The organism is Variovorax sp. W1I1 (assembly GCF_030815625.1).
In the GTDB taxonomy this organism is placed as follows: Bacteria; Pseudomonadota; Gammaproteobacteria; order Burkholderiales; family Burkholderiaceae_C; genus Variovorax; species Variovorax paradoxus_C.
Genome location: NZ_JAUSWZ010000001.1, coordinates 1356329 through 1408237 on the forward strand (window position 1 = coordinate 1356329; position 51909 = coordinate 1408237).

At 67.2% G+C, this 51909-nt stretch carries 63 protein-coding genes (2 of these 63 only partly in view); 36 read left to right on the plus strand and 27 right to left on the minus strand.

Annotated elements, in window-relative coordinates; all coding sequences use genetic code 11:
• Positions 1-1380: the 3' portion of a ferric-rhodotorulic acid/ferric-coprogen receptor FhuE gene (fhuE, locus tag QFZ83_RS06325; protein ID WP_307503959.1), read on the plus strand. It extends 1113 nt beyond the left edge of the window; the window shows 1380 of its 2493 coding nt (coding positions 1114-2493); the start codon falls outside the window, past its left edge; it ends in the stop codon at positions 1378-1380.
• Between the two features lie 141 nt (positions 1381-1521).
• Positions 1522-2049 carry a thermonuclease family protein gene (locus QFZ83_RS06330; protein WP_307503962.1) on the plus strand — a complete coding sequence of 176 codons (528 nt, stop codon included), beginning with the start codon at positions 1522-1524 and terminating at the stop codon, positions 2047-2049.
• Positions 2050-2091: 42 nt separating this feature from the next.
• Here the strand turns inward: QFZ83_RS06330 and QFZ83_RS06335 are convergent, their stop codons facing one another.
• Both QFZ83_RS06335 and QFZ83_RS06340 read right to left on the minus strand, forming a co-directional pair.
• Positions 2092-2343, minus strand: coding sequence for a hypothetical protein (locus QFZ83_RS06335; protein WP_013542604.1), 252 nt, complete (start codon positions 2341-2343; stop codon positions 2092-2094).
• 16 nt (positions 2344-2359) lie between these two features.
• Positions 2360-3715 (minus strand): NAD(P)/FAD-dependent oxidoreductase, encoded by a 1356-nt coding sequence (locus QFZ83_RS06340; protein ID WP_013542603.1) that lies wholly within the window; start codon positions 3713-3715, stop codon positions 2360-2362.
• 155 nt (positions 3716-3870) lie between these two features.
• Between QFZ83_RS06340 and egtB the strand changes: the two genes are divergently transcribed.
• A complete protein-coding gene (gene egtB, locus QFZ83_RS06345) occupies positions 3871-5139 on the plus strand; it encodes an ergothioneine biosynthesis protein EgtB (protein WP_307503969.1) in 1269 nt (422 codons plus the stop codon).
• A gap of 116 nt (positions 5140-5255) precedes the next feature.
• Positions 5256-6152 carry an L-histidine N(alpha)-methyltransferase gene (egtD, locus tag QFZ83_RS06350; RefSeq protein WP_307512640.1) on the plus strand — a complete coding sequence of 299 codons (897 nt, stop codon included), beginning with the start codon at positions 5256-5258 and terminating at the stop codon, positions 6150-6152.
• Between the two features lie 510 nt (positions 6153-6662).
• Here the strand turns inward: egtD and QFZ83_RS06355 are convergent.
• Entirely contained in the window at positions 6663-7628 is a 966-nt protein-coding gene (locus QFZ83_RS06355; RefSeq protein WP_307503972.1) for a transposase, read from the minus strand.
• A 513-nt stretch (positions 7629-8141) separates the two neighbouring features.
• Here QFZ83_RS06355 and QFZ83_RS06360 point away from each other — a divergent pair.
• From QFZ83_RS06360 to QFZ83_RS06370, 3 genes are all read left to right on the plus strand, one after another.
• Positions 8142-8423, plus strand: coding sequence for a DUF427 domain-containing protein (locus tag QFZ83_RS06360; RefSeq protein ID WP_306883216.1), 282 nt, complete (start codon positions 8142-8144; stop codon positions 8421-8423).
• On the plus strand, positions 8420-9178 hold the full coding sequence (locus tag QFZ83_RS06365) for a 2OG-Fe dioxygenase family protein (RefSeq protein ID WP_307503975.1): 759 nt from the start codon (positions 8420-8422) through the stop codon (positions 9176-9178). Before QFZ83_RS06360 ends, QFZ83_RS06365 begins: the two co-directional genes overlap by 4 nt.
• A 127-nt stretch (positions 9179-9305) precedes the next feature.
• Positions 9306-9746, plus strand: a complete 441-nt coding sequence (locus QFZ83_RS06370; RefSeq protein ID WP_013542598.1) for a universal stress protein — start codon at positions 9306-9308, stop codon at positions 9744-9746.
• On the opposite strand, the gene QFZ83_RS06375 is transcribed toward QFZ83_RS06370, so the two are convergent.
• Positions 9733-10395 carry an RluA family pseudouridine synthase gene (locus QFZ83_RS06375; protein WP_307503977.1) on the minus strand — a complete coding sequence of 221 codons (663 nt, stop codon included), beginning with the start codon at positions 10393-10395 and terminating at the stop codon, positions 9733-9735. The genes QFZ83_RS06370 and QFZ83_RS06375 overlap by 14 nt on opposite strands.
• Positions 10396-10486: 91 nt before the next feature.
• On the opposite strand from QFZ83_RS06375, the gene QFZ83_RS06380 reads away from it, so the two are divergent.
• Positions 10487-11773, plus strand: a complete 1287-nt coding sequence (locus QFZ83_RS06380) for an MFS transporter (RefSeq protein WP_307503979.1) — start codon at positions 10487-10489, stop codon at positions 11771-11773.
• A 2-nt stretch (positions 11774-11775) separates the two neighbouring features.
• Here QFZ83_RS06380 and QFZ83_RS06385 read toward each other — a convergent pair whose 3' ends face one another.
• From QFZ83_RS06385 to QFZ83_RS06395, 3 genes are read right to left on the minus strand one after another with little or no spacing between them, the layout of a single operon-like run.
• Positions 11776-12063: a 2Fe-2S iron-sulfur cluster-binding protein gene (locus tag QFZ83_RS06385; RefSeq protein WP_013542595.1), complete on the minus strand. Its 288-nt coding sequence runs from the start codon at positions 12061-12063 to the stop codon at positions 11776-11778.
• Complete coding sequence (locus tag QFZ83_RS06390; RefSeq protein WP_013542594.1) at positions 12060-12371, minus strand: VF530 family DNA-binding protein; 312 nt, start codon at positions 12369-12371, stop codon at positions 12060-12062. Before QFZ83_RS06390 ends, QFZ83_RS06385 begins: the two co-directional genes overlap by 4 nt.
• Complete coding sequence (locus QFZ83_RS06395; protein ID WP_013542593.1) at positions 12368-12517, minus strand: hypothetical protein; 150 nt, start codon at positions 12515-12517, stop codon at positions 12368-12370. Before QFZ83_RS06395 ends, QFZ83_RS06390 begins: the two co-directional genes overlap by 4 nt.
• An 87-nt stretch (positions 12518-12604) precedes the next feature.
• Here QFZ83_RS06395 and QFZ83_RS06400 point away from each other — a divergent pair, with 87 nt between their 5' ends.
• The 3 genes from QFZ83_RS06400 to QFZ83_RS06410 all read left to right on the plus strand — a co-directional run bounded on the left by QFZ83_RS06400 (position 12605) and on the right by QFZ83_RS06410 (position 14834).
• Positions 12605-13123: a GNAT family N-acetyltransferase gene (locus QFZ83_RS06400; RefSeq protein ID WP_307503984.1), complete on the plus strand. Its 519-nt coding sequence runs from the start codon at positions 12605-12607 to the stop codon at positions 13121-13123.
• A 4-nt stretch (positions 13124-13127) separates the two neighbouring features.
• Positions 13128-13832, plus strand: coding sequence for a PepSY-associated TM helix domain-containing protein (locus tag QFZ83_RS06405; protein WP_307503987.1), 705 nt, complete (start codon positions 13128-13130; stop codon positions 13830-13832).
• 93 nt (positions 13833-13925) lie between these two features.
• Entirely contained in the window at positions 13926-14834 is a 909-nt protein-coding gene (locus tag QFZ83_RS06410) for a DUF808 domain-containing protein (protein WP_307503991.1), read from the plus strand.
• 60 nt (positions 14835-14894) lie between these two features.
• Here QFZ83_RS06410 and QFZ83_RS06415 read toward each other — a convergent pair whose 3' ends face one another.
• Positions 14895-15107 carry a hypothetical protein gene (locus QFZ83_RS06415; RefSeq protein WP_306883209.1) on the minus strand — a complete coding sequence of 71 codons (213 nt, stop codon included), beginning with the start codon at positions 15105-15107 and terminating at the stop codon, positions 14895-14897.
• Between the two features lie 39 nt (positions 15108-15146).
• Complete coding sequence (locus QFZ83_RS06420) at positions 15147-16325, minus strand: YncE family protein (RefSeq protein ID WP_307503995.1); 1179 nt, start codon at positions 16323-16325, stop codon at positions 15147-15149.
• A 102-nt stretch (positions 16326-16427) separates the two neighbouring features.
• On the opposite strand from QFZ83_RS06420, the gene QFZ83_RS06425 reads away from it, so the two are divergent.
• The 4 genes from QFZ83_RS06425 to QFZ83_RS06440 are packed head-to-tail and all read left to right on the plus strand — an operon-like array spanning position 16428 to position 18871.
• Positions 16428-16700 (plus strand): DUF2164 domain-containing protein, encoded by a 273-nt coding sequence (locus QFZ83_RS06425; protein WP_307503998.1) that lies wholly within the window; start codon positions 16428-16430, stop codon positions 16698-16700.
• Positions 16701-16702: 2 nt separating this feature from the next.
• Entirely contained in the window at positions 16703-17527 is an 825-nt protein-coding gene (locus tag QFZ83_RS06430) for a hypothetical protein (RefSeq protein WP_307504001.1), read from the plus strand.
• 57 nt (positions 17528-17584) lie between these two features.
• The gene (locus QFZ83_RS06435) at positions 17585-18013 is read left to right on the plus strand and encodes a hypothetical protein (RefSeq protein ID WP_306883207.1); all 429 of its coding nucleotides are present in this window, start codon (positions 17585-17587) and stop codon (positions 18011-18013) included.
• A gap of 60 nt (positions 18014-18073) precedes the next feature.
• Complete coding sequence (locus QFZ83_RS06440) at positions 18074-18871, plus strand: enoyl-CoA hydratase/isomerase family protein (RefSeq protein ID WP_013542585.1); 798 nt, start codon at positions 18074-18076, stop codon at positions 18869-18871.
• Between the two features lie 25 nt (positions 18872-18896).
• Here QFZ83_RS06440 and QFZ83_RS06445 read toward each other — a convergent pair whose 3' ends face one another.
• Both QFZ83_RS06445 and QFZ83_RS06450 read right to left on the minus strand, forming a co-directional pair.
• The gene (locus QFZ83_RS06445; RefSeq protein WP_307504004.1) at positions 18897-20000 is read right to left on the minus strand and encodes a M14 family metallopeptidase; all 1104 of its coding nucleotides are present in this window, start codon (positions 19998-20000) and stop codon (positions 18897-18899) included.
• A 47-nt stretch (positions 20001-20047) separates the two neighbouring features.
• Complete coding sequence (locus QFZ83_RS06450; RefSeq protein WP_307504007.1) at positions 20048-21361, minus strand: MFS transporter; 1314 nt, start codon at positions 21359-21361, stop codon at positions 20048-20050.
• A gap of 143 nt (positions 21362-21504) precedes the next feature.
• Between QFZ83_RS06450 and QFZ83_RS06455 the strand changes: the two genes are divergently transcribed.
• Entirely contained in the window at positions 21505-22407 is a 903-nt protein-coding gene (locus QFZ83_RS06455; RefSeq protein ID WP_307504010.1) for a LysR substrate-binding domain-containing protein, read from the plus strand.
• Here the strand turns inward: QFZ83_RS06455 and QFZ83_RS06460 are convergent.
• Positions 22404-23063, minus strand: a complete 660-nt coding sequence (locus QFZ83_RS06460; protein ID WP_307504014.1) for a glutathione S-transferase — start codon at positions 23061-23063, stop codon at positions 22404-22406. The two genes, QFZ83_RS06455 and QFZ83_RS06460, sit on opposite strands and share 4 nt — an antisense overlap.
• Before the next feature lie 67 nt (positions 23064-23130).
• Between QFZ83_RS06460 and QFZ83_RS06465 the strand changes: the two genes are divergently transcribed.
• From QFZ83_RS06465 to zigA, 3 genes are all read left to right on the plus strand, one after another.
• Entirely contained in the window at positions 23131-24000 is an 870-nt protein-coding gene (locus QFZ83_RS06465; RefSeq protein WP_307504017.1) for a helix-turn-helix transcriptional regulator, read from the plus strand.
• Positions 24001-24042: 42 nt separating this feature from the next.
• The gene (locus tag QFZ83_RS06470) at positions 24043-24945 is read left to right on the plus strand and encodes an SDR family NAD(P)-dependent oxidoreductase (protein WP_307504021.1); all 903 of its coding nucleotides are present in this window, start codon (positions 24043-24045) and stop codon (positions 24943-24945) included.
• 97 nt (positions 24946-25042) lie between these two features.
• A complete protein-coding gene (gene zigA / locus QFZ83_RS06475) occupies positions 25043-26236 on the plus strand; it encodes a zinc metallochaperone GTPase ZigA (RefSeq protein ID WP_307504023.1) in 1194 nt (397 codons plus the stop codon).
• A 6-nt stretch (positions 26237-26242) separates the two neighbouring features.
• On the opposite strand, the gene QFZ83_RS06480 is transcribed toward zigA, so the two are convergent.
• Positions 26243-26725, minus strand: a complete 483-nt coding sequence (locus tag QFZ83_RS06480; RefSeq protein ID WP_307504027.1) for a Fur family transcriptional regulator — start codon at positions 26723-26725, stop codon at positions 26243-26245.
• A 222-nt stretch (positions 26726-26947) separates the two neighbouring features.
• Here QFZ83_RS06480 and QFZ83_RS06485 point away from each other — a divergent pair, with 222 nt between their 5' ends.
• Entirely contained in the window at positions 26948-27937 is a 990-nt protein-coding gene (locus tag QFZ83_RS06485; RefSeq protein WP_307504030.1) for a tripartite tricarboxylate transporter substrate binding protein, read from the plus strand.
• 5 nt (positions 27938-27942) lie between these two features.
• Here the strand turns inward: QFZ83_RS06485 and QFZ83_RS06490 are convergent, their stop codons facing one another.
• Positions 27943-28251, minus strand: a complete 309-nt coding sequence (locus QFZ83_RS06490) for a hypothetical protein (protein WP_307504032.1) — start codon at positions 28249-28251, stop codon at positions 27943-27945.
• A 131-nt stretch (positions 28252-28382) separates the two neighbouring features.
• Here QFZ83_RS06490 and QFZ83_RS06495 point away from each other — a divergent pair, with 131 nt between their 5' ends.
• The 7 genes from QFZ83_RS06495 to QFZ83_RS06525 all read left to right on the plus strand — a co-directional run bounded on the left by QFZ83_RS06495 (position 28383) and on the right by QFZ83_RS06525 (position 33753).
• The gene (locus tag QFZ83_RS06495; RefSeq protein ID WP_307504035.1) at positions 28383-29045 is read left to right on the plus strand and encodes an alpha/beta hydrolase; all 663 of its coding nucleotides are present in this window, start codon (positions 28383-28385) and stop codon (positions 29043-29045) included.
• Positions 29046-29100: 55 nt separating this feature from the next.
• Positions 29101-29412 carry a putative quinol monooxygenase gene (locus QFZ83_RS06500; protein ID WP_307504038.1) on the plus strand — a complete coding sequence of 104 codons (312 nt, stop codon included), beginning with the start codon at positions 29101-29103 and terminating at the stop codon, positions 29410-29412.
• 171 nt (positions 29413-29583) lie between these two features.
• A complete protein-coding gene (gshA, locus tag QFZ83_RS06505; RefSeq protein WP_307504041.1) occupies positions 29584-31140 on the plus strand; it encodes a glutamate--cysteine ligase in 1557 nt (518 codons plus the stop codon).
• A 170-nt stretch (positions 31141-31310) separates the two neighbouring features.
• Positions 31311-31691: a response regulator transcription factor gene (locus QFZ83_RS06510; RefSeq protein WP_041943897.1), complete on the plus strand. Its 381-nt coding sequence runs from the start codon at positions 31311-31313 to the stop codon at positions 31689-31691.
• Between the two features lie 120 nt (positions 31692-31811).
• On the plus strand, positions 31812-32735 hold the full coding sequence (locus tag QFZ83_RS06515) for an SDR family NAD(P)-dependent oxidoreductase (RefSeq protein WP_307504045.1): 924 nt from the start codon (positions 31812-31814) through the stop codon (positions 32733-32735).
• Positions 32736-32852: 117 nt separating this feature from the next.
• A complete protein-coding gene (locus QFZ83_RS06520; protein ID WP_307504047.1) occupies positions 32853-33275 on the plus strand; it encodes a nuclear transport factor 2 family protein in 423 nt (140 codons plus the stop codon).
• The gene (locus QFZ83_RS06525) at positions 33265-33753 is read left to right on the plus strand and encodes a MerR family transcriptional regulator (protein ID WP_307504051.1); all 489 of its coding nucleotides are present in this window, start codon (positions 33265-33267) and stop codon (positions 33751-33753) included. The genes QFZ83_RS06520 and QFZ83_RS06525 overlap by 11 nt, the downstream gene beginning before the upstream one ends.
• A 9-nt stretch (positions 33754-33762) precedes the next feature.
• Here the strand turns inward: QFZ83_RS06525 and QFZ83_RS06530 are convergent, their stop codons facing one another.
• The 3 genes from QFZ83_RS06530 to QFZ83_RS06540 all read right to left on the minus strand — a co-directional run bounded on the left by QFZ83_RS06530 (position 33763) and on the right by QFZ83_RS06540 (position 35432).
• Entirely contained in the window at positions 33763-34122 is a 360-nt protein-coding gene (locus QFZ83_RS06530; protein WP_013542568.1) for an HPF/RaiA family ribosome-associated protein, read from the minus strand.
• Positions 34123-34257: 135 nt separating this feature from the next.
• Positions 34258-34686, minus strand: coding sequence for a CBS domain-containing protein (locus QFZ83_RS06535; protein ID WP_306883191.1), 429 nt, complete (start codon positions 34684-34686; stop codon positions 34258-34260).
• A gap of 146 nt (positions 34687-34832) precedes the next feature.
• Positions 34833-35432: a cell envelope protein SmpA gene (locus QFZ83_RS06540; RefSeq protein WP_307504054.1), complete on the minus strand. Its 600-nt coding sequence runs from the start codon at positions 35430-35432 to the stop codon at positions 34833-34835.
• Between the two features lie 172 nt (positions 35433-35604).
• On the opposite strand from QFZ83_RS06540, the gene ylqF reads away from it, so the two are divergent.
• The gene (ylqF, locus tag QFZ83_RS06545; RefSeq protein ID WP_307504057.1) at positions 35605-36567 is read left to right on the plus strand and encodes a ribosome biogenesis GTPase YlqF; all 963 of its coding nucleotides are present in this window, start codon (positions 35605-35607) and stop codon (positions 36565-36567) included.
• Positions 36568-36669: 102 nt separating this feature from the next.
• Here the strand turns inward: ylqF and QFZ83_RS06550 are convergent, their stop codons facing one another.
• Positions 36670-38307 (minus strand): DUF4139 domain-containing protein, encoded by a 1638-nt coding sequence (locus tag QFZ83_RS06550; protein ID WP_307504060.1) that lies wholly within the window; start codon positions 38305-38307, stop codon positions 36670-36672.
• A 220-nt stretch (positions 38308-38527) separates the two neighbouring features.
• Here QFZ83_RS06550 and QFZ83_RS06555 point away from each other — a divergent pair, with 220 nt between their 5' ends.
• On the plus strand, positions 38528-38968 hold the full coding sequence (locus tag QFZ83_RS06555) for a PaaI family thioesterase (RefSeq protein WP_307504063.1): 441 nt from the start codon (positions 38528-38530) through the stop codon (positions 38966-38968).
• Here the strand turns inward: QFZ83_RS06555 and QFZ83_RS06560 are convergent.
• Positions 38892-40121 (minus strand): acyltransferase family protein, encoded by a 1230-nt coding sequence (locus QFZ83_RS06560; protein ID WP_307504066.1) that lies wholly within the window; start codon positions 40119-40121, stop codon positions 38892-38894. The genes QFZ83_RS06555 and QFZ83_RS06560 overlap by 77 nt on opposite strands.
• A gap of 155 nt (positions 40122-40276) precedes the next feature.
• Between QFZ83_RS06560 and QFZ83_RS06565 the strand changes: the two genes are divergently transcribed.
• From QFZ83_RS06565 to QFZ83_RS06585, 5 genes are all read left to right on the plus strand, one after another.
• On the plus strand, positions 40277-41245 hold the full coding sequence (locus QFZ83_RS06565; protein ID WP_307504069.1) for a LytTR family DNA-binding domain-containing protein: 969 nt from the start codon (positions 40277-40279) through the stop codon (positions 41243-41245).
• Between the two features lie 153 nt (positions 41246-41398).
• Entirely contained in the window at positions 41399-42601 is a 1203-nt protein-coding gene (locus QFZ83_RS06570) for an ammonium transporter (protein ID WP_307504071.1), read from the plus strand.
• 71 nt (positions 42602-42672) lie between these two features.
• Positions 42673-43647: an MBL fold metallo-hydrolase gene (locus QFZ83_RS06575; protein WP_307504076.1), complete on the plus strand. Its 975-nt coding sequence runs from the start codon at positions 42673-42675 to the stop codon at positions 43645-43647.
• A gap of 162 nt (positions 43648-43809) precedes the next feature.
• Positions 43810-44745, plus strand: coding sequence for a succinylglutamate desuccinylase/aspartoacylase family protein (locus tag QFZ83_RS06580; protein ID WP_307504079.1), 936 nt, complete (start codon positions 43810-43812; stop codon positions 44743-44745).
• Between the two features lie 8 nt (positions 44746-44753).
• On the plus strand, positions 44754-45167 hold the full coding sequence (locus QFZ83_RS06585) for a hypothetical protein (protein ID WP_307504082.1): 414 nt from the start codon (positions 44754-44756) through the stop codon (positions 45165-45167).
• Here QFZ83_RS06585 and QFZ83_RS06590 read toward each other — a convergent pair.
• Genes QFZ83_RS06590 through QFZ83_RS06610 form a run of 5 tightly spaced genes read right to left on the minus strand, consistent with a single transcriptional unit; the run spans position 45157 to position 47705 of the window.
• Positions 45157-45480, minus strand: coding sequence for a hypothetical protein (locus QFZ83_RS06590; protein WP_307504085.1), 324 nt, complete (start codon positions 45478-45480; stop codon positions 45157-45159). The genes QFZ83_RS06585 and QFZ83_RS06590 overlap by 11 nt on opposite strands.
• 8 nt (positions 45481-45488) lie before the next feature.
• Positions 45489-45848 (minus strand): DUF86 domain-containing protein, encoded by a 360-nt coding sequence (locus QFZ83_RS06595; RefSeq protein WP_307504087.1) that lies wholly within the window; start codon positions 45846-45848, stop codon positions 45489-45491.
• Entirely contained in the window at positions 45845-46135 is a 291-nt protein-coding gene (locus QFZ83_RS06600) for a nucleotidyltransferase family protein (RefSeq protein WP_307504090.1), read from the minus strand. The genes QFZ83_RS06595 and QFZ83_RS06600 overlap by 4 nt, the downstream gene beginning before the upstream one ends.
• Before the next feature lie 33 nt (positions 46136-46168).
• Positions 46169-47098: a M23 family metallopeptidase gene (locus tag QFZ83_RS06605; protein WP_307504093.1), complete on the minus strand. Its 930-nt coding sequence runs from the start codon at positions 47096-47098 to the stop codon at positions 46169-46171.
• A 58-nt stretch (positions 47099-47156) separates the two neighbouring features.
• On the minus strand, positions 47157-47705 hold the full coding sequence (locus QFZ83_RS06610) for a pseudouridine synthase (protein WP_307504096.1): 549 nt from the start codon (positions 47703-47705) through the stop codon (positions 47157-47159).
• A 143-nt stretch (positions 47706-47848) separates the two neighbouring features.
• Between QFZ83_RS06610 and QFZ83_RS06615 the strand changes: the two genes are divergently transcribed.
• Positions 47849-48151, plus strand: coding sequence for a hypothetical protein (locus tag QFZ83_RS06615; protein WP_307504100.1), 303 nt, complete (start codon positions 47849-47851; stop codon positions 48149-48151).
• 59 nt (positions 48152-48210) lie between these two features.
• Here QFZ83_RS06615 and QFZ83_RS06620 read toward each other — a convergent pair whose 3' ends face one another.
• Positions 48211-50025: a glutamine--tRNA ligase/YqeY domain fusion protein gene (locus QFZ83_RS06620; protein ID WP_307504103.1), complete on the minus strand. Its 1815-nt coding sequence runs from the start codon at positions 50023-50025 to the stop codon at positions 48211-48213.
• 147 nt (positions 50026-50172) lie between these two features.
• Here QFZ83_RS06620 and QFZ83_RS06625 point away from each other — a divergent pair, with 147 nt between their 5' ends.
• Positions 50173-50526: a hypothetical protein gene (locus tag QFZ83_RS06625; RefSeq protein ID WP_307504106.1), complete on the plus strand. Its 354-nt coding sequence runs from the start codon at positions 50173-50175 to the stop codon at positions 50524-50526.
• 82 nt (positions 50527-50608) lie between these two features.
• On the opposite strand, the gene QFZ83_RS06630 is transcribed toward QFZ83_RS06625, so the two are convergent.
• Positions 50609-51457, minus strand: coding sequence for a LytTR family DNA-binding domain-containing protein (locus QFZ83_RS06630; protein WP_307504109.1), 849 nt, complete (start codon positions 51455-51457; stop codon positions 50609-50611).
• Between the two features lie 17 nt (positions 51458-51474).
• Positions 51475-51909: the final stretch of a sensor histidine kinase gene (locus QFZ83_RS06635; RefSeq protein ID WP_307504113.1), read on the minus strand. The gene runs 654 nt beyond the window's last position; only the last 435 of its 1089 coding nucleotides appear in the window; its start codon lies beyond the right edge, outside the window — the gene reads right to left on this strand; it ends in the stop codon at positions 51475-51477.

Genomic DNA, 51909 nt, shown 5'->3' on the forward strand with positions numbered 1-51909 from the left:
GAGTCGCAAGCCACCCGGCCCACCTCGTCGACCTGGGGCGGCCTGCCGCTGACCTTCAGCGACGGCACGGCCACGAACTGGGACCGCTCCAAGTCCGTCGGCACGCGATGGACCCACTGGGACACGACTACCACCACGGCCTTCGCGAACCTCACGCACCAGTTCGACAACGGCTGGAAGCTCAAGGCCAACGCCTCGCACCGCGACAGCCAGCAGAACGCCAAGCTGCTGTACCTCTTCGGCGGCCTGGACCGCTTCACCGGCCGTGGCCTGGGCACGCTGCCCGGCTACTTCGAGCACGAGTTCCGCCAGAACAGCCTCGACCTGCAGGCCACCGGCCCCTTCACGCTGCTGGGCCGCACGCACGAACTCGTGGTGGGTGTGACCAACAGCCAGTCGCGCTACGTGGAAGCCAACCATCCGCGCACCAGCGCGCTGCCCAGCACCGGCAACTTCTACGCCTGGGACGGCTCGTTCGCCGAACCGACGTGGGAGCCGCTGAAGGTGTCGGGCATCACCAAGACGCGCCAGACCGGCTACTACGGCGCCGCGCGCCTGTCGCTGGCCGATTCGCTCAAGCTCATCGTGGGTGGCAGGCAGAACAGCTGGCGCTCCACGCGCCTGACCGCCGACGCCCCGGCCACGCGCAAGCACGAGGTGTTCACGCCCTACGCGGGCCTGGTCTACGACCTCAGCCGGAACTACTCGGTGTACGCGAGCTACACCGACATCTTCCAGCCGCAGAACTACCGCGACGCCACCGGTTCGTACCTCGACCCCGTGACCGGCAAGAGCTACGAGATCGGCCTGAAGGGCGAGCACCTGAACGGCAAGCTCAACACCTCGATCGCCGTCTTCCGCGCCGAGCAGGAAAACGTGGCGCAGCGCGACGGCACCAAGCTCGTGCCCAACTCGACCGAAGGCGCCTACTACGGCGCGCGCGGCGTGACCAGCAAGGGCATCGAGCTGCAGGTGTCGGGCGAATTGGCGCCGGGCTGGCAACTGAACGCGGGCATTGCGCGCACGCTCGGCCGCCAAGGCAACGGCGACCGCATCAACACCACCATGCCGACCACGCAGGCCACGCTGTTCACCACCTACCGGCTGCCCGGCGAATGGCACCGGCTCACGCTGGGCGGCGGCATCAACTGGCAGAACCGCACTTACTACGCATACAGCGTGGGCGATCTCAACCTGCGCTACCAGCAAGGCTCGCGCGCGGTCGTGAGCCTGATGGCGCGCTACGCCTTCACGCCCAAGCTGGCGCTGCAACTGAACATCGAGAACCTCTTCGACAAGAAGTACTACAGCAACATCGACGGGCAGGCCTATTTCGGCACCCCGCGCAACGCGGTGGCGACGTTGAGCTACGCGTTCTGACCGCGAATACGCGGTGAAAAGCGGGGCGCTTCACCAGCGCCTTCAGCGAAGACGAAAACAAATGCATCCGGAGGGCGGGGCGAGCACTTCGCGCCGAGAATCGGCGGTCGTTTTCGTCCCCGTATTCCGTCCTCTTTTCGCATGCGCTTTCGTCCGGTCTTCCTGTTTCTTTTCCTCGGCCTTTCAATCCCGCTGCTGGCGCATGCCGCATCGCCCCGCAACTGCCTCATCGTCGGCGTGACCGACGGCGACACGCTCACCGCGCGCTGCGGCCGCGTCGGTGCCTACGAGCAGGTCAAGGTGCGCATCGCCGCCATCGACGCTCCTGAAAAGAAGCAGCCCTACGGCCAGCGCAGCCGACAGGCGCTGAGCCGTCTCTGCTACGCCGAGAAAGCGGTCATCACCGAGCGCGACACCGACCGCTACGGCCGCACCGTGGCCGACGTGTCGTGCAACGGCGAGGACGCCGGCAGCCGCATGGTGTCCGAGGGCTGGGCCTGGGTGTACGACTACAACAAGATCGCGACCAAGCGCGGCGGCGGGCTCTTCAAGCTGCAGGACAGCGCGCGCTCGCGGCACCTGGGGCTGTGGGCCGATACGAAGCCGGTGCCGCCTTGGGACTGGCGCAAGAGCCAGCGCGAATCGCACTGGGGCGACCACTTCTTTTGAGACCGGCGTGACCGGGATGTAGGCCCGAACGGCCGGCAGCGCTCAGCAGGCGCCGCCGCTCCAGCAACGCAGCGAGGGCATGAACAGCCCCGCGACGAAGGTGATCGCGCAAAACACCAGCAGGATCAGCGCCGCCATGCGGAGGCCCTCGGCGTTCCAGCGCGGCGCAAAGCTGCTGATGAAGCCCGAGGCCCACGTGCCCTCGAGCCGCTCCGCGCCGCCCCAGCGCAGCACCCAGACGAGGAACAGCGCTTCGGCGGCATGAATGGCGATCCACCAGATCAGCGACAACATGGCCCCGGTTCCGCGTTCAGGACTCGCTCTTGCCCTGCACGTCGGCGACCACGCGCGCATTGCGCTGGAAGCTCCAGTACGCACCCGCCCAGTCCATCATCACGACGACGCGATTGCGAAAGCCGATGAGGAAATACGCGTGCGCAAACAGCCAGAACAGCCACGCGAGCCGGCCGCTGAAACGCAGCGGGCCGAAGGGCGTGCCCAGGTCCACCACCGCCGAGTTGCGGCCGATGGTCGCGAGGTTGCCGTAGTCGGCATAACGAAACGGCACGGTCGGCTGGCCCGCCATGCGGCGCAGGATGTTCGACGCCGCGGCGCGGCCCATCTGCTTGGCACCGGGCGACACGCCGGGCACCGGCTTGGGCGGCTTGCCGGGTGCGTGGCTCATGGCGGCGGCGAGGTCGCCCACCACGCTGATTTCGGGATGGCCCGCGAGGCTCAGGTCGGGCTCGACCTTGATGCGGCCCGCGCGATCGCATTCGACACCCGTGGCCGTGCCGAGCATGCGGCCCAGCGGCGAAGCCGCGACGCCCGCGGCCCAGACCACGCAGCTGCTATCGATTCGGTAGCTCGCGACCGGTGCGCCGTCCGCGCCGCCACCGGTCTGCACTTCGAGTCCGGTGGCGTCGATGGCGGTGACGCGCGCATTCAGCCGCACCTCGACGCCGAGCTTTTCCAGTTGCTCGAGCGCCTTCTGGCTCAGCGATTCGGGCATCGCCTGCAGCACGCGCGGGCCGCCTTCGACCAGCAGCACCTGCGAGCTGCTGGGGTCGATGTGGCGGAACTCGCCCGAGAGCGTGTGCTTGGCGATCTCGGCCAGCGTGCCGGCCATTTCCACGCCGGTCGGGCCGGCGCCGATCACCACGAAGGTGAGGAGGGCGCGGCGAAGAGCGGGATCGGTGGTGGTCTCGGCGGTTTCGAACGACAGCAGCACGCGGCGGCGGATTTCGAAGGCATCGGCCAGCGTCTTCAGCCCCGGCGCGACGGGCGCCCATTCGTCATGCCCGAAGTAGCTGTGCGTGGCGCCGGCGGCGACGATCAGGTGGTCGTAGGGCACTTGGGTGCCGCTCGCCAGCTGCACCGTGCGGCCGGCGGGATCGATGGCGCTCACTTCCCCGAGCAGCGTGGTGATGTTCTGTTGCTTGCGAAACAGCGCACGCACCGGCGCCGCGATGGAGGGCGCGGCGAGCCCGGCGGTCGCCACCTGGTAGAGCAGGGGCTGGAACAGGTGGTGGTTGGTCTTGTCGATCACAGTGACATCGACATCGGCGCGCTGCAGCTTGCGAGCCGCCTCCAGGCCGCCGAATCCGCAGCCGACGATGACGATTTGGGGCCTGGTGGACGCGGTCGAGGAGGTGTTCGTTTGCATCGAACGGATGATACGCAGCCGCCCTGCACACCCCGCCATCTTGTGCCACAGTGGCTGCCCGTCGACTTTCCGGCGGCGCCCCCGCGGCGTTTTGTCCTACGGACCGCGCCGGCCCGGATGGGCTAAAACTTGCAGCTGACCCGACTGGAGATTCCATGACGCTTTCCCGGCCGATCGCACAGGCGGCGAGCGCACTGCGCGACAGGTTCCGCGACGTGCGCGCCACAAGCCTCGCACTTGCCGCCCCGCTTTCCGCCGAAGACCAATGCATCCAGTCGATGCCCGATGCGAGCCCGACGAAGTGGCATCTCGCGCACACGACGTGGTTCTTCGAGACGGTGCTTCTGCAACCGCACGCCGAGGGCTACCAGCCCTTCGATCCGCGATTCCATTACCTCTTCAATTCGTACTACGAGGCGCTCGGGCCGCGGCATCCGCGTCCGCAGCGAGGACTGCTCACGAGGCCCTCGGTGGACGAGGTGCATGCGTACCGGCGGCATGTCGATGAAGCGGTGCTCGCGCTGCTCGAAGGCGGCGTCGGCGAGCAGGACTGGGCGGCGATCGAGCCCATCGTCACGCTCGGCCTGAACCACGAACAGCAGCATCAGGAGCTGCTGCTCACCGACATCCTGCATGCGCTGTCGTGCAATCCGCTGCTGCCTGCGTACAAGCCGGCGAGCGGCCCTGCATTGCGCTTGGCCGCGGTGCCGTCGCCGATGCGCTGGCTCCCGCAGCACGGCGGCATCGCCGAGGTCGGGCATGCGGGGCAAGATTTTTCTTTCGACAACGAGACACCGCGCCACAAGGCCTTGCTGCAGCCGTATGCGATTGCCGACCGGCTGGTGAACTGTGGCGACTACGCGCAGTTCATTGCCGATGGCGGGTACCAGCGCGCCGAGCTGTGGCTGTCCGATGGATGGGCTGCGGTGCAAGCCAACGGCTGGCGGCATCCTGCGTATTGGCTCGAGTCGGACGATCCGCGGCTCGGCCTCGGTTCGCAACAACAGCAGCAGCAGGGCAGCACGGGCTGGCATGTGTTCGGCCTGCACGGCGTGCGGCCGATGGAAGCCGATGCGCCGGTGTCGCAACTGAGTTTCTATGAAGCCGCCGCGTATGCCGAATGGGCCGGCGCGCGGCTGCCGACCGAGTTCGAATGGGAGGCCGCATTCGACGCGCCCGGCATCACGCAGATGACCGGCCATGTCTGGCAATGGACACGTTCCTCGTACGACCCGTACCCGGGCTTTCGCCCGATGCCCGGCATCGCGGCCGAATACAACGGCAAGTTCATGGTGGGGCAACTGGTGCTGCGCGGCGGCAGCGTCGCCACGCCGGCCGGGCATGCGCGGCCGAGTTATCGCAACTTCTTTCCGCCGGCAGCGCGCTGGCAATTCACGGGGCTGCGGCTCGCGAAAGACCTTTGATCATGCGCAATCCAACTTCTTCTTCGTCGCTGTCTTCGTTCGTTGCTTCTTCGAAGCCGCAGAAGGCGGAACGCGCGCCGGCGTCGGTCGTGCCGCTGTCCGAATTCGGGCGGGAGATGCAGGCGGGTCTTGCACGTTCGCCGCGCAGCATCTCGCCCAAGTTTTTCTACGACGCGGCGGGCTCGCAGCTGTTCGACCGCATCTGCGAATTGCCCGAGTACTACCCGACGCGCACGGAGCTGCGCATCCTTGGCGAATGCGCGGGCGAGATCGCCGAGCAGGTCGGGCCGAATGCGGAGATCGTGGAGTTCGGCGCGGGGTCGCTCACGAAGGTGCGGCTCTTGCTCGATGCGCTCGAAACGCCCAAGCGGTATCTGCCGATCGATATTTCGCGGGAGCACCTCGAAGCGGCTGCGGAGCGGTTGAAGGCGGACTATCCGGCGCTTGTGGTGCAGCCCATTGCGGCGGATTACACGATGCCTCTTGTGTTGCCTGCACCTATGGCGGGTTCGGGTCGTCGCGTCGGGTTTTTTCCGGGGTCGACCATTGGCAATTTCGAGCCTGATGAAGCGCTGGCTTTTCTGCAGCTTGCGGCGCGGATGCTGCGGGGCGGGGGGCTCTTGATCGGCGTCGATCTGGTGAAGGCGCCGGAGCGGTTGCATGCGGCTTACAACGATGCGCAAGGGGTGACGGCGGAGTTCAATCTGAATCTGCTGCGTCGGGCGAATACCGAGCTTGATGCGGACTTTGATCTCGATGGGTTTGCGCATGCGGCGTTCTATAACGCACCTCGTCAACGTATTGAGATGCATCTGGTGAGCCGGAAGGCTCAGAGCGTTTCTTTGAATGGGGAACGGTTTGGGTTCGAGGAGGGCGAGACTATTCATACGGAGTACTCGCACAAGTTCACTGTGGATGGGCTTCGTGCGTTGGCTGTTCGGGCAGGCTTCCGGCCTGGGGCGGTTTGGACGGATCCTGAGAGGCTCTTCAGCGTTCACTGGCTGGCTGCCTAGTTTTCTTTCCGAGGCCGGGTCTCGCCCCGGCAGGCGACTTACTTTCTTTTGCTTCGCCAAAAGAACGTAAGCAAAGAAAAGGCGACCCTGCTGTCTGCGACCCTCCGCTTCGCTACGGGCAACCTGCGGTGCTCGCGGTTCGCGGGGTCTCGCAGAACTCGCCTTCGGCTCAAACAGCTGCGAGCCCTGATCCGCGAACCGCTGCGCTCCTCGGCGCAGCCAGAAGGGCTTGGACCCCGGACGCGCCATCGCTTCGCTCGGCTTGCAGTCGGGCCTTTGCTTCGCTCGGCCGCCGTGCCCTCACCCCAGCCCTCTCCCAGAGGGAGAGGGAGCCATCCGAGCCCAGAGGAGCAGAGGCCCGTCGTCGCAGAGGGAGTCAACCCAAGCCGAGCAAAGCGAAGGCCCGAGGGCGCCGCCGAGCGCAGCGACGGCGTGTCGGTTTCCAAGCCCTTCTGTATGCGCCGAGGAGCGGAGCGTTTCGCGGATGAGGGCTCGCCCTTGTTTGAGGTTCTATGTTTTTTGCAAGCCGTTCTTTGGCAACAACCGCTGCGGATCGAACAACTCAGCGCCCTTCCAAACAGCAAAGGCCACTCGCAACAACTTGCGCCCCAGAATGATGAACGCCTGCGTAGTGGCGAAGCCCTTGGCCCGTATCGCCTCGTACAACGGCCTGAGTGCCTTGCTACGACTCGCCGAGAAGCCCACCAGATAGATCTGCCGGCGCAGCAGCGACGGCCCCTTCTTGCTCAATCGACGCCTGCCATGCTTGGCGCCCGAATCATTGGGCCGAGGGTCCAGTCCGCAGTACGCCACCAACGCATCTGCATTGGTGAACTCCAAGCGACTGAACAGCGTCGCCAGCAACGCCGAGGTCTGTGGGCCAATGCCAGTGATCGTGCGCAACCTCTGGCAGCCGCTGCGCAGCCGTGCATCGCTGGCAATCAGCTCCTGCACCTTCCCGTCCATCGCGCCAAGCAAGTCATCAAAGGCCTGGTACACGCCGCCGGCATCGATGTCGCATGCATCCACGCCGCTCACGATCTGCCGCAAGGCCGAGCGTTGGGCTGCCAGTCGCGCTCGGCGTGTGAGCAGATCCTGCAGCCGCTGCTGCACCGAGCTGGCAGCCTGCCAGGGGTGCAGGCGCTCGTGATGCTCGGCCAGATAACGCGCGATGACCCCGGCATCCACGCCGTCGGTCTTGGCCCTGGTGCCCAAGGCCCGGGCGTAGAAGTACACGTCGCGTGCATTGAGCACGTACACCTTCAACCCGGCCTGGTTGGCCAAGTGCGCCAGCAGGCCGTGATACCGCCCCGTCGACTCCATCGCGATGAGGGCCCCGGGCGGCACCTCCCGCAGCCAGTTGGCAATGCAGCTTGCATCGTTGGGCACGCTGCGAGGTCGATGCTCAGGCCCCAGCGAAATGACCAGCTCGGCCTTGGAAACATCCACGCCGATGTACAGGGTTGGCTCTTGCATGGCAGCACCTCCAGTTGGACAATTTGCCAAGCTGGGGTGCAGCCCACCCTCCACGTTTGCTTGCGTCCAGATCGGCGGTCGTCCCGTCCGAAAACGGAACTCCGCTCAGTTCCTAATCGACGTTGGAAGGTGGGGCGGGAGAAATCTCAAAACTGTCGGTCCGCTGCCGCGGCCGAGTGCGAAGCGAGTCCCTCCACCCCAGCGCCTCAACCATACAAGCGAAGCGAGTTTGGGCGAGACCCCGCGGAACGTGAGCACCGCAGGTTGCCCGCAGCGAAGCGGAGGGACGCAGACAGCAGGGTCGCCTTTCTTTTGCCTACCTTTCTTTGGCGAAGCAAAGAAAAGTAGGTCGCCCGCCGGGGCGAGACCCGGCCTCGGAAAACAAACATCCAAATAAGGTTCATACGACCCAATGAAAAAGCGACCGTGCCAAGCAACGGCACAATAGCCAAGCCCCGTGCGGCAGCGCAACGGAACGCGCCCCCGCCACCCTCCCCTTGGAGACCAAGACAAATGAAAGCAACCTGGAACGGCGTCACCATCGCCGAAAGCGACGACACCGTGCTCGTCGAAGGCAACCACTATTTCCCGATGAGTTCGCTCAACCGCGATCACGTCACCTTCAGCAACCACAAGAGCACCTGCCCCTGGAAGGGCACCGCGAGCTACTACTCCCTGCTGGTCAACGGCGAGCTCAACACCGACGCCGCCTGGTACTACGCCGACCCGAAGCCCGAAGCCGAGGAAATTCGCGACCGCGTCGCGTTCTGGAAGGACGTGAAGGTCAGCGCGTGACCACCGCCGCCTTCACGCCGCCGTTCATCGACCCTGCCGAACTGCCCGCCGCGCTGCGTGAACAGGGCTACGCGGTGCTGAGCCCCCAGGGCGTCAGCGACTGGCTCGGCGCGCCGCTCTCGCAGCTCGAGGCACTGCATGCGGACTGGAATGACCTTCCACCCGACGAGTACCTGAAGGACGGCGGCCGCTACCGCACGCGCCGCCATGCATGCTTCACCGTCGAGGCCGGCGACGACAACGCCACGCTCGAACAGGTGCCGCATCGCGCGCATTGGCAGCCGGTCGAATACAACGCGCTGCACGGCGGCATGCAGCGCTGGTTCGCGCCGATGCTCGCCGAGACCATCGTGCAGCCGGTGTGGCAGCGCCTGCTGCAGCGCCTCGGTACGGCCGCGAGCGACATGCGGGGTGCGCCACAGAAATGGTTCGTCGAGGCGCATCAGTTCCGCATCGACACCGCCGGCGGCATCGGCCGTCCGACCCCCGAGGGCGCGCACCGCGACGGCGTCGACCTGGTGGCCGTCGCGCTGGTCGGCCGTCAAGGCATCAAGGGCGGCGAGACGCGCGTGTTCGAGGCCAACGGCCGCCGCGGCGAGCGCTTCACCATGACCGAGCCGTGGACGCTGCTCGTGCTCGACGATGCACGCGTCATTCACGAATCGACACCGATCCAGCCGCTCGAAGAGGCCGGCGAAGGTTGGCGCGATACGCTCGTGATCACCTGCCGATCACAGGGTTTCCAGGGCGATTGACGTCCGTTGGCGGTACTTTGGGTGCCGCTGGCCCGAGTCCTACAGCCACCCACCGGTGTAGCGGTTAAATTCGGGACCCGGTTCGACTTCGAGCCGTGTCTGTCTGCGAACGAAAGCGAGGTCCGCCATGTTCAATCACATCCTGGTTCCCATCGACGGTTCTGAAACTTCCATGCTCGCCGTCAGCAAGGCCAGTGGCCTCGCACTGGCTTTCGGAAGCCGCATCACGCTGATTCACGTGATCGACAACTACCCCTTCATCGGCGTGGGCGCGGACTATGCGCTCGGCCAGAACGAATACCTCGCCGCTGCCACCGCGAGCGCGAATGCGGCGCTGGCACGCGGCGTTGCGGCGCTCGCGGCCGAAGGCCTGCACAGCGACCAGCGCGTGATCGACGGCCACGTGGTGCACGAAGGCATCGTCGATACCGCCATCGCGATCGCGGCCGACCTGATCGTGATGGGCTCGCATGGCCGCAGCGGCATCGAGAAACTGCTGCTGGGCAGCGTCACGCAGCGCGTCCTGCAGGACGCCACCATGCCGGTGCTCGTAGTCAAGGGCGGCTGAGCGAAAAGCCGGACTTGCTTTCGAAACGAAGGGACTGCTGCGTCGCCGGATGCACGAACGCCAGTTCGCTCGCATGCAGCATCAACCGCGGCGCACGCGCCTGCACCGCTGCATCGCCATAAAGCGCATCGCCAAGAATCGGATGACCGATCGACAGCAGGTGCACACGCAGCTGATGAGAGCGACCGGTCTCTGGTTCGAGCAGCACGTGGGTCGCGCTGAACTCCCCCTGCATCGATGACGCGAGCGCACGCCAGCGCGTGAGGCTGGGCTTGCCCGCGGGGTCGGTCTTCTGCAGCGGGCGGCGCGGCCAGTCGGCCATCAAGGGCGCATCGATGATCGACCAGTCTTCGCGCATGGGCATCGCGCCATCGACGATGGCTTCGTAGCGCTTGTGCACCTGTCGGTCGGCGAAGGCGGCGCTCAATGCGCGCTGCATCTCGAGGCTGCGTGCCATCACCACGAGGCCGCTGGTCGCCATGTCGAGCCGGTGGACGATCAATGCATCGGGCCATCGATGCATGGCACGTGCGCTCAGGCAGTCCTGCTTGTCGTCGCCGCGCCCGGGCACGCAGAGCAGGCCCGCGGGCTTCTCTAGCACCAGCAGGTGGACGTCTTCGTGGATCGGTTGGAGAGGCGGCGCGGTCATGGGGAAGCAGAGTGTAGAGAGGAGAGGCGCAGGGAAGAGCGTCGCACCCTGCTCATGCGCGGCTCATGGAGGCTCGGCTATCCTCGACCGAATGTCCGGCCCCGCTCCCGCCTCCGCTTCCTCCCCGCAGCCCAGCTTTTCCGACCTGACGCGCGAGCGCCCCTTCATGCACATGTGGACGGCGCGGCTCTTCGGAACCGCCGCCTCGCAGATGCTGCTGGTGGCCATCGGCTGGCACATGTACGAGCTCACCAACAGCGCCTGGGACCTGGGCCTCGTCGGGCTTTACCAATTCGTTCCCGCGCTGTTGCTGGCGCTTCTGGCCGGCCATATCGTCGACCGCCACCACCGCGGCCGCATCGTGGCGGCGTGCTTCGCAGTGCAGGCGTTGGTGGGGCTCGTGCTGCTGTTGGCCGTGATGGAGAAGCACGACACGCGCGGCCTGCTGCTGGGGCTCTCGCTGGTGCTCGGCGCGGTGCGCGCCTTCCAGATGCCGGCTCAGCAGGCGCTCACGCCGTTGCTGGTGCCGCCCTCGATGCTCGCCCGGGCGATGGCTTTCAGTTCGGCCGGCATGCAGGGCGCGATCATCGGCGGGCCGGCGCTCGGCGGGCTGCTGTTCGTGGCGGGCATGTCGGTGGTGTACGGCGCGAGCGTGGCGTTCTTCGTCGTCGCCTGCGTGCTGGTGCTGCGGCTGCGCTATGCCTACACGCTGGCCGCGCGCGAGCCGGTCACGCTGGCCACGGTGTTCGCGGGCGTCGACTTCATCTGGAAGCGCAAGCCCGTGCTCGGCGCCGTCTCGCTCGATCTGTTCGCGGTGCTGCTGGGCGGCGCGGTGGCGCTGCTGCCGATCTATGCGAAGGACATCCTGCACACCGGCCCCTGGGGCCTTGGCCTCTTGCGCGGCGCCCCCGCCGTGGGGGCACTGGTGATGTCGATCGCACTCACGCGGCGGCCGGTCGAGCGGCACGTGGGGCGCACGCTGCTGCTGGCCATCGGTCTCTTCGGCCTGTGCATGGTGGTGTTCGGCATCTCCAGGAGCTTCATCGTCTCGCTGATCGCGCTCGCCGTGTCGGGCGGGGCGGACATGGTCAACGTGGTGATCCGCCAGACGCTGGTGCAGCTGGAGACGCCCGATGCGATGCGCGGGCGGGTGAGCGCAGTCAATTCGATCTTCATCGGCGCGAGCAACCAGCTCGGCGAATTCGAATCGGGCGCCACGGCGGCGCTGCTCGGGCCCGTGGGGTCGGTGGTGGTGGGCGGCGTGGGAACGATGCTGGTGGCGCTGACGTGGTTCAAGCTGTTCCCGTCGCTGGCACAGCGCGATCGGCTCGTGGTGGCGATGCCTGCCGGCGCCAAGCCAGCGGGGCCGGCCTCCTAGTCCTAGTCCTGGAAAACCGAAAAGGCTTTCGGTGCGTCGAGCGTGAGGTCGTCCAGCGCCTCCGCCACGCAGGGGAGGATCCAGCCCTCGTCCTTCTCGTCGAAGCTCAGGCCGGGCCATTCGATGATGTGGCGCACATGGCCCGAGACCAACTGGCAGATGCAGGTACGGCAGGTGCCGTTGCGGCAGGAGCTCGGCAGTTCGATGCCGGCCGCTTCGGCGGCTTTCAGAAGCGTGGTGCCGGGTTCGGTCTCGAAGTCGAGGCCCGAGGGCTCGAGTCGGACCTTCATTCCTGGGGAGGCTGTTGTTGCTGCTGCCGCTCGCGGCGTTGTTCGCGCAGCATGAAGAGATAAAGGCTCTCGACCTTCTCGCGCGCCCACGGCGTCTTGCGCAAAAACTTGAGGCTGGAGCCCACGCTCGGGTCGATCTGGAAACAGCGGATGGGAACGAGCTCGCCGAGGTGTTCCCAGCCGTACCAGTCGGCCAGCGAGGTGACGATGGCCTCCAGCGTGAGCCCGTGCAGCGGATTGCGCGGCTGGGCCGGCTTGGCTGCAGGCGCCGGGGCCGGTGGGGCCCCGGCCGGTGCCTCGTCGGTCACTTGTTCTTGAGCTTGCCGCGCGGAATCACCGCGGTGGTGATCGTGCGGACCGGCTCGATGCCGCCGGTGCCCACGGGCTTGGGCGGCGAGGTGTCCTTCTTCGGTTTCTTGGCTTCCTTGGTGCTGCGTTGCTGACTCTTGGCCATGACTTTTCTCCAGTTGATGCTACGGATGCAGCGGGCAGTTTAGCGGTGCGGCGACAATAGCCGGTTCCATCCGATTTCCCCGCATTCATGTCCGATTACGAAGTTCGCCCCGCCACGATGCGCGACGCCAAGGCCGTCGCCGAAGTCCATGCCCTGGCCGCCAAGGCCGCCTACGAAGGCATCCTCCCCGAAGAAGAGCTGCGCACGCTGGCCCCGGCCAGCCGCGAAGCCAAGTGGCGCGAAGCCATTGAATTCAGCGAACCGCAAGTGCAGGTCGCCACGCTGGACGGCGAAATCGTCGGCTTCGTCGGCTTCGACCGCTCGCGCGACCCCAAGACGCCGTCCACCACGGGCGAGATCTGGGCCATCTACGTCAAGCCCGAGCACTGGAGCAAGGGCGTGGGCGTGGCCCTCTGGGACGCCGCGCGCGAAGGCCTCGAGGAAGAGGGCTGCACCACGGTCACCATCTGGGTGCCGATTCGCAACGACCGCGCCATGCGCTTTCATGAACTCGCAGGCTTCAAGCGCGAGATGAAGACCGCCAAGACCACGCTGCTGGGCACGGTGCGCATCGAAGAGATTCGCCTCAAGCGCAGCGTCGCCTGATTCCATGACGCCGCCGCTGCCGACAACGCCCGACGCCGGCCACAACGGCAACCATGCAGCGCGCGTGCTCGCGCACCGGCGCCGCACGACCGTCGTGCAGTGGATTCGCCGCACCCACGGCTGGTTCGGCCTCTGGGGCGCGGTGCTGGGGCTCCTGTTCGGTTTCAGCGGCATCTGGCTCAACCACCGCAACGTGCTCAAGCTGCCGCAGGCCCAGGAGCGCACACGGGCCCAGCTGGCGCTGCCCGACCCGGTGCCCGACACCCCCGAGGCGATGAGCCAGTGGCTTCAAGGCGCGCTGCGCATGAGCGGGCCGCCCAATTCATCGCGCGTCGAGCCGGCCAAGCCGGTGGCCTGGGCCGACAAGAGCGACAAGTCGGCGCCCGCGTTGACGCAGCCCGCGCACTGGGTCTTCAACTTCGGCGGCCCGAACGAAACCGTGCAGGCCGACTACTGGCAGGGCAACCGCTCGGTCGGCGTCAACACCACGCACAACGGCTTCGTCGCCACGCTCACCAGCATGCACAAGGGCGGCGGCATGCCGCTCGCGTGGATCCTCCTGGTCGACACGCTGGCCGGCAGCCTGATCTTTCTCTCGGTCTCGGGCGTGGCGCTGTGGATGCTCACGCACCGCCGCCGCCGCGTCGGCCTCGCGCTGTTCGGCGCATCGCTTGCCGCGATGCTGGCCATCGCGTTCAGCGCGCTCTGATCGCCGTCCCGAGGCTGCCGCGTACGGTTATTGCAAGTGCCTGCAGCCGCTGCGGCTAAGCTCGCCGATTCTTTTTCAGACTGACCTTTTCACATGGCCACCAGCCTGCTCCTGCTGCTCGACGACATCGCAACCGTCCTGGACGACGTGTCGATCCTCACCAAAGTCGCCGCCAAGAAGACGGCCGGCGTGCTCGGCGACGACCTCGCGCTCAATGCGCAGCAAGTCTCCGGTGTCAGGGCCGAGCGCGAGATTCCGGTGGTCTGGGCGGTCTGCAAGGGCTCGTTCATCAACAAGGCCATCCTGGTGCCCGCGGCGCTGGCCATCGGCACCTGGCTGCCCTGGCTGGTGACGCCGCTGCTGATGGTCGGCGGCGCTTTTCTCTGCTTCGAGGGCGCCGAAAAACTCGCGCACAAGTTCCTGCACAAGAAGGAACACGACGCCGACACCCAGCGCCACGAGCAAGCCGTGGCCGACGAGGCGGTCGACGTGGTGGCGATCGAGAAGGACAAGATCAAGGGCGCCGTGCGCACCGATTTCATCCTCTCGGCCGAAATCATCGCGATCACGCTGGGCACCGTGCAGGGCCAGCCGTTCACGACGCAGCTGAGCGTGCTGGTCGGCATCGCGCTGATCATGACGATCGGCGTCTACGGCCTCGTGGCCGGCATCGTGAAGCTCGACGACGCGGGCCTCTACCTGAGCCAGCGCGCGAGCGCCGCCTCCCGCGCGTTGGGCCGCGGCATCCTCGCCACGGCGCCCTGGCTCATGAAGGCGCTGTCGGTCGCCGGCACCGCCGCCATGTTCCTCGTGGGCGGCGGCATCCTCGTGCACGGCGTGCCCGCGTTTGGCCACGCCGTCGAAGACTGGGCCAAGGCCACGGGCGGCGTGTTCGGCACGCTGGGCTCGATGGGCGTGAACGCCGTCGTGGGCCTTGTCGCCGGTGCGATCGTGCTGGCGGTCGTGGAGCTCGTCGGCAAACTGCGCGGCAAGAAGGGCTGAGCCTGCTGCGGCAAGCACGTCCCTCTCGCTGAAACCCGCCGCAAGGCGGGTTTTTCTTTTTCAGGAGCGCGGCTTGTTGCGCTGGAACAGGCCGACGCCGACCAGCGCGATGCCCAGCACCAGCGCGAACCAGCCGACGATGTAGGCGCCCGCCACCATCTCGAACCAGCGCGTGCCTTGCAGGAAGCGGGGCGCCAGCAGCACGGCGGCGCCGATCACGAGGCAGAGGATGCCGCGTTCGAGCGTGCGGAGTTGTCGTTGGGGCTTGGCCATGGCTTGTTCTTCGATGGTGCGGATTGATCTGTCAGCGCGTCATTTTCCGCGCATCGCCGCAGGATGCCCTTGCAGTTCAAACGACTTCCCCGTCGGCACCAGCGTATCCCCATCGACCCGCAGGATCGTGATGTCCTGGTCGATGAAATTCCCCACGTAGAGGTACTTGCCGTCCGCGCTCCACACCGCGCCTTCGGGCAGGCCGCGCACCACCACCTCGTTGGCGCGCGTGACCTTCTTCCCGTCGATCTTCAGCAGCACGACCGAGCCGTTGCGGTTGTAGAAGTAAGCGTTCTTCGCCGAGTTGCTGCCGCGCAGGATCACCGCGACTGCATGCCGGCCGGTCGGGCTCACGGCCAGGCCCTCGGGTCCGTCGCCGACCACCACCTTGTCGATCACGCGCGGCGGCGCGGCTTCCAGGTCGATCACGCTCACCGTGTCGACCTGCCCGTCCGACGCCCCCGAGTTGCCGTTGTCCGCCGTGAGCGCGAGCTTGCCGTCGGGCGTGACGTCCACGTTGTAGGGCCAGAGGCCGGCCGCGAGGTCCACCTTGTTGTAGCTGACCTTCTCGCCGTTCACTTCGAGCAGCGCGATCTTGTGGGCCGGGAACTTGGCGACCAGGGCCCGCTTGCCGTCGGGCGTGAAGCGTACGTGCGCGACCGAATCGTTCATGGCCACGGTGTCGATGAGCGTCACCTTCTTGCCCGCGATGCGCAGCACGCTGACCGAGTTGTCGGCGCGATTGGCCACCAGCGCGAGCGTGCCCGCGCGGTTGATCGAGAGGCCCGAAGGCTGCTTGCCCAACGTGAGCGTGTCGATGAGCTTGGGCGGCGTGGTGGTGAGGTCGATCACGAAGAGGCGGTTGTCGGGCACCTGCTTCCTCACGCCGTTTTCCTCGACCACGTTGAGCGAGTTCGCGACCAGCGCGAGCGTTTCGCCGGGCGTGATCGCAAGGTTGGTCGGCGGGCCGGCGATGGTGTTGTCCAGCTGCAGCGTGCCGACGACTTTCGGTGCGAGCGGGTCGGTGCCAATGTCGAGCACCTGCACCGTGTCGCGCCCCATGGGACCGAGGATGACGGCGCCCGCGTCGTTCCACGACTGCTTCTCGTCGTTGGCCACGATCATCAGCTGGCGCTGCGGCATGGTGGGGGTGAGGTTGGTGCAGCCCGAGAGCGCGGCCAGGGCAAGGGCGGCCAATGCGGCCGGGTGAAACTTCATGGTGCGTGTCTCCGTTGTTGTGTGTCGTTGTCGTGCGCGCCGAGTGGCCGCTGCGCATCGTAGCGGCACAATCGTTCGACCGAACACCCCAGAGCAAGCCGCATGACCATCGAGATATCCAAGGAAGCGCGCCAGCAGGCCATCGCCTCGATCGAGCGCTATTTCAACGAGAACATGGAAGAGAAGATCGGCAACATAGCGGCCGGCGCGCTGCTCGGCTTCTTCTTGGAGGAGGTCGGTCCCATCGTCTACAACAAGGCCGTGGCGGAGGTGCAGGAGCGGCTGCAGTCGCGCATCTCGGAAGTCGATCTGGAAGTGCACGAGGACGAGTTCCAGTACTGGCGCAAGTTCGACAGGCAGAAGAAGGGCCGCTAGACGTGGCGCCATACCGCAGCCTCGATCACATCGTCATCCGCGCGAAGGCTGCCGAGCCGCTGTACGCGCTCTTCGGTGAAGCCTTCGGGCTGCCCGTGTCCTGGCCGTTGCAGCACAGCGGCTTCGCGAGTTTCGGTTGGGTGAATGTCGGCAACACCAACCTCGAGATCTGGGCGGCGGCGAGCAATGCCGACCTGCCTTCGGACGTGCCGCTGCCCCTCGTGCAAGGCCTCGCGCTCGACCCCGAGGACTTGCAGGCCGGCATTGCAGGGCTGGCGCAGCGGGGCATCGAATGCAAGGCGCCGAAGGCGTTCCGCACGCAGAAGGACGACGGTACCTTGGTCGACAACTTCACGAACTCGGTGGTGCTCGACGTTTCTTCCGACGCATGCTGCGTCTTCTTTTGCGCCTGGGGTGCGGAAGACACGATCTATCCGTGGAAGGAAAAGCTGGACGCCCTGCAGCGCAAGGCGAGGGACGAGGCGATGTTCGCCCGGTGCGCGGGCGGCGCGTTGGGCCTCGTCGGACTGGCCCAGGTGCGGCTCGCGGTGCCCGACGTGCCGACAGCCGAACGGGCGTGGCGTGCATTGACCGGTTCGCAGCAAACGCCCATCGCGTTGACGCCCGACATCGCATTGCACGTCGTGGCGGGTGCGCGCGGCATCGAGACGATCGAGTCGCTGACCTTCGGCGTTCGGTCGCTGGCCGAAGCCAGAGCATTTCTGTCCGCGCGACATTGGTTGGAAGGCTCCGCGCCCGATGAGCTTGTGCTTGCCCGGTCCGCTTGCGAAGGGCTCGATCTGCGGTTTGTCGAAGTCCCAGCGTAGCGCGCACGCATCGCCCGCCATTCAAAGATGCTTCCAAACGTTGCAGAATCCCAAGCCATGCAACTCCACCGCCTGCCCACCCGCTTTTCGCCTTCTTCGCTGCTGCGAACCCTCGTCGCCGTGCCGCTCGTGCTGGCCGCATCCCTCGCAGTCGCCCAGCAGGAGCCGCCCTCGGCATTTCCCCTGGACGCCGCCGGCTACCTGAACGAGGAGCTGCCGCGCATGGAGGCCGCCATCGCCGCCAGGGACCGCAGCTTCTTCCACGGCGCGATGGCGCGCACGGTGCAGTTCACCGAGCGTTGGGGCTTCAAGGTGAAGGCCAATCCGGACCTCGCGGCCTACCCGATGTGCACCTCGGCGGTGATGGACTATGTGGTCGTCGGCATGTGCAAGCTGACGCCCGGCGACGAGGTCTGCGAGCCGGGGCTGGCGCCACGTTTCGATGCCAATGTGAAGCAGTGCCGCGAACTGGCGGCGCAAAAATAGCGGTCCGATCTTTCAACGAAGAAAAAAGTCCTCGTCTCTCGGGCGCAGGACGGAGACACCATGGACTACACCCGCTACCAGACCCTCGCCATCACCCGCCGCGGCGCCAACGGCACCGTGCTCGACATCCAGATGCGCGCGTCCAACGGCAAGCTGCCGACCGCCGGCCATGACGGCCACCGCGAACTCGCCGAGATCTGGCGCGACCTCTCGGCCGACGACACGGTGCGCTGCGCGGTGTTGAGGGGCGAAGGGCTGGGGTTCTCGGGCGGCGGCGACCTTTCGCTGGTGCAGGACATGGCCACCGACGACGCCATCCGCCAGCGCGTGTGGAAAGAGGCGCGCGACCTCGTCTACAACATCATCAACTGCGACAAGCCGATCGTGAGCGCCATGCACGGCCCGGCCGTGGGCGCGGGGCTGGTGGCGGGCCTCTTGGCCGACATTTCCATCGCCACGAAGAGCGCGAAGATCGTCGACGGCCACACGCGACTGGGCGTGGCGGCGGGCGACCATGCGGCCATCGTCTGGCCGCTCCTGTGCGGCATGGCCAAGGCCAAGTACCACCTGCTGCTGTGCGAGCCGGTGAGCGGCGAGGAGGCCGAGCGCATCGGCCTGGTGTCGCTCGCGGTGGACGAGGCCGACCTGCTGCCGCGCGCCTACGAGGTGGCCGACCGGCTCGCGGCCGGCAGCCAGAGCGCGATCCGCTTCACCAAGTACGCGCTCAACAACTGGCTGCGCCAGGCTGGGCCGACCTTCGATGCCTCGCTGGCGCTCGAATTCATGGGCTTCGCGGGGGCCGATGTGCGCGAGGGCGTGGCGTCGCTGCGCGAGCGGCGCGCGCCGAACTTCGGCTGAAGAAGACGAAGTCCGGCCTGCGGGATCAGGCCTTCTTCAGGCCCTGGAGCGTCTGCAGCAGCACGACGCGCGTCTGCCCCAGCACCATGCCCTTCCACTCGTCGTTGTCGCAATAAAACGCGTCGCGCAGCCCCTGGCGGATCTCGCGCTTCTGCGCTTCCGGCGCCTCGGGATGGCGGCGCAGCCAGGTGTCGGCGCGCAGGCGAAGCAGCACTTCCAGATCGGGCAGCGTGCCGAACTCCAGGCCCATCGGCGCGACGCGGGCGTTCGGGCATTCGTCGTACGCGGTCGAGATGACGGGGCCCGACACGTCGGCCGATGCCGAGTCGCCGGCAAAGGGCGCGAACACGTCGGCGCCCCACCAGGCATGCGCCAGCGCGAGGTCTTCGGGCGTGTTGCGGCCCGGGTAGATCTTCTCGCCGTGGCCGTAGGGGCCGAGGCCGGTGTGCACGTCGATCCAGCCGAGGTGGGTGGCCGATGCCGCGTACTTGCGCAGGATCGCGCGAATGGTCTTGTTGCTCCAGGACGGCGCGGTGCCGCCGTAGAACAGGCCGTCGGGCGAGGTGTACTGGCCCTTGGTCACGGCCGCGCGGAAGGCGGTCATGCCGTGCTTGCCGATGTAGGCGGCCACGGCCGCGTCGTCGGCGGGTGTCGGCGGCCAGGTGGCGGGCAGCACCAGCGGCTCGACCTCGGCATAGCCGGCGTTCACCGGCAGCGGCGCATTGAAGTCGATGTGGTTGCGGTTCAGGTCGATGTTGTCTTCGTTCGTGCGGTGCAGGTGCGAGAAGCCATGCGGGTTGACCGCATGCACCAGCAGCAGCGCCACGCCGGCCTGTTCGAGGCGTGAGAGCAGGTCGGCATCGTGCAGCGTGGCGACCTGCGCGCCCGAGCCGCAGAAGCCTTCGGGGCCGTGCGTGCCCGAGGTGACGAGCAAGACCTTCTTCGCGTCCTTCGCGCCTAGCAGCGCCACGTCGGTGGCGAGTTCTTCGCCGAGCGCGCCGCGGTGCGCGGGATGCACGAACGATTCGATGGCCGCGCCGCGTTGTGCCGCGGCGTCGAGGAACTTGGCGCGGGCTTCGACATACGTGCCGGAGAAATAGCGCGTGGCGGCGGTGCGTTGTGTTTGCATGGGGTGGGGCTCCTGGGCGTGTACGTGGGAATCGTGGGAATGTTTTTTCAGGCCGGCGCGTGCGCGTCCGCGGCGTCGATGTCGCGGCCCGTGTGGTCGCGCAGCCAGATCAGGCCGCCCAGCGAAATCACCGTCATCGCCACGAGGTACCAGGCCGGCGCGAGCTTGCTGCCGGTGGCGTTGACCAGCCAGGTGCTGATGAACGGCGCGAAGCCGCCGAAGAGCGCCACGCCCACGCTGTAGACCAGCGACATGCCGCTCGCGCGCACGCGCTTGGGAAACATCTCCGGCAGCATCGTGATGCCCGGCACCGTCTGCACCACGAGCCCGACGCTGAACACGCCGAGCACGACGAACAGCACCAGCGGCGTCGGCGAGGCGTTGAGCCACAGGAAGCCGGGGTAGATCAGGATCGCCATCACGATGCGGCTCCAGAAGATGAGCGTCTTGCGGCCGACGATGTCCGAGAGCTTGCCTACGAACGGCGCGAGCGCGAACGAGAGCAACCCTGTGAGCGCCGCGCCGAAGAGTGCCACCGAGGGCGTGAGGCCCAGCTCGCGCACGGCATACGTGGGCATGTAGAAGGTGACGACATACGCGGCCGTGGTGCCGCCGACGATCGCCAAGATTGCGGCCAGCACCGTCTTGCCGTGCTGCGTGCAGACGATCTTCAGGCTGCTCTCGCGCGGCGCGGCCGCCTGCTCTGGCGAGATGTGCAGTGATTCTTCGAGGTGGCGGCGGATGTACATGCCCACCGGCGCGATCAGCATGCCGATGATGAAAGGCACGCGCCAGCCCCAGCTCTGCATCGCCTCGGGCGTGAGCGAGAAGGTGAGCGCGCCCACCACGATGGCGCCGAGCATCACGCCCAGGCCCTGGCTCGCGAACTGCCAGCTCGCCATGTAGCCGCGGTTGGCGGGCGTGGCGTGTTCCACCAGCAGCGTGGTCGATGCACCCACTTCGCCGCCGGCCGAGAAGCCCTGGATGAGCCGCGCCAGCACGATGACGATCGGCGCCGCGACGCCGATGGCCGCGTAGGTGGGCGTGAAGGCGATGAGCGCGCAGCCCAGCGCCATCAGGAAGATGGTGAGCGTCATGGCCTTCTTGCGGCCCGCGCGGTCGGCGTAGGCGCCGATCACGATGCCGCCCAGCGGCCGCATGACGAAGCCGACGCCGAAGCTCGCCACCGTCAGCAGCAGTTGGCCGTACGAATTGAAGGTCGGAAAGAAGAGCTTGCCGATCACGAGCGCGAGGAACCCGTAGACCGTGAAGTCGAAGAACTCGAGCCCGTTGCCGATGGTGGTGGCGACGATGGTCTGTCGCCGGCGGGCGGACGAGGGCTGCGTGCTTGGGATGCTCATGTCTCTCCAGTTGTGCTTTGTGTGTGATCTGGTCGGAAGGTCGCTCGACCGCGGCGGATGCTAGAGACTTGGTGCTGTCATGAAAAGACAATAATTGGGCGACAACGATAACTTTTGGTTGTCATACCCCGGTGCCTTGAGCGATGAAGCCCAATCAGTTGCACGCCTTCGTGGCGGTCGTCGAGCAGATGAGCATCCGCGCCGCCGCGCGCGTCCTGGGACTCTCGCAGCCGGCGGTGACCAAGATCGTGCGCGAGCTGGAGCGCGAGGTCGGCGCGCCGCTGGTGGAGCGCAGCGTCAAGGGCGTGCGGCTCACCGAGTTCGGCAAGGCCTTCGCGCCGCGCGCGCGGCTGCTCTTGGCCGACATGGCGCGGGCCCGCGACGAGATCGCGCAGATCCGCGACGGCGCGACAGGCTCGGTGTCGATGGCGGTGAGCGCCTCGTTCGCGCTCACCGTGCTGCCCGCCGCCTTCAAGGATTTCCACACGCGCCTGCCCGCAGTCGACGTGCAGTTCAGCGAAGCGGTGCTGCCCTGGATGCTCGCGCGGCTGCGCGACGGGTTCCTCGATTTCGCGGTGGCCCACGTGGTGCCCGGCACGCTCGATGCGCAGTTCGAGGCGGTCGAGCTGTTCCCGGTGAAGCTGGTGGTGGGCCTGCGCGAGCGCCATCCGCTGCGGGACGCGCGTTCGCTGCACGACCTGTATGCCGGCGAATGGATCCTGCCGGGCGACGACCACCGCGGGCGCGAGGCCGTCTCGCCGCTCTTCACACCGCTCGGCCTGCCGCCGCCGGCCCGCATCATCCAAGGGCAGTCGGTCACGGTGGCGCTGGGGCTGGTGGGTCACATGGACCTCATCGGCCTTTTTGTCGAGCCGCTGGTCAAGCTGACGTTCAAGCGGCACGGCATCCGGCGCATCGACGTGGTGGAAACGCTCCCCACGCTGAACGTGTGCGTGGTGCGGCGGCGAGGGCAGCTGTCGACGCCGGCGGCGCAGCATTTCATCGAATGCATCCAGCGCGCTTCAGCGGCTGCGATGGGGGGCTAGGGCGGCGGGAAGTCGATGCCCGGTCCGCCCGTCTTCCAGGGCGCGTACTTGGGCATGGCGCGGGCGAACAGATCGGAGGCGGTCCACGCGGACAGCCAAGCATGCAGGCGCGGCCAGGGCTGGGCATCGAACCATGTGGCATCGACCATCGCGAACTGGCGCACGAAGGGCATGAGGGCGGCGTCGGCCAATGTCGCGTGCGTGCCGGCCAGATGAGGTGACACCGAGAGCCGGGCTTCGAGATCGCGCAGGAACGCCGCACCGCGCTCACGCGCCGCATGTTCCGCATCGTCGAATCGGTTGGGGTACTTGTAGCGGTCGAGCTGTGGCTTGAAATCGCCATCGCACGCGGCGACCAGCGCGAGCAGGTCATCTAGCGTGCCGGCATCGGGCTGCAGCCAGCGCTGCGGATCGTTGCGCCGCAGGGCCCACAGCATGATGTCCAGGCTCTGTTCGATCACCGTGCCGTCGGCCATCACCAGCACCGGTACCGTGCCCTTTGGCGATGCGGCCAGCATCTCGGCGGGTTTGTCGCGCAGCACGATCTCGCGCAACTCGCAGGGCGTGTTGCTCGCGATCAACGCGAGCCGGGCCCGCATCGCATAGGGGCAGCGGCGGAACGAATAGAGAACGGGGAGGGCGGTGGCGGAAGACATGCGAGCGGGCGATTTTCCGCCAGCGCGAGCGACTCGCGCCCGGCCGGGTTTTTCCACACAATGAGCCATGGCCGAACGCCTCTTCCTGCGCCTCGATGACGACCCTCTGCACGGCCCCGAATCGGGCGTGCCCGCCGGCACGCTGCGCGCGGTGCCGGTGAGCGCCGCGTTGCAGGCGCATGTCTCCCACATCCTGCTCTACCGCGAGACCTTCGCGGCGGGACACGAGGTGCATGAACGCGTGCTGCCCGATGGCGCGGTGCGCCTGGTCTTCAATCTTGGCGATGCGCCTTCCGCGGGCGATGGTGCGGGGCTGCCGGTGGAGGCGATCGGCGCCTCCGCCGCGCCGGTCGTGGTGCGCATGCGGGACACGGTGGAGGGAATCTCCGTCACGCTGCGGCCCGGTGCGGCGGCTGCACTGCTGGGCTTGCCTGCCGGCGAGATTGCGGGTCAGGCCGTGCATCTAGACGAGCTCTGGCAGGGCGGTGCGGCCGAGTTGCTGGCGCGCATGGCCGAGGCACCCGACGATGCCGCGCGGGCAGCGTTGCTCCAGTCTGCGCTGGAGCGCCGGCTGCGCGGTGGCGGCGGTGCCGTTCACGCCGCCGCGATGCACGCAGCCCGCCTCATCGCCGAATCGGGCGGGCGGAAACCGTTGCGCGATGTGGCTGCGGCCGTCGGTGTCGGCGAGCGGCGCCTGCAGCAGCTTTTCCACGCACACGTCGGGCTGTCACCACGTGCCTGGGCGCGGCTCGCGCGACTGCACGACTGCCTGCGCGCGCTTCGGCTGCAGTCCGCGCCGGCCTGGGCTGATGTCGCGGTCGAGAGCGGCTTCTACGACCAGTCGCACCTGGTCAACGAATTCCGCGCGCTCTGCGGCGTCACGCCGACCGAGTTCATGGGGCACGCGATTTCGGGTTCTTCCAAGACGCCCGGCTGAGGGCGCACTATCTTCGTCGGCGTTCAAACCAAGGAGCACTGGATGACGCAGAACGAGAACACGAAGAACCGCCCGCTGAAGGATTGCATCGCCGTGGTCACCGGGGCGAGCCGCGGCGCGGGGCGCGGCATCGCGATGGAGCTGGGCGCCGCCGGCGCCACGGTGTACGTCACCGGCCGCAGCACGCGCGCGCAGCCCGCCGACACCTATGGGCAATTGCTGGCGCTGTCGGACATGCCGGCCGTGCCCGGCAGCATCGACGACACCGCCGATGAAGTCACGCGCATGGGCGGACGCGGCATCGCCGTGCGTTGCGACCACACCCGCGAAGAAGATGTGAAGGCACTCTTCGCGCAGGTAGAGCGCGAGGCGGGCCGCATCGACCTGCTCGTGAACAACGCATGGGGCGGCCACGAGACCTTCACCGGCGTGTTCGACGCGCCTTTCTGGGAGCACCCGCTCGCCAACTGGGATTCGATGTTCGACCGCGGCGTGCGCAACCACTTGGTGGCCAGCCGCTCGGCCGCGCCGCTGATGGTGCGCGCCAAGCGAGGCCTGATCGTAACCACCACCTTCTGGGACCGCGGCCGCTACATGAAGGGCAACCTCTTCTACGACCTCGCAAAAGCCTCGATGACGCGGCTGGCCTTCGGCATGGCCGAGGAGCTGAAGCCGCACGGCGTGGCCTCGGTCGCTGTGTCGCCGGGCTGGATGCGCACCGAATTCGTGCTGGCCGGCCACAAGACCGACGAGGCGCATTGGCAGGAGCGGCCCGCGCTCGCGGGCACCGAATCGCCGCGCTACCTCGGCCGCGCGGTGGCGGCGCTGGCGGGCGATCCGCAGGTGATGGAGAAGACGGGCGAGGTGCTGCGGGTGGCCGACCTGGCGAAGGCGTATGGCTTTACCGACATCGATGGCCGGCAGGTGAAGGCCTTCGAGATGTAAAGATGCAGCGATAGTGGGCGGGGCGAAGATCAAGTGCAACCGTGTTGCACTTGATTCCTATAATGCAATGCTGTTGCATATCCAAAGAGCGCGCCCCATGACCCATCGCCTCCCCGTCACCGTCCTCTCAGGCTTTCTCGGCGCCGGCAAGACCACCTTGCTCAACCACATCCTCCACAACCGCGAGGGGCGCCGCGTGGCGGTCATCGTCAACGACATGAGCGAGGTCAACATCGATGCGGCGCTGGTGCGCGACGGCGGCGCGCAGCTCTCGCGCACCGACGAGAAGCTGGTCGAGATGAGCAACGGCTGCATCTGCTGCACGCTGCGCGAAGACCTGCTGATCGAAGTGAACCGCCTCGCGAAGGAGGGCCGCTTCGACCAGCTGGTGATCGAGTCCACCGGCATCTCCGAGCCCCTGCCCGTGGCCGAGACCTTCACCTTCGCGGGCGAGGACGGCAAGAGCCTGGCCGACGTGGCGCGGCTGGACACCATGGTGACGGTGGTCGATGCCTTCAACTTCCTGCGCGACTACGGCTCGCCCGACAGCCTGGGCCAGCGCGGCCAGTCGCTGGGCGACGAAGACACGCGCACGGTGGTCGACCTCCTGATCGAGCAGATCGAGTTCTGCGACGTGCTGGTGGTCAACAAGACCGACCTCGTCACGCCCGAGGAGCGCGAGCAGCTGATGGCGATCTTGCAGAGCCTGAACCCGCGTGCACGCATCGAGGTGTCGCAGTTCGGCCGCGTCGCGCTCGATCGCGTGCTCGACACAGGCCTCTTCGATTTCGAGCAAGCGGAGCAGGCGCCGGGCTGGCTGGCCGAACTGCGCGGCGAGCATGTGCCCGAGAGCGAGGCATACGGCATCCGCAGCTTTGTCTATCGCTCGCGCCTGCCGTTCCATCCGAAGCGCTTCTGGGACCTGGTGCAGAGCGAGTGGGAAGGCGTGGTGCGCTCCAAGGGATTCTTCTGGCTCGCGAGCCGCGCCACGCGTGCCGGTTCGTGGTCGCAGGCCGGCGGCGCTTGCCGTTACGGCGCGGCGGGCTTCTGGTGGGCGGCGGTGCCGCGGGAGCACTGGCCGACCGAGCCGGATGCGCTGGAGACGATCCAGAAGAACTGGGACCCGGCAACCGGGGATGCGCGTCAGGAGCTGGTGCTCATCGGCATTGGCATGGACGAGGCCGCATTGCGTGCGCGGCTGGATGCGTGCCTGCTCACCGAAAACGAGATGCGCTTCGGCGCCTCGTGGTGGCAGAACCTGCCCGATCCGTTCCCGTCCTGGAACGTCTGACCGCGTTCAGCGCGCGCAGTCGCCGCAGGTGCCGTGCAAGGTGAGCGCGGTGTGGCGGGTGTCGATGCCTTGCTTGCGCAGCGCCCTGCCGAGCCGGCCCATCACCTTGGGCAGTTCGGGGTCCGACGGCAGCGCCAGCACCTTGTGGCACTGGTCGCATTCGAAGGTGTTGCCCGATGCCGCCTCGACGTGCCGCGCAAAGCGGTTGACCCGGTCGGCGCCCACGCGGCGGTCGCACAGGCCCGCTTCGACGAGGCGGTCGAGCACGCGGTAGATGGTCACGCGGTCGGGGGCTTCGCCGGTGGCCGTGGTGTAGGCCGCGGCCACTTCCTCGTGCGTCAGGGGTTGGGAGGTGTGCCGGAGCAGTTCCAGCACCGTCTGGGCGGCGCGCGTGACGCGCAGGCCGCTTTCGCGCAGCAGGGTTTCGCTGTCGAAGGCGGCGGCTGCGGCGGCGAGCGGGGGCTTCGGGTGCGGGTTCGGGGTCTTCATGGGAAACGCGATTGTGTTGCATCTTCGGGTCCCGTTGGGCAAAGCGGCAAAAATCGCCCGCCTGCCAGGCCGGAAATCGCCGGCATCGCGCAAGGCGTTCCGACGCCGCCGCGGGGCCGCATATGCCCGGATGCACCTAAGCATCTGACGAATGGGTCGTTCGCGCGAAGGCGGACGCGCGACAGAATCGCGCGCTTTGTCTTTTGCAACCGAAAGTCCTCCATGCGCGTCCTCCCCTGGCTGAAAAAACCGCTCCTCGCACTGGGAGCCGGTGCGCTGTTGTCGTTGGGCGCGCAGGCGCAGCAGACGCCGGCCGCCTATCCGTCGAAGGCCGTGCACATCACGGTAGCCAACACGCCCGGCAGTTCGCCCGACGTGCTCGCCCGCTACCTGTCGCAGCGCCTGTCCGAGCAGTGGAAGCAGCCCGTGGTGATCGACAACCGCGCCGGGGCGGCGGGCATCCTGGCGGCCGACGGCCTCGCCAAGGCGCCGGCCGACGGCTATTCGCTGCTGGTGGGCGCCGACGGCCCGATCACCATCCTCCCCAATCTCCAGGCCGGTCTGCCCTACGACGCGCGCCGCGACCTCGTGCCGGTGGTGTCGCTCGGGCAGATCGATTTCGTGCTGGTCGCGAATCCGAAGACGGGCTTTCGCACCGTGGCCGATTTTGTGCGCGCCGCCAAGGCGCAGCCTGGGCGCATCAACTACGCCTCGGCCGGCAACGGCAGCCCGCAACAGCTCAGCATGGAACTGCTCAAGCAGAAGACCGGCATCTACGTCACCCACATCCCGTACCGCGGCGGCCCGCTGGGCATGCAGGACGTGATTGCCGGGCAGATGGACGTGATGTTCATCGCGGTCGGCCCGGCGCTGCAGCACATCCGCGCGGGCAAGCTCGTCGCGCTGGGCACCAGCGGCGAGAAGCGCCATGCGCTGCTCCCTGAGGTGCCGACCGTCGCCGAGACCTACGCGGGCTATCGCTCGGGCACCTGGTTCGGCCTGTTCGCGCCGGCCCGCACGCCGCAGCCCGTGCTCGACGCGATTGCCGCCGACGCCGGGCGCATCGTGCAGACGCCCGCGGCTCGCGCCGACCTCGCGCTGCAAGGCATCGAGGCCACGGGTTTTCCGCAGCGGCAGTTCCAGCAGCAGGTGTCGGCCGAGTACGAACGCTATGCGCAGATCGTGAAGGCGACAGGCATCAAGGCCGAGTAACCCGGCTAGCGGATTGAGCGGGACAGCGCCTTGGCGAAATCCGCGACATCGTCGTCGCGGCACACCTCCGCCGCCATCGGCGCCTGTCCGCCCGCCACGGCGACCAGCGCCATCGCCTTCTTGGGGCAGAGGCCCAGGCAGGTCGATTGCACGACGCGCAGGCGACCCGGCACATGCACCAGGTCGCGCTTCAATTCCTTGCGGACCTGTTTCGCCTTGAGTTTCGTGGGGCCGTCGCTGCGCTCTTCACAGTCGCCGCAGACCAGCACGACGCCCGAAAGCTTGATCTCGACCAGGGGAGGGGAATGGCTCACGTGCTTCTTTCCTTTTTTCTTTCCTTTTGTTTCGGCCCATCTTGGGCGCCAAGGCACGCCGCGCAAGTCAGCCGACCGCCCGAATGCGCTAAGGTGCGGCCATCCGAAGCCCTGAATACCTTTGCCCGACCATGTCCCGCCTTCCCATCGAAATCGAAACCGCCCCGAACCCCATCGCCTCCGTGATCCTGATGCACGGCCTGGGCGCCGACGGCAACGACTTCGTGCCGATCGCCGGTGAGCTCGACCTGTCCAGCGTCGGCCCGGTGCGCTTCGTGTTTCCCAATGCGCCGGTGATTCCGGTCACCCTGAACAACGGCTACCAGATGCCTGCCTGGTTCGACATCGCAGGCCCCGATTTCAACGTGCAGGAAGACGCCACGGGCCTGCGCCGCTCGCAGGCCGCCATCGAGGCGCTGATCGCCAACGAAAAGGCCCGCGGCATTCCCGCCAACCGCATCGTGGTGGCCGGTTTTTCGCAGGGCTGCGCGATGGCGCTGCTGACCGGACTGCGCCACACCGAACGCCTGGCCGGCATCGTCGGCCTTTCGGGCTGGCTGCCGCTCGCGGCCAGCACCGCGGCCGAGCGCCATGCGGCCAACCATGACACGCCGGTGTTCCTCGGCCACGGCCGGCAGGACCCGATGGTGCCGCTGGCACGGGCCACGCAATCGCGTGACGCGCTCATCGCCTTGGGCTATACCGTCGAGTGGCACGACTACGCGATGGCGCACTCGGTCTGCATGGAGGAAGTGGCCGACCTGAACGATTTCCTGCTGCGCGTGCTGGCCTGAAGCGCCAAAGCGCCAAAAGGCCGCCGCGGCAACCCATGAAGAAAGGAGACATCCCATGATCCTCGTCATCGGACACGCCCTCGCCAAGCCCGACACCCTGCAGGCGATGCTGGCCATCAGCGTGGAGCACGTGCTGCGCTCGCGCGCCGAGCCCGGCTGCATCTCGCACGAAGTCACGACCGACGTGCAAGACCCGTTGCGGCTGACGTTCGTGGAGCGCTGGAGCGACATGCCCGCGCTGCAGACGCACTTTCGCGTCGATGCCTCGCGCGCCTTCGGCAAGGCGCTCGCGGCCATGGCCGACGGCACGCCGGAGATCCACGTCTACCAGTCGGACGAGATAGACCTGCGGGCAGGCCGCGCCTAGCCCGCATTTTTCTCTACAGAAAAGGCCTTTGGCCCCCACGGTGCCTATGCGGGGAGCTATCAAAAAAGTAGCGGGCGAGAACCTAGCTGGAAACGGGATTCCCTGCACGAGCGTTGCCCGCGCACCCGTGCTACCTTCCAGCCCCTCAGAAGATTGATGGGTCATAACAATATGAGCAACAGATTGCAGGAGAGGCTGGGTGCCCTTTCAGCCGCACGCCTGAAGGGCATGCGCCGTGGCATCGAGAAGGAAAGCCTGCGCGCGCTGCCCGACGGCAAGCTCGCGCTGACGCCGCATCCGCTGGCGCTGGGCTCGGCGCTCACGCATCCGCACATCACGACCGACTTCAGCGAATCGCAGCTCGAGCTCATCACAGGCGTGCACGCCGGCGTCGAATCGGCGCTGGAAGAATTGACCCAGGTTCACCAGTTCACCTACCGCGTGCTCGACCAGCTGGGCGACGAGCGCCTCTGGGTCTCCAGCATGCCCTGCGGCCTGCCGACCGACGAGACCATTCCCATCGGGCGCTACGGCTCCTCGAACGTGGGCCGCGCCAAGAGCGTCTACCGCATGGGCCTGAGCCACCGCTACGGCCGCCGCATGCAGACCATCTCGGGCATCCACTACAACTGGTCGCTGCCCGATGTGTCGAGCGAACAGTACTTCGCGCTGATCCGCAACTTCCGCCGTCACGCCTTTCTCTTGCTGTACCTGTTCGGCGCTTCGCCGGCCCTGTGTTCGAGCTTCGTCGCGGGCCGCCCGCACGAGCTGCAGCCGCTGGGCGACGGCAGCATGTTCATGCCGCACGGCACGTCGCTGCGCATGGGGCGCCTGGGCTACCAGAGCGATGCGCAGGCCTCGCTGGCCGTGAGCTACAACAGCCTCGACGGCTATGGCGCCTCGCTGCAGGACGCGCTCACCCGCCCGTGGCCGGCCTACGAATCCATCGGCATCCGCAACCTGGGCGGCGACTACAACCAGTTGGGCACCAGCCTGCTGCAGATCGAGAACGAGTTCTACGGCACCATCCGCCCCAAGCGCGTGATCAACCCCGGCGAGCGTCCGCTGCATGCGCTGCGCGAGCGCGGCGTCGAGTACGTCGAGGTGCGCCTCATGGACCTCGACCCCTTCGAGACCGTCGGGATCAACGCGCAGACCATGCGCTTCATCGATGTGTTCCTGCTGCATTGCCTCTTGAGTGACAGCCCCGACGACACCCCCGAAGAAATCGCCGACCTCGCGCGCAACCAGCACCTGACCGCCGCGCGCGGCCGCGAACCGGGCCTGCGCTTGTCGCGCGGCGGCAGCGAAGTGACGCTGACGGACTGGGGCATCGAACTGGTCGAAGAGTGCCTGCCCATCGCCGCCGCGCTCGACGCGGCGCAGGGCGGCACGCTGCACACCGACGCGGTGAATGCCGCCCGGGCCGCGCTGCAGAACCCCGACAGCCTGCCCTCGGCCCGCGTGCTCGCGGCCGTCGAGCAGCAGCACGCCAACTCGTTCATCGGTTTCGTGCGCGCCCAGTCGGAGCAGACCCGCGCCGCACTGCTGGCCCTGCCGTTCTCGGCCGAGCAGCAGGCTGCATTCGAGCGCATGACCGCCGAGTCGATTCAGGAGCAAAAGCGCATCGAGGCGGCCGACACGATGCCCTTCGAGATCTACCGCGAGCAGTACGTCTCGCCCGCGCGGCTGGGCATCGCCCGGGGGCGGATGGCCGTCGCGGCCTGATACCAAAGCCTTCAGCGTCGTTCGGCGTCCGTCGGCGCCACCATCCTCAGACGACAGCGGTGGTGGCCGATGGCCTACAGGCATTGGCCCGCATGGCCCACCGCGCGCCACGCCTGCGCTGCGAGGATGCGTTGCATGCACAGCGCAAGTACCGTCCCCCTGGTTTCATCATGACGTTCAAGGCCTACCTCGTCGAGGACAGTCCCGTGATCCGCGAGAACCTCGTCGGATTCCTGGAGGATGTGGCCGATGCGGAGGTCGTGGCCTCCGCCAGCACCGAGGAAGAAGCCGTCGCCTGGCTGCGCCAGCACCGCGACGGCTGGGACCTGACCATCGTCGATCTCTTCCTCAAGCGCGGCAACGGGCTGGGCGTGATCAACGCCTGCCGCAACCGCTCGCCGCACCAGAAGGTGGTGGTGCTCAGCAACTACGCCACGGCCGACATGCGCGACCGCTCGACCCAGCTGGGCGCCGACGCCTTCTTCGACAAGTCGGCCGAACTCGACCAGCTGGTGGCGTACTGCGCCACCATGCAGCCGTCGCCCGGGTGACTGGCACGCTCTGCCTGCGGCACTGGTGCCAGGATCTTTTGGGGTAAAACGCCACGCTGCCGCACAGCGGCAAGGCGCAGACACTCCCCCCAACGAAAGCAGCAGAGAAGAGAGCGACTCATGAGCAACAGCATCGACTTCAAGGGCCGCGTGGCCATCGTGACCGGCGCGGGCGGGGGCCTCGGCCGCCAGCATGCGCTGGCCCTGGCGGCGCGCGGCGCCAAGGTGGTGGTCAACGACCTGGGCGGCGCGCGCGACGGCTCGGGCGGTTCGGTGAGCGCCGCGCAGGCGGTGGTCGATGAGATCGTGGCGGCCGGCGGCGAAGCCATCGCCAATGGCGCATCGGTGACCGACTTCGAAGCGGTGCAGGCCATGGTGCAGCAGGCGGTGGACGCCTGGGGCCGCGTCGACATCCTGGTCAACAACGCCGGCATCCTGCGCGACAAGAGCTTCTCCAAGATGGAGATCGCCGATTTCAAGCTGGTGGTCGACGTGCACCTCATGGGCGCGGTGAACTGCACCAAGGCCGTCTGGGCGCTCATGAATGCGCAGAAGTACGGCCGCATCGTGATGACCACCTCGTCCTCGGGCCTGTACGGCAACTTCGGCCAGAGCAACTACGGCGCCGCCAAGCTCGCGCTCGTGGGGCTCATGCAGACGCTGAGCATCGAGGGCGCGAAGAACGACATCCGCGTGAACTGCCTCGCGCCCACCGCCGCCACCCGCATGACAGAGGACCTGTTCCCGAAGGAAATGCTCGAGGCCTTCCAGCCCGACGCGGTGGTGCCCGCCATGCTGGTGCTGGCCTCGCAGGACGCGCCCAACCGCACCGTGCTCTGCGCGGGCGCCGGCGTCTTCGAGGCGGCGCACATCACGCTCACGCAGGGCGTCTGGCTCGGCAGCGGCCCGGATGCGCCCGAGCAACTGGCCGCGCGGCTGGCCGAGGTGACCTCGCGCGAGGGTGAGGTCGTGCCGCAGAGCGGGGCGACGCAGGGCAGCAACGAAGTCGGCAAGGCGATGGCGGCGAAGGTCGACAAAGCCTGAAAGGCCTGAAGAGCCCCAACTGCCGCCCTGTTCATGGCGCTTGACCTAGAGCGCACTCGAGCATTTCCAATGAATTCACCGGGACTTCCGGTTCATTCAACTGCCGAGGAAAAAACCATGAACACGAGCGACAACAAGGCCCTGGTCCAGCACATCCACGCCGAGCTGGACAAGGGCAACGGCCAGGCCTTCATCGACAGCCTGGCCGACGATGCCAGTTGGACATTGGAGGGCACCACGCCCTGGTCGCGCACCTACGCGGGCAAGGAAGCCATTCGCGAGGAGCTGATCAAGCCGCTGTTCGCACAGTTCGCCGCGCCGTACGCGAGCAAGACCGAGCGCATCATTGCCGAGGGCGACCGGGTGGTGGTGCTCTTCAGCGGCGATGTGCCCACCAAGGCCGGCAAGCGCTACAACAACCGCTATTGCTACGTCTACCGACTCGAAGGAGGCAAGGTGAAAGAGCTGACCGAGTACTTCGACACCGCACTGGTGCAGCAGGCGCTCGAGGCGCCGCCGGCGGCCGCGCATGCCGGCTAGCGTGACTGGAGAGAAGACCGCACCGGCCGCACCGGTGGTGAAGGGCACGCCCTTCCACATCGGCGAACTGGCCACGCGCACCGGCCGCACGGTGCACGCCATCCGCTGGTACGAAACGCAGGGCCTCGTGCCCGGCGTGGCGCGCGACGAGGGCGGGCGGCGCCTCTACGGCGAGCTGCACGTCGGCTGGCTCGACCTGATGGAGCGCCTGCGCCGCACCGGCATGTCGATTGCAGAGATGCGCGAATACACCGCGCTCGCTTTGCAGGGCAAGGCCACGCTGCAGCAGCGCCGCGACATGCTCGCCGCGCACCGCGCGCGCGTGACCGAAACCATTGCAGACTGGAAGAAGGCGCTCACGCTGGTCGACCGCAAGATCGACTTCTACGACGCGTGGATGGCGAGTGGCCAGCGCCCGCCGCTGATTCCTGCGGAGACGCCGCGCGCCGCGCCGCCGAAGCGGCGCAAAACGGCTTGACCGGCGCCGCTATTCGGCGACGAAGCCGCTGTCCTTGCGGATCGAATCGCGGTCGCGGTGGTTGTTCAGGCGCCCCAGCGTGCTGTCGAGCAGCCGCTTGAGCTTGTCGGCCGCGCCGCGGAAGGCCTCGTCGAGCGTGTTGGCGTGCTGTGTCACGGCCAGCGGTTTGTGGTGGGCCAGGCGCGCTTCCATCACGCAGCGCTTGTCGCCGCCGCCGGCCTTGTCGTGGTTTTCGTCGCTCAGATGCACCTCGACGCGCGTCACGTCTTCGACGAAACGGCTCAGCTGCTGCTTGATCTCGGTGTCGGCCCAGCGTTCCAGCGTGTCCTTGTTTTCAATACCGTTGCTCGTGTTGACCTGAATCTGCATGCAATGTCCCTGCTGGATGGATGAACGAAGGTCCACTGTGCGCCCTTGGGCACCATGCCGTGCGTAGGTCTATTCCCTACCCACGCGCCGGGCAGGGTCCGCAATGTCGCGATGCGGGCGGTTTTGCTCAGCCTCTTAGCTCTGGATGTAGCTGGTGAGCTGGTCGATCGTCTGCTCGTGCTCGCTGATGATGTCGTCCATCAGGTCCTGGATGGAGATCATGCCCACCACCTTGTCGCCGTCGACCACCGGCAGGTGGCGGAACTTGCGCTGGCTCATCAGCGCCATGCAGGCGCGGGTGCGGGTTTGCGGGGTGACGGTCATCACGTCGGGCGTCATGATCTCCGAGACCTTCATCTCCTTGGAGTTCTTGCCCTGCAGCGCGACCTTGCGGGTGTAGTCGCGTTCGGAGAGAAAGCCCACGAGCTTCTCGCCGTCCATCACCATGAGCGCGCCGACCTCGAAGCGGGCCAGCGTGGCCAGCGCATCGAACACGCTGGTGTCGGGCGAGGTGCGCCAGGCGGCGGAGTCATGGCGCTTGAGCAGTTCGGAGACGGGTTTCATCGCGGTCACTCCATCAGAAAGTTTCGATTCGACCGACGCCGCAGGCGCCGCACTCGGTCAAATCATAGGGGCGGACAAGCCCCTCGCGATGCAAAACCCTCTAGGGGATTGCGCGTGTGTGCCACGCGCCAGAAGCCGGCGAGAACTTAAGGTGTCGCGGCCAGCACGCGGCTGAGCGCCACCGGATCGCCCACCACCGTCTTCACGAGGCCCTTGTCGTCGAAGTTGACCTGGTACTCCGACCAGCTGTCGCGCCAGTAGCGCCAGGTCACCGCCTCGAGGCTGGGGTTCTCGCCGGCCACGGGATAACCGATGGCCATGAGCACCTGCTCGCGCGTCATGCCGGGCATCACCTTGCCGGCGCGGATGGCGGTGCTCACCGCGGGCGGGAAGGCCGCCATCTTCTGCTTCGGGTCTTCGGTGACCACATAGCGCTTGGCGAAGTCGATCAGCGTGATGTTGCGGCTGTAGTCGTTCTTGATGCGCTGCGGCTTGCCCGCGAGGTCGAGGTTGAAAAAGCGGAAGTCGTAGCCCGTGATGCGCGCCGGCGTGCCCACGGCGACGATGCTCGTGCCCTGCTCGTCGTAGTTGATGTCGCTGATCGAGTCGCCGTAGGTGCGCATGTTGCAGCACAGGAAGCCGCTGGTCAGCGGGCCGGGCGGCGGGGAAGGGCGCTGGGCATGAACGACGGACACGGGCACGACGGTGGCTGCCAGCAAGGCGGCAGCGGCAAGGCGCTTGAGCATGGATTTCCCTCGGAGTTTTGTTGGAATGCTGCAGGACGCAGCGCCGCGGATTCTAGGGTTGCAGCTATTGAAAAGATAGCATCGGGTCGCTGTTCAGGTTCCCGGTTCACAATGCGCACCCGGCCTCCGAGCCGTCCCTTCCAAGTCAGCGCGACAGAAAGAGCATCCATCGATGGCGATCCAGTGGTTCCCCGGGCACATGTACACGACCCAGAAGGCCATCACCGAGCGGGTGAAGGACATCGACGTGGTCATCGAATTGCTCGACGCGCGCCTGCCCGGCTCCAGTGCCAACCCGATGCTGGCCGAGCTCACGGCCGGCCGGCCGACGCTCAAGGTGCTCAACAAGCAGGACCTGGCCGACCCCGCGCGCACCGCGCTCTGGCTCGCGCACTACAACGCGCTGCCCGACACGCGCGCCATTCCGCTGGACGCCAGCCTCACCACGCCAGCGCAGCAGATCGTCAAGGCCTGCCACGACCTCTCGCCCAACCGCGGCGGCATGGCCAAGCCGATGCGGGTGCTGATCTGCGGCATTCCGAACGTGGGCAAGTCGACGCTCATCAACACGCTGACGGGCGGGCGCAAGGCCAAGACCGGCGACGAGGCCGGCATCACCAAGCTGGAGCAGCGCATCACGCTGGCCGACGACTTCTACCTGTGGGACACGCCCGGCATGCTGTGGCCGCGCATCGTGGTGCCCAAGAGCGGCTACAACCTCGCGGCCAGCGGTGCGGTGGGGCGCAATGCCTTCGACGAGGAGGAAGTGGCGCTGGAACTGCTCAACTACCTGAAGACGCATTACGCCGGCGGCATCGCGGCGCGCTTCAAGCTGATCGAGCTCGACGCCGCGACCATCGCCGGCATGAAGGACGAGGACGTACTCGACACCATCGGCCGAAAGCGCGGCGCGCTGCTGGGCAAGGGCCGGGTCAACCTGCAGAAGGCGGCGGAAATCGTGATGCACGAATTCCGTGCAGGCAATCTCGGGCGCATCACGCTCGAGACGCCCGAGGAATTTGCCGCGTGGCTGGCCGAGGGACAGCGCATCGATGCCGAGCGTGCGGCGAAGAAGGCGGCGCGCGGGAAGAAGGGCAAGGCCAAGCCCGAAGCTGCTCCCGACCAGAACATGTGAAACGAAGGCCGCCGCGCTGTCCGCTGGTGGCGCGCAGGCACAGCCGTTCTCACGCGGCTCTCCCCGCTCCGTGCCCGACGCGCCCGCCGCGCGGTGGCGCCCTTATCGCATCTGCAGCCGCGCATCCTTCGGATAGCTGATCGTGTAGTCGGCCGCCACGCGCGCGGTCTTGCCTGCGTCGAGGTCGAAGCTCCACATCGCGAGGCCCGGCTGCTTGTTCCACGCCAGCTCGCCCGGCTGCGGCGAGAACTGCGAAGCGATGCGCACCTGCTCGTCGACCGAGACCGGCGCCGCTTCGAGCACCTGCACTGCGATCGGCGTGCGGTGGCGGTTCTCGACCACGTAGGCGCGCTGCACCTTGCGCTCGGCGCGCGTGCCGGCGAAGCCGCCCGTGCCCTGGTTGTCCTTCTCCGGTTCGGCCTGCACGCGCACCAGCTCGTCGCGGCCGAAGGAGAGCGTCAGGCGCGCATCGCTGGGCGCCGTCCACTGGCCGTTGCCGACGAAGTTGCCGTCGCGATAAAGCTGCATCGGGCCGGCCGGCCACACGCCGGTGGGCTGTGCGAGGTCGGCGACCAGGAAGGCGCTCGCATCCACGCGCGGACTGGTGCGCGAGGCGAGCTTGGCCGTGTCCTCGTACTGGCCGAGCGCCATCGTCACGCGCTGGCCGTTCGAGGGCACGTCGATGCTTTGGGGTACCGAGAATTCGGTAGCAAAGCTGTTGTCGAACACGCTCACATCGAACAGCGGCGCGCGGCGTTCCATGGCCGATTCCCTGAGCGACGGCGGTGCGCCCGCAATGGCTGGCGCCGGTGCCGCCATGTAGGCCATGTCGGTCTTTGGGCGCTGCGGCGGCGGCTCGATGCCGATGCGCCATGCGCCCGGCGTGCGGCCGGTGGTTTCGCGGCGCGGCTGGCCGGTGGAGAGCACCAGCTTCACGCCGTGCCAGTCTTCGCCCGTCGCCTGCGCCACCAGCGCCTGGCGCTCGATGCGCACCTTGCGCGTGGTGGTGTCGAGCAGCGCGCGGTAGGTGGGCGTCCAGCCGGGGCCATTGACCTGGTAGCTGAGCTTCACCTCGGCATCGGCGCTGGCGGCCAACGTGACGGTCACGGCCACCACCTGCGCGCCGTTGCCCTGCGAGCGCTTGCGCTCGGCGATCAGCGGGTTGAGCTGGCGGTCGATGTCGCTCTGCTTGCGCGCGAGCTGGTGCTGCTTCAGCAGCGAGTCCTGCCCGGTGCGGCGCATCGCGTCGGTCATCGCGGCGAGGTTGCGCGCGTCCATCGGCGCGCGGGCGCCTTGTGATGAATCTCCGCCCGAGAGGCCCTTGAGGTAGCCCGTGACCATGCCCAGCGCATCGCTCTCGGCCTGCAGCGCGGCCTTCTGGTCTTCGAGTTCGCGGATGCGGCCGTCGAGCGCGCTGGTGGCGCAGCGCGCCGAAAGCTCGCGCTGCTCGTTGAGCACCGAGGTCTCGCCCACGCGCACCGACGCATCGGCCGACACCTGCAGGCTCTGAACGTCCAGCCCAGCCGGCAGGCACGCGAAGGTGACCGAGCGGCTGCCGGCCGCCACGCGCGCCACGCGCTCCACTGTGGCGCTGCCGGGGTAGACCTTGACCTGGGTGATGCGCGAGTCGGCCGCCTGCGCTTGCAAGGGGGCCGGCACCTGGGCGCTGGCGCTCAAGACCAACCAAGTGGCGGCGACGACGGTGGCGCGGAGCAGGAGGGCGGAGGACGGTGCTTTCATGGAGGAGCCTTCGAGAGTGAGTGGGTTGACCTCCACTCATACGGCCGGGCTCGTTCAACGGGGTTAAGGCGCCGCGAGAAATATTTCATGCCGATGGCGGCTGTCGCCAATGCAACCGCAACGGCGCTTCCGGTCACGCGTGCGACGACGCGCGGCGGGCGCGGTTCGTAGAGTGGATTCGTCCACACCGCCAACCCATTCCACTCCAAGGAGAACCGCCATGCTCGACACCATCCAGGCCATCAACCGCACCGCTTCGTTCAACCGCTGGGCCGGCTTCGAAGTCCACCATGCCGCCGACGGCGAAGCCGAACTGCGCATGAACTGGCGCGAGGAAGACATGGGCCAGTACGCCGGCTTCCTGCACGCCGGCATGATCGCCGCGCTGCTGGACACCGTGAGCGGCTACGCGGCCTCCACGAAGGCAGGGCGCGTGCTGGCCTCGCACTTTTCCGTCAACTGCATCTCGCCCGCCATCGGGCGCGCCTTCGTCGCGCGTGGCCGGGTGGTGAAGGCGGGACGCAAGCAAGTGTTTGTCGTGGCCGAGCTCTATGCGCAAGTCGAGGGAAAAGGCGAGGACGAACTCAAGCTCGTGGCGACGGGGAACGCCATCCTCGTTCCGATTGCGCCGGAAGAGCTTCAGCCGAAGCCCGCCGCCTGAGCTTCAGCCCGAACAACGGCCGCAGCCAGTTGATGCGGCGGATCAGCCCGTCGGTCAGCAGCCAGCAGCAGAGGATGGTCAGCGCCACCAGCAGCGCGGGCTCCAGCACCGGGCCGAGCGCGAGCGGCGCCAGCACAGTCACGCCGACGATGATCAGCGTCTGGTGCAGCACGTACCACGGGTAGACCGACTCGTTGGCCCAGCGCAGCCAGGGCCACGGGCGGTTCAGGTGGCGGTGGCCGTGGCCCAGGATGGTCGCGATGGCCAGCCACATATAGAGCGTGCGAAGCAGGTCCATGAGCAGGCCAGGAGCGGACTTTCCCGCGCCGACCCGCAGCGCGATGAAGGTGCCGATCGCCACGACCGCCAGCACCAGCGACACCCGCCGCAGCCGCTCCAGTTCCTTCCAGATGCCCGTGTCCACGCCCATCCAGTAGCCGTAGAGGAACACGGTGAGATAGATGGCGTGCAGGTAGAAGTCGCGCACCAGGTTGTGCGTGGGCGGGAAGTGCGGGGCCAGCAGCACCGTCCACGCCAGCAGCGGGAGCACCGGCAGCAGCAGCAACTTCCAGCCGCGCAGCGCGTTGAACCGGCGGCGCACCCACTGGCCGGCCGGCGATTGCCACAGCGGCAGCGTCAGTGCGACCAGCGCGGTGTACGCAAACAGGTAGGGCAGGTACCAGAGATGGTTCCAGGTCATGCCGAACTCCGCACCGTCGAACGCCCGCTTCGGCCACGGCTCGGCCATCGACAGGTAACGCAGCAAAAAGGCGCCGAAACCCGGCGCGACCAGCCCGTTGGCCACGCCCTGCGCGTAGGCCTGGTAGGGCACGATCACCATCATTCCGAAGACCAGCGGCAACATCAGCCGGGCGCCCCGGCTGCGCAGCAGCGCCGCGGTGCCCTGGTGGCGTGCGAGGAAGCCCAGCGACACGCCGGAGATCAAAAACACCAGGTCCATGCGCCAAAGGTTCAGCACCCGCATCGGCCACTGCAGCCATTCGGCCGCGTGCGGGCTTTTGAGGTGCCAGGGCCAGTCGGCCACGTAGTACATGGCCACGTGATAGAGGATCACGAACAGGAAGGCCAGGGCGCGCAGGGCGTCGATGTCGTGGCGCCGGTCCGTGCCGGGCAGGGGAGTCGGAAGGCTCATTTCAGGGTCCTCGAAACAGAAAGAGCGGCCATCGTGTGGCCCGGCACCGCCTAGCGGCGCGCCCGCGGGACGGATGGCCCGGCCTTTGTGACGAGCGGTGGCCTCGGTGGGACGAAATTCGCCCCGCCATCGCGCAGATGGCGAGAATCCCGGGCATGAAAGCGTCCCGCCGCAACCTGTACGAGCGCTACGAGCCGATCCGCCGCTACGTGGAAGCGGGTTTCTGGATCGTGCTGATGGCGCTGCAGGGCGTCTTCAGCACCATGGTCGCGGTGGTCGATGCCCGCAACCGCGCCGTGCCGCGCGCGACCTGGGAAATCGTCACCTGGGAAGGGTCGAGCCACCTGGTGCTGCTGATGCTGATTCCGGTGTTCGTCGCCGTCGAGCGCCGGCAGGCGCCGCTGATGCCCGGGCGTTGGGTGCGTTTCGTGGCCGGGCACATCGTTGCAAGCGTGGCCATCAGCGTGGTGCACGTGGCGGGGATGTTCGCGGTGCGCTCGCTGATCTATGCGCTGATGGGCGGTCGCTACGACTTCGGCGGCTGGACCGGCCAGTGGGGCTACGAGTACCTGAAGGACGTGCGGGTCTACGTCTCGATCGTCTTCGGGATCTGGGCGTACCGGTTGTTCATGCTGCGGTTGCAGGGCGAGGCGAGGGTGCTCGATGCGCCGGAGGCGGGGGTGTCCGATCCGCAGCCTGAAGCCGCGCCGCCGCTGCCATCAGCCCCGGCCGGCGACGTGCCGCCAGCGCCGGAAGAAACTCCGCCGCCCCCGCCACCGCCGCCGCCCCGCCCCGAACGCTTCCTCGTACGCAAGCTGCGCCGCGAATTCCTGATCGCCGCCACCGACATCGACTGGCTCCAGGCCGAGGGCAACTACGTCGGCCTGCACGTCAACGGCCACGACTATCTGCTGCGCGCCACGCTCACCGATTTCCTGACCCAGCTCGACCCGGCCAGGTTCGTCCGCGTGCACCGAAGCCATGCGGTGAACCTCGCGCGCATCAAGGAAATCGAGCCGCTGGACGGCGGCGATGCCCGCCTGCACATGCACGACGGCACGACCGTGCCCTGCAGCCGCCGCTATCGCGATGCGCTCCGGGCCGGCGCAGGCTCGACGGGCTGAAAAAGCAGCCTGTTCCGGTGCGCGAGCGCGCCGTTATGGCCCGTTTCGCACCATCAAAGAGCCTTCAGGCACCATTTTTGCTTCCTTGCACCGTCGCTCTGGGCAATCCGGGTGCGATGCACCAATTCAAACCAAAAACTGCAAGAAGCTCCCATGGACGCACTCAAACAGGGCGCAGATGCGCTGTTCATCCTTCTCGGCGCCATCATGGTGTTGGCCATGCATGCCGGTTTCGCCTTTCTGGAACTGGGCACCGTGCGCAAGAAGAACCAGGTCAATGCGCTGGTGAAGATATTGGTCGACTTCTCGGTCTCGACCATCGTGTACTTCCTGGTGGGCTACGGCGTGGCCTACGGCACCCACTTCTTCGTGGGCGCCACCGAACTGGCGGCCAAGAGCGGCTACGAGCTGGTGAAGTTCTTCTTTTTGCTGACCTTTGCTGCTGCCATTCCGGCCATCATTTCGGGCGGCATCGCCGAGCGCGCCAAGTTCTGGCCGCAGCTCATCGCCACCGCGGTGATCGTCGGCGTGGTGTATCCGCTCTACGAGGGCATCGCCTGGAACAAGGCCTTCGGCATCCAGGCCTGGATCGCCGCGGTCACCGGCCACGAGTTCCATGACTTCGCCGGCTCGATCGTGGTGCACGCCGTGGGCGGCTGGCTCGCGCTGCCGGCGGTCATCCTGCTCGGCGCGCGCCGCAACCGCTACCGCGGCGACGGCTCGCTGAGCGCGCATCCGCCGTCGAACATTCCGTTCCTCGCGCTCGGTGCGTGGGTGCTGTGCGTGGGCTGGTTCGGCTTCAACGTGATGAGCGCGCAGAGCATCGACAAGATCTCGGGCCTCGTGGCCGTCAACTCGCTGATGGCGATGGTCGGCGGCACGCTGGTGGCGCTGGCCCTGGGCAAGAACGACCCCGGCTTCGTCTACAACGGCCCGCTCGCCGGCCTGGTGGCCGTGTGCGCCGGCTCCGACCTCATGCATCCGCTCGGCGCGCTGGTCGTGGGCGGCGTGGCGGGCGGCATCTTCGTTGTCATGTTCACGCTCACGCAGAACAAATGGAAGATCGACGACGTGCTCGGCGTCTGGCCGCTGCACGGCCTGTGCGGCACCTGGGGCGGCATCGCGGCCGGCATCTTCGGCACGCAGGCGCTGGGCGGCATCGGCGGGGTGAACGTTTGGGCGCAGCTGATCGGCACGTTGATCGGCGTGGTCTGGGCCCTGGTCGGCGGCGCGGTGGTGTACGGCACGCTCAAGGCCACGATGGGCCTGCGCCTCTCGCAGGAAGAGGAATACGACGGCGCCGACCTGTCGATCCACCACATCTCGGCCACGCCGGAGCGCGAAGTCAACTGGTAAGGAAGGCCCAGGGCGGGCAGGGTTGGGCTATTCTTCGGCCCCTCTAAAGACAAGCCGGAGAAGGAAGACCCATGACCCAACCCACCCACTGGCTGCGCCGCGGCATCGCCGCACTGGCGAGCAGCGTGCTGATGCTTTCGTTCACGGCGGTGCACGCCGCCGCCCCGCAGATCAAGACCCAGGCGCCGGGCTTCTACCGCATGATGCTCGGCGACTTCGAGGTGACCGCGCTCTTCGACGGCACCATCGATCTCGAGGTGAAGAAGCTGCTGACCAACACCACGCAGGCCCAGGTCGGCAAGCTGCTCGACCGCTCCTTCAAGAAGGAACTGGTCCCCACTTCGGTGAACAGCTACCTCATCAACACCGGCAGCAAGCTCGTGCTGATCGACACCGGCGCCGGTTCGCTCTTCGGCCCCACGCTGGGCAACCTGCGCAACAACCTGCTGGCCTCCGGCTACAAGCCCGAGCAGGTCGACGACGTGTTCATCACCCACATGCACGGCGACCACGTCGGCGGCCTCATCGTCGACGGCAAGCTGGCCTTTCCCAACGCCACCATCCACGCCGGCCAGGAAGACGCCGATTTTTGGCTCAGCAAGGCCAACCTGGAAAAGGCCACGCCCGAGATGAAGGGCTTCTTCCAGGGCGCGCAGGCGTCGCTGAATCCGTACGTCGAAGCCGGCAAGTTCAAGCCCCTGACGGGCGGCGCCGCCGACCTCGTGCCCGGCATCAAGGCTGTCGCGGCCCACGGCCACACGCCCGGCCACAACACCTACGTGATCGAGTCCAAGGGCCAGAAGCTCGTGCTGTGGGGCGACCTGATGCACGTGGCCTCGGTGCAGTTCGTGCAGCCGCAGGTGACGATTTCGTTCGACGTTGATTCCAAGCCCGCCGCGGCCGAGCGCAAGAAGGCGTATGCCGATGCGGCGAAGGGGCGCTACCTTGTGGCCGGCGCGCACTTGCCGTTCCCGGGGCTGGGGCGCATCCGGGCCGAAGGCTCGGGGTATGCGTGGGTGCCTGTGGATTACCAGCAGGTGCGATAACTCGGTGATCTGAAGCGTATTCGGGCCGGATACGCTTCATTTTTGAAGCGTATTTTTGGGACGCCGCAGCGGCGGTGACGGGTTCGCGAGGTCGGAAAGCACGGATTTGCCTGCTGTAGCAAACTCCCCCGACCCCATCGCTTCCACGCCAACAACCGCCCCATGACCCAATCCCCACCCGCCCTCGAAGTTCTCCCCCGCGACCTCTCCGCCTACCGCCAGGGCAACGTCGGCATCGACTACGTGCACCGCTTCGAGTCCGGCAAGCCCGGCCCGCACGTGCTGATCAATGCGCTCACGCACGGCAACGAAATCTGCGGCATGACCGCCGCCACCCACCTGCTCGACAACGGCGTGCGCCCCAAGATCGGCACGCTCACCGTGGCCTTCGCCAACATCGACGCCTACGAGTCGTTCAAGGAAGAGTCCCCCTACGACAGCCGCCAGATCGTGCACAACCTCAACCGCATCTGGTCGCCCGAATGGCTGGACGGCGGCGAGGACAGCCCCGAACTGCGCCGCGCGCGCGTGCTGCGGCCGGTGGTGGACGCCGCCGATCACATCCTGGACATCCATTCGACCAGCCAACCCGTCGTGCCGTTCTGGGTCTACCCGGCGTTCGAGCGCAACGCCGAGGTGGCGCTGGCCATCGGCCGCCCGTCGGTGCACCTCGTGATGCCCGATGGCCTGGGCTCCGGCACGCCGCTGATCCAGTACGGCAGCCACGGCGGCCCGGACGGCAAGGGCGTGGCGATGGTGGTCGAGTGCGGCCAGCACTTCCTGCGCTCGGCGTCGGTGCTGGCGACCGCGGTCACTTACGACTTCCTCGCGTACTTCGGGCTCGTCGACAAGGATCCGGCCACGCCTGCACCCGCACCGCAGCGGCGCTTTCAGCTGCTGCAGACGCATGTCATCAAGTCGGAAGACTTCGCGTTCGTGCGGCCGCTGATCGGCTTCGAGACCTTTTCGAAGGACGAACTGATCGCCACCAACGGCCCGGACGAAATCCGCGCGCCGTGCGACGACTGCACGATCTTCATGCCCGCACAGCGCGTGATCGTAGGGCGCGAAGCGGTGTATCTGACCAAGCCGATCTGAAGAAGCGCATGACGGATTCGCCCGTCGTGAGCCGTTGGCGCGTGGCGGGCCTGGTGTTCGTCTTCCTGTGGTTCGCTCTCGGCGGTGTCGCGCACTTCGTGGCGACCGAGGCGGAGATGCGCATCGTGCCGCCGTACATCCCCTGGCCGCGCGCGGCCGTGCTGGTGAGCGGCGTGTTCGAACTGCTGGGTGCGGCCGGGCTGCTGTGGCGGCCGACGCGGCGTGCCGCGGGGATCGGGCTCTTCTTGCTGACGCTCGCCGTGACGCCCGCGCATTTCCACATGCTGCAGCGGCCGGAGCTTTTTCCGAGCGTGCCGTATTGGGCGCTGGTGGTGCGGTTGCCGGTTCAGGTGGCGCTGTTGGCGCTCATTGCCTGGAGCACGTCGGTGTGGCCGGGGTCGAAGAAGAGGGTCAGCAGATGAGCAGGTGCGTCGGCTTGCTGGTGGTGCTGTAGTCGGCGTGCCAGTAATGCGGGTCGTCGCAGAGGCTGAAGACGGCCTCGGCGTTCGTGTGGCGATTGTCGAAGTGGTTGTGCAGGGTGACGTGTACGGAGCCTGCATCGGGCCAGTCGATGCCGACATCGACGACGCGGTTGCCTGAGGCGATTTCGGCGGCGAGGATTTTCTGCAGGGCGGGGTGCAGGCGGGTGTTGAGGATGTCGAGGGTTTCGCGACGGTTGGCGCGGGCGGACGATGTGTCCAGGCAGTCTTCGGTGAACACAGGAAGACTGGACATGCCGCGGCCTAAGACGGCTGCATCAGCTTCACGATTTGCACGCGAAGTGGTGGCAGATCGTTCTGGATGGTTTGCCAGACGATCGTGTGATCGATCGTGAAGTAACCATGCGACAAGGCGTTGCGCATTTCGTAGGCAAAGCACCATGGGACGTCCGAATGGGCATTAGCAAAGGCTGCGTGGTGCTTGACGATGTTGTTGCTGGCCTCGCCGATCACTTCCAGATTCCGCACCACGGCATCCTGCGTTTTCCTGTCGACGAGATAGGCGTCGAGCGCGGCGCCGTTCGTGTAGTCGCGAATGTTGTCGATCGCCTGCAGGATATGGCCGAGATAGTCCGCCACGCGGTGCGGATCGCTTCGGTTCATACCGGCACGGCCTCGCGAAGCACCTGGTCGCGATAGCGGGGCGGCAAGCCGTTGGGCGTGAGCACGTCAACTTTCATGCCCAGCAGATTCTTCAACTCGTGCCGGATGGCCCCGATGTCCATGAATGTGGTCTGCGTCGTGGGCTCGACCAGCAGATCGAGGTCGCTGTCGGGGCCGTCCTCGCCCCGCGAAACCGAGCCGAACACCCGCACATTGCTGACGTGATGGCTCAGCGCGATCTCGCGAATGCGGGCGCGGTGCTGAGACAGGGCTTCGGAAGGGCGCATGGGCCGGAGTTTAGTGCGGTGGCTTGCCTGATCTCAAGCCGCGATGAACAGGGCGGGATCGACCATCGCCCGATTCAACATCACAGACCAGTGCAGATGCGGCCCCGTCACCCGCCCAGTCGCACCCACCGCCGCCAACTGCTCCCCCGTCTTCATCACATCCCCCACCTTCACATCCACCCGGCTCAGATGGCAATACATCGTCAGCAGCCCGCCGCCATGGTCGAGCCAGACCGTGCCGCCGTTGAAGAAATAGTCCCCCGTATCGATCACCCGCCCCGGCAGCGGCGCCAGCACCGGCGTGCCCGTGCCGGCCGCGATGTCCATCCCGCTGTGCGGATTGCGCGACTGCCCATTGAACACGCGCCGCAGGCCGAACGAGCTGGAGCGGCGACCCGGCACGGGCACGCGCATCTGCAGCACGGCATCGGGCCGCAGGTCGGTGAGCGTGGCCATCACGCCGGCCAGGTGATCGCGTTCGCGCACGTAGCGCGCTTCGTCCTCGGGCGAGAGGTCGACCGTGCGCGGCGCCACGGTCAGGCGCTGCTCGCGGTATTGCTTGTCGGTGACCGTGTAGGCGACCTGCCTTTCGCTGCTGCCGTTCTCGGCGCGCACCGTGATGCTCGCGTCGCCGGGCGTGGCTGCGAGCGGGATGCCGACCAGCGCCGTCCATTCGATGGCGTCACCCACAACGAGCAAGGGCACGTCGCCTGCAAAGGCCGCCGGGCGCTTGGCGCTCGGGCCGAGCGACAGGCGCGCCACGCCGCCCGGCACCTGGGATGCGTGCGGCCAGACGTCGGGGTGTTTCTGCGTTTGCGCCTGCTTCGACTTCGCGGGCGCAGCAGCGGCGGCCTGCGTTGCGGGCAGCGCGAGCAAGCCCAGCGTGCCGAGCAATGCGCTGCGGCGATTCATCAGAGCGGGCGTGAGGAGGTCGGGCGAGGTGGTTCGGATGTTGTCGTGCATGAAGGGAGGATTGAATGAAAGAGGTTTTGTCTGTGACGTCGCGCGGCCGCGTTCGTTGTTACTCGCGCCAGGTGCCGGGCGCCAATCCATCAAGCGTGTGCGGCCCGATGGCGGCCCGGATCAGGCGAAGCGTGGGCAGCCCGACAGCGGCGGTCATGCGCCGCACCTGCCGGTTACGGCCTTCGCTGATCGCCAGCTCCAGCCAAGCGGTCGGAATGCTCTTGCGTTCGCGAATCGGCGGTTGCCGCGGCCACACATCGGGCGGCGGATCGAGCAGGCGCGCGCGGGCGGGGCGCGTGAGACCGTCGTTGAGTTGCACGCCCTGGCGCAGCGCGGCGAGCGCCTCTTCGGTCGGCACGCCTTCCACCTGCACCCAATAGGTCTTCTCCATCTTGAAACGCGGATCGGCGATGCGCGCCTGGAGCTGGCCGTCGTTGGTGAGGAGCAGCAGGCCTTCGCTGTCGGCATCGAGGCGGCCGGCGACGTAGACGTCGGGGATGTCGATGAAGTCTTTCAGCCCACGCCAGCGGCCCTCGGGGGTGAATTGGCTGAGGACGCCGTAGGGCTTGTTGAAGCGGATGAGGCGGGAAGAGCTCGGAACAGTCATGAATGCACAGGATAGCCCGGGTCCGCGGCCGGTCGGCGTCGGACGGCGGCGGCAGGCCACATCAGATCGCGCAGCCGTCCTGCAACGTGAGCGTGTTCACGCGGCTTCCAATCTACCCAGACAACTGAACAACGGAGTCGGACATGACGATGCGAAGTTTCAACAGGTTGGCGTGGGCGGTTGCTGCGGGGGTCGCGGTGGCGGGATGCAGCAGCACCTCGTTGCGCGTCGGCGGCGCGCCCGATGCGAGCGTCAAGAACTGCGTGACTGCCGCCGCGCGCGAACTGCGGGTGCCGCCGGGCAGCATCGCGGTGGACAGCGGCTCGACGCCGCGCGACGGCGTCTACACGATCAACCTGAAGGTCGGCCCGCAAGGCCGCTCGGCCGTGTGCACGACAGATGAAAACAGCGCGGTGCTGGGCGTGGTCTACAAGCGGCCCGAATAGATGAAATGAAAAAGCCGGGGCCATTTACGGCCCCGGCTTTTGTGCGGAGGAGGGGCGGGTTACTTACCCCAGCTATCCCGCATCCCCGCAGCCCGATTGAACACCCGCTTGCCGGGCGCATCCGTCTTCGTATCCACCACGAAGTACCCATGCCGCTCGAACTGAATCCCCACGCCAGCCTCAGCCATCGCCAATGAAGGCTCCACGAACGCCGAGCAAATCTCCAGGCTCTGCTTGTTCAACTCATCCAGCAGCTCCCCGCTCCCCGGATTCGCCGCCGCAAACAGCCGCTCGTACAGCCGCACCTCGGCCTGCACCGCATCCGCCGCAGCCACCCAGGTGATGTTCCCCTTCACCTTGATCGCGTCCGCGCCGGGCGTGCCGCTCTTGGTGTCCGGCACCAGCGTGGCCTGCACTTCGACAAGCTTGCCGTCGGCATCGCGCGTGGCGCCGGTGCATTCGATGACGTGGCCGTACTTCAGCCGCACCTTGTTGCCTGGGAAGAGGCGGAAGAAGCCCTTGGGCTGCACGTCCTCGTAGTCGGTGCTTTCGATCCACACCTCGCGGCCGAGCTTGAACTCGCGTTTGCCCATCTCGGGGTGGTGCGGGTGCACGGGGGCAGAGCAGTCGTCCAGCACATCGTCGCCGCCCATGAGCTCGCCCCAGTTCGTGATCACCAGCTTGACCGGGTCGAGCACGGCCATGGCGCGCGGGGCGATGGGGTCGAGGCTGTCGCGCAGCGCCGCTTCGAGGCTGGCGTAGTCGATCCAGCCGCCCGACTTGGTGGTGCCGCTGCGCTCGCAGAACAGGCGCAGCGCCTCGGGCGTGTAGCCGCGGCGGCGCAGGCCCGCGATGGTGGGCATGCGGGGGTCGTCCCAGCCGTCGACGTGGCCTTCCTCGACCAACTGGCGCAGCTTGCGCTTGCTGGTCATCACATGGGTGACGTTCAGGCGCGCGAATTCATATTGGCGCGGATGCGGGCTGGCGATGAGGCCGCCTTCGGCGAGGCGGTCGAGCAGCCAGTCGTAGAAGGGGCGTTGGTCTTCGAATTCGAGGGTGCAGATCGAATGGGTGATCTGCTCCAGCGCGTCTTCGATGGGGTGCGCGTAGGTGTACATCGGGTAGATGCACCACTTGTCGCCGGTGTTGTGGTGGTGGGCACGGCGCACGCGGTACAGCGCGGGGTCGCGCATGTTGATGTTGGTGCTGGCCATGTCGATCTTGGCGCGCAGGATGGCGGCACCGTCGGCGACCTGGCCGTCGCGCATGGCGCGAAACCGCGCGAGGTTCTCTTCGGGCGTGCGGGTGCGGAAGGGGCTGTCGGTGCCGGGCGTGTTGAAGTCGCCGCGGTTCGCACGCACTTCGTCGGCGGTCTGCTCGTCCACGTAGGCGAGGCCGGCGCCGATGAGGTACTCGGCGGCTTCGTACATGAAGTCGAAGTAGTTGCTCGCGAAGTACTCGTGCGGCTGCAGGGTGCCGGGGGCGCTGGGGCGGTCGGCCAAGTAGGTCTCGTAGCCGAGCCACTTCACGGCGTCGCGGATGGAGTCGACGTATTCCTGTTCTTCTTTTTCAGGGTTGGTGTCGTCGAAGCGCAGGTGGCTCACGCCGCCGTATTCGCGGGCCAGCTCGAAGTTGAGCCAGATGCTCTTGGCATGGCCGATGTGCAGGTAGCCGTTGGGTTCGGGCGGAAAGCGAAGGCGGACCTTGGCGGGGTCGGTCATGCCCTCTGCGTGGTGAGCGGCGTTGCCCGGGGAGCCGCCCCATTTGCGGCCGGAATAGGCACCCTGTGCGAGGTCGTTCTCGATCACGTGGCGCAGGAAATTGCTCGGTGCGGCGGCCGTTTTGGCACCGCTTTTGTCGGTCGGGGAGGTCATTGCTTCATTCTAGAGGGGACCCCCTGCGGGTTACCTTTGGCAACGTTCTTCACAATGGCCGGTGCACCCCGTTTGCAATTGCCGCGTTCAATACACACATGGGCGGTCCAGACCCGGACAGTGCCCCCGAAACAAGGAGTCAACATCATGAGCCTCACACGTTCCACCTTCTTCAAATGGGCTGCCGCGGGCGTCGTGGCAGCCGGTGCATTGTTCGCAGCCACCTCGGCCAGCGCTCGCAGCGATGTGAGCTGGTCGATCGGTGTCGGCGTCCCCGGCGTGGCGGTCGGCGTGGGCGGTCCCGCCTACTACCCGGCTCCCGTCTATGCACCGCCGGCCCCGGTTTATTACGCACCGCCCCCGGTCTACTACCGTCCGCCGCCGCCGGTGTACTACCGCCCGGCCCCGGTGTATTACGCGCCGCCGGCTTATTACGGTCCCCGCTACTACGGCGGTGGGTACTACCGTGGCCACGGTCACCGTCATGGCCACTGGCGCTAAACAGCCACAGCATTCGTGACTGAATGAAAAAAGCCGGCTTCCGAAAGGGGCCGGCTTTTTGCTGGGCGCTTGCCGTGCAATTTCACATCGCGCGAAACAGATGGGCGTAGAGCCGGCTGACCGGAATCTTCTCGGCCCGCCCGCGCAGCATGAGGTGCAGCTTGCCGGCTTCGTCGCGGTGCACCGATTCGATGGCCGCGCTGCGCACCACCACTGCGCGGTGCACCTGCCAGAAGGTGTCGGCGTCAAGCTGGGTCAGTAGTTGCTTGAGCGGCGTGCGGATCAGGTACTCGTGCGTGGCAGTGAGCACCCGCAGGTACTTGTCGGCCGCCTCGAAATACAGCACTTCATCGATGGGCACCATGCGCACCGTGCTGCCGCCGGCATCGCTGGCGGCAATCATCCGCAGCGGTGCCGAGGCTGCCGCTGCCGGCAGGGCCGCGCCGGTGCCGGCTGCGGTGAGCACCTGGCGCCATTGCGCAAGGGTTCGTTCGAGCGCTTCGTCACTGGCCACAGCAGGGGAGGCCGATGAAGAAGGCTGCTGCGCCGCCAGCGCCTGCTGCAGCCGCGCCACGGTCTTCTGCAATCGCGCGGGCTGCACGGGCTTGAGCACGTAGTCGATGGCCTCTGCCTCGAAGGCGCGCGCGGCGTATTCGTCGTAGGCGGTGACGAACACCAGCTGCGGCATCGGCGCCTCGTCGGTGGGCCAGCTGTCGGCCAGCTCGGCGGCGGCGCCCAGGCCGTCGAGGCCTGGCATGCGGATGTCGAAGAACAGCACCTGCGGCAAGAGGCGCAGCGCCTCGCGCACCGCGCTGCGGCCGTCGCCGGCGGTGGCGACGATCTGCAGTTCGGGCCACGCGGCGGCCAGTTCGGCCTTGAGGGCTTGGGCCAGAAGGGGTTCGTCTTCGGCGATCAGTGCGGTGGGGTTCATCGTGGTTGTCGTCGCATTCATGAGGCAGCAGCAGTCACTGGCAGCGGAAAGCTCAGCGTGGCGCAGGTCCCGCCGGCCGGCGCGGCTGCAAGGCGCATCTCGCTTTGCGGGCCGAACACCGTGGCCAGGCGCTCGCGCACCTGTTCGAGCCCGAAGCCGCTGCCGCCTTCTTCAGAGTCGGAGGGCAGCGCCGCATCGAGCCCGACGCCGGTGTCGTTCACTTCGATGACCAGCCGGTCTGCGTTCCGGCGTGCGCGCACGGCGATCTCACCGCCTTCGACCTTGGGCTCCAGCCCGTGGCGGATGCTGTTCTCCACCAGCGGCTGCAAGAGCAGCGGCGGCACCGGAACGTCGCGGAGGTCCTCGGGCAGGTCGAGCGTGTAGCGCAGGCGCTTGCCCATGCGCACCGACATCAGTTCGAGGTAGTCGCCCAGCCGGTCGAACTCGGCCGA

What these genes read in the sequence shown, in the direction of transcription:
- QFZ83_RS06420 (WP_307503995.1), bottom strand. Translation starts at nt 16,325, where the DNA reads ATGAAGTTTCACCCGGCCGCATTGGCCGCCCTTGCCCTGGCCGCGCTC.
- QFZ83_RS06375 (WP_307503977.1), bottom strand. Translation starts at nt 10,395, where the DNA reads ATGACCGCGCCGCCTCTCCAACCGATCCACGAAGACGTCCACCTGCTG.
- QFZ83_RS06395 (WP_013542593.1), bottom strand. Translation starts at nt 12,517, where the DNA reads ATGGCCAAGAGTCAGCAACGCAGCACCAAGGAAGCCAAGAAACCGAAG.
- ylqF (WP_307504057.1), top strand. Translation starts at nt 35,605, where the DNA reads ATGGCGATCCAGTGGTTCCCCGGGCACATGTACACGACCCAGAAGGCC.
- QFZ83_RS06385 (WP_013542595.1), bottom strand. Translation starts at nt 12,063, where the DNA reads ATGAAGGTCCGACTCGAGCCCTCGGGCCTCGACTTCGAGACCGAACCC.
- QFZ83_RS06525 (WP_307504051.1), top strand. Translation starts at nt 33,265, where the DNA reads ATGCCGGCTAGCGTGACTGGAGAGAAGACCGCACCGGCCGCACCGGTG.
- zigA (WP_307504023.1), top strand. Translation starts at nt 25,043, where the DNA reads ATGACCCATCGCCTCCCCGTCACCGTCCTCTCAGGCTTTCTCGGCGCC.
- QFZ83_RS06580 (WP_307504079.1), top strand. Translation starts at nt 43,810, where the DNA reads ATGACCCAATCCCCACCCGCCCTCGAAGTTCTCCCCCGCGACCTCTCC.
- QFZ83_RS06575 (WP_307504076.1), top strand. Translation starts at nt 42,673, where the DNA reads ATGACCCAACCCACCCACTGGCTGCGCCGCGGCATCGCCGCACTGGCG.
- gshA (WP_307504041.1), top strand. Translation starts at nt 29,584, where the DNA reads ATGAGCAACAGATTGCAGGAGAGGCTGGGTGCCCTTTCAGCCGCACGC.
- QFZ83_RS06500 (WP_307504038.1), top strand. Translation starts at nt 29,101, where the DNA reads ATGATCCTCGTCATCGGACACGCCCTCGCCAAGCCCGACACCCTGCAG.
- QFZ83_RS06400 (WP_307503984.1), top strand. Translation starts at nt 12,605, where the DNA reads ATGTCCGATTACGAAGTTCGCCCCGCCACGATGCGCGACGCCAAGGCC.
- QFZ83_RS06415 (WP_306883209.1), bottom strand. Translation starts at nt 15,107, where the DNA reads ATGGCCAAGCCCCAACGACAACTCCGCACGCTCGAACGCGGCATCCTC.
- QFZ83_RS06440 (WP_013542585.1), top strand. Translation starts at nt 18,074, where the DNA reads ATGGACTACACCCGCTACCAGACCCTCGCCATCACCCGCCGCGGCGCC.
- QFZ83_RS06600 (WP_307504090.1), bottom strand. Translation starts at nt 46,135, where the DNA reads ATGCGCCCTTCCGAAGCCCTGTCTCAGCACCGCGCCCGCATTCGCGAG.
- QFZ83_RS06560 (WP_307504066.1), bottom strand. Translation starts at nt 40,121, where the DNA reads ATGAGCCTTCCGACTCCCCTGCCCGGCACGGACCGGCGCCACGACATC.
- QFZ83_RS06335 (WP_013542604.1), bottom strand. Translation starts at nt 2,343, where the DNA reads ATGTTGTCGCTGATCTGGTGGATCGCCATTCATGCCGCCGAAGCGCTG.
- egtD (WP_307512640.1), top strand. Translation starts at nt 5,256, where the DNA reads ATGCAGGCGGGTCTTGCACGTTCGCCGCGCAGCATCTCGCCCAAGTTT.
- QFZ83_RS06435 (WP_306883207.1), top strand. Translation starts at nt 17,585, where the DNA reads ATGCAACTCCACCGCCTGCCCACCCGCTTTTCGCCTTCTTCGCTGCTG.
- QFZ83_RS06445 (WP_307504004.1), bottom strand. Translation starts at nt 20,000, where the DNA reads ATGCAAACACAACGCACCGCCGCCACGCGCTATTTCTCCGGCACGTAT.
- QFZ83_RS06495 (WP_307504035.1), top strand. Translation starts at nt 28,383, where the DNA reads ATGTCCCGCCTTCCCATCGAAATCGAAACCGCCCCGAACCCCATCGCC.
- QFZ83_RS06550 (WP_307504060.1), bottom strand. Translation starts at nt 38,307, where the DNA reads ATGAAAGCACCGTCCTCCGCCCTCCTGCTCCGCGCCACCGTCGTCGCC.
- QFZ83_RS06540 (WP_307504054.1), bottom strand. Translation starts at nt 35,432, where the DNA reads ATGCTCAAGCGCCTTGCCGCTGCCGCCTTGCTGGCAGCCACCGTCGTG.
- QFZ83_RS06340 (WP_013542603.1), bottom strand. Translation starts at nt 3,715, where the DNA reads ATGCAAACGAACACCTCCTCGACCGCGTCCACCAGGCCCCAAATCGTC.
- QFZ83_RS06330 (WP_307503962.1), top strand. Translation starts at nt 1,522, where the DNA reads ATGCGCTTTCGTCCGGTCTTCCTGTTTCTTTTCCTCGGCCTTTCAATC.
- QFZ83_RS06585 (WP_307504082.1), top strand. Translation starts at nt 44,754, where the DNA reads ATGACGGATTCGCCCGTCGTGAGCCGTTGGCGCGTGGCGGGCCTGGTG.
- QFZ83_RS06520 (WP_307504047.1), top strand. Translation starts at nt 32,853, where the DNA reads ATGAACACGAGCGACAACAAGGCCCTGGTCCAGCACATCCACGCCGAG.
- QFZ83_RS06460 (WP_307504014.1), bottom strand. Translation starts at nt 23,063, where the DNA reads ATGTCTTCCGCCACCGCCCTCCCCGTTCTCTATTCGTTCCGCCGCTGC.
- QFZ83_RS06615 (WP_307504100.1), top strand. Translation starts at nt 47,849, where the DNA reads ATGACGATGCGAAGTTTCAACAGGTTGGCGTGGGCGGTTGCTGCGGGG.
- QFZ83_RS06555 (WP_307504063.1), top strand. Translation starts at nt 38,528, where the DNA reads ATGCTCGACACCATCCAGGCCATCAACCGCACCGCTTCGTTCAACCGC.
- QFZ83_RS06425 (WP_307503998.1), top strand. Translation starts at nt 16,428, where the DNA reads ATGACCATCGAGATATCCAAGGAAGCGCGCCAGCAGGCCATCGCCTCG.
- QFZ83_RS06480 (WP_307504027.1), bottom strand. Translation starts at nt 26,725, where the DNA reads ATGAAGACCCCGAACCCGCACCCGAAGCCCCCGCTCGCCGCCGCAGCC.
- QFZ83_RS06535 (WP_306883191.1), bottom strand. Translation starts at nt 34,686, where the DNA reads ATGAAACCCGTCTCCGAACTGCTCAAGCGCCATGACTCCGCCGCCTGG.
- QFZ83_RS06515 (WP_307504045.1), top strand. Translation starts at nt 31,812, where the DNA reads ATGAGCAACAGCATCGACTTCAAGGGCCGCGTGGCCATCGTGACCGGC.
- QFZ83_RS06510 (WP_041943897.1), top strand. Translation starts at nt 31,311, where the DNA reads ATGACGTTCAAGGCCTACCTCGTCGAGGACAGTCCCGTGATCCGCGAG.
- QFZ83_RS06465 (WP_307504017.1), top strand. Translation starts at nt 23,131, where the DNA reads ATGGCCGAACGCCTCTTCCTGCGCCTCGATGACGACCCTCTGCACGGC.
- QFZ83_RS06530 (WP_013542568.1), bottom strand. Translation starts at nt 34,122, where the DNA reads ATGCAGATTCAGGTCAACACGAGCAACGGTATTGAAAACAAGGACACG.
- QFZ83_RS06455 (WP_307504010.1), top strand. Translation starts at nt 21,505, where the DNA reads ATGAAGCCCAATCAGTTGCACGCCTTCGTGGCGGTCGTCGAGCAGATG.
- QFZ83_RS06605 (WP_307504093.1), bottom strand. Translation starts at nt 47,098, where the DNA reads ATGCACGACAACATCCGAACCACCTCGCCCGACCTCCTCACGCCCGCT.
- QFZ83_RS06570 (WP_307504071.1), top strand. Translation starts at nt 41,399, where the DNA reads ATGGACGCACTCAAACAGGGCGCAGATGCGCTGTTCATCCTTCTCGGC.
- QFZ83_RS06470 (WP_307504021.1), top strand. Translation starts at nt 24,043, where the DNA reads ATGACGCAGAACGAGAACACGAAGAACCGCCCGCTGAAGGATTGCATC.
- QFZ83_RS06405 (WP_307503987.1), top strand. Translation starts at nt 13,128, where the DNA reads ATGACGCCGCCGCTGCCGACAACGCCCGACGCCGGCCACAACGGCAAC.
- QFZ83_RS06410 (WP_307503991.1), top strand. Translation starts at nt 13,926, where the DNA reads ATGGCCACCAGCCTGCTCCTGCTGCTCGACGACATCGCAACCGTCCTG.
- QFZ83_RS06380 (WP_307503979.1), top strand. Translation starts at nt 10,487, where the DNA reads ATGTCCGGCCCCGCTCCCGCCTCCGCTTCCTCCCCGCAGCCCAGCTTT.
- QFZ83_RS06610 (WP_307504096.1), bottom strand. Translation starts at nt 47,705, where the DNA reads ATGACTGTTCCGAGCTCTTCCCGCCTCATCCGCTTCAACAAGCCCTAC.
- QFZ83_RS06630 (WP_307504109.1), bottom strand. Translation starts at nt 51,457, where the DNA reads ATGAACCCCACCGCACTGATCGCCGAAGACGAACCCCTTCTGGCCCAA.
- QFZ83_RS06485 (WP_307504030.1), top strand. Translation starts at nt 26,948, where the DNA reads ATGCGCGTCCTCCCCTGGCTGAAAAAACCGCTCCTCGCACTGGGAGCC.
- QFZ83_RS06590 (WP_307504085.1), bottom strand. Translation starts at nt 45,480, where the DNA reads ATGTCCAGTCTTCCTGTGTTCACCGAAGACTGCCTGGACACATCGTCC.
- QFZ83_RS06595 (WP_307504087.1), bottom strand. Translation starts at nt 45,848, where the DNA reads ATGAACCGAAGCGATCCGCACCGCGTGGCGGACTATCTCGGCCATATC.
- QFZ83_RS06355 (WP_307503972.1), bottom strand. Translation starts at nt 7,628, where the DNA reads ATGCAAGAGCCAACCCTGTACATCGGCGTGGATGTTTCCAAGGCCGAG.
- QFZ83_RS06360 (WP_306883216.1), top strand. Translation starts at nt 8,142, where the DNA reads ATGAAAGCAACCTGGAACGGCGTCACCATCGCCGAAAGCGACGACACC.
- QFZ83_RS06620 (WP_307504103.1), bottom strand. Translation starts at nt 50,025, where the DNA reads ATGACCTCCCCGACCGACAAAAGCGGTGCCAAAACGGCCGCCGCACCG.
- QFZ83_RS06625 (WP_307504106.1), top strand. Translation starts at nt 50,173, where the DNA reads ATGAGCCTCACACGTTCCACCTTCTTCAAATGGGCTGCCGCGGGCGTC.
- QFZ83_RS06370 (WP_013542598.1), top strand. Translation starts at nt 9,306, where the DNA reads ATGTTCAATCACATCCTGGTTCCCATCGACGGTTCTGAAACTTCCATG.
- QFZ83_RS06565 (WP_307504069.1), top strand. Translation starts at nt 40,277, where the DNA reads ATGAAAGCGTCCCGCCGCAACCTGTACGAGCGCTACGAGCCGATCCGC.
- egtB (WP_307503969.1), top strand. Translation starts at nt 3,871, where the DNA reads ATGACGCTTTCCCGGCCGATCGCACAGGCGGCGAGCGCACTGCGCGAC.
- QFZ83_RS06450 (WP_307504007.1), bottom strand. Translation starts at nt 21,361, where the DNA reads ATGAGCATCCCAAGCACGCAGCCCTCGTCCGCCCGCCGGCGACAGACC.